The following is a 57,671-nucleotide window of genomic DNA, read 5'->3' on the forward strand; positions in this document are numbered from 1 at the left end:
ATGTCAAATTCCATTATAAGAAATGCTCTGACCGAGAAATTCGGCGCTACATTTGCAAAACCCGAATATTCCGCCGATAACGCAGCGGGTATTGCGTATTTGGCATATAAGAAATATACGGAAATCTAAGACGATTATAAGTGTAAAATATTAAAATACTTCATCAGCGGGAGGTAAAGAGATGTATTCACCGCAGATTCAAAAGCCGAGAGTGCTTTCTGTTTCACAAATAAATTTTTATATAAAGTCAATTATCGAGAATGACGGCAGTTTGCAGTTTGTGCTTGTAACGGGTGAAATCTCTAATCTTACCGTGCACCAACGCAGCGGTCACATTTACCTTTCGCTTAAAGACAGCAATTCAGTTATAAGTGCCGTTATGTTTGCAGGCAACGCAAGACGACTTAGGTTCCGCCTTGAAAACGGAATGAAAGTAATTTGTCGTGGCAGAATTTCTGTATATGAGCCGAGCGGCAGGTATCAGCTTTATATTGAAGATATGCAGCCAGACGGTGTGGGTGCGCTTACGCTTGCTTTTGAACAGCTTAAAAAGAGCCTTGCTCAAAAAGGACTGTTTGACAATGCGCATAAAAAGCCGCTGCCGAAATTTCCTAAAACAATCGGCGTCATAACTTCTCCCACGGGTGCGGCGGTTCAGGATATAACGAATATTATCAGACGAAGATTTCCGAGTGCGGATATAGTGCTCGCACCTGTGCTTGTTCAGGGAGAAAGTGCGCCCGAGCAGCTTGTGCGTGCCGTAAATAAATTCAGTGCAAGCAAGATTGCCGATGTGGTTATCATAGGCAGAGGCGGCGGTTCTGCCGAAGACTTATGGGCGTTTAATGACGAACAACTTGCGTATGCGGTCTATAATTGCGAAACTCCCATAATTTCTGGTGTGGGACACGAAACAGATTTTACTATCTGTGACTTTGTCGCCGATGTTCGTGCCTCTACTCCGTCTGCCGCGGCAGAACTTGCCGTACCCGACAGGCAGGAGCTTATGTCTTACTATTTTAAGCAAAAGCAATATATATCAGCTATGCTTGACAGAAAGATAAAAACGGCGCAGTTAAGACTTGAAAATCAGCAGAGGAGAATGTCTGCGTCATCGCCAAAGCTCAAAGCGGAACAGCTTGAAAAACAGCTTTCGGCAAAGAGCGAAAAGCTGACACGGTTTATGAATATTTATATTTCTGATAAAGAAAATAAGCTTATTGTCGCAAAGGGCAAACTTGACGGTTTGAATCCGCTTAATGTATTGAATCGTGGTTATGCAATCGCCGAAAAGGACGAAAAAATCATTACCTCATCAAAACAGCTTAAAGACGGCGACGATTTCACTGTTATTTTGAGTGACGGTAAAATAAACGCAAAGGTATGTGGTGAATAACTATGGCTTTTACACATCTTCATAATCATACCGAATACAGCTTGCTTGACGGAGCAAGCAGAATAAACAAACTTGTGGAATCGGCAAAGGAAAAGGGACAAACCGCTCTTGCCATTACCGACCACGGTGTAATGTACGGCGTCATTGACTTTTACCGTGCCTGTAAAAAGCAGGGGATAAAGCCTGTTATCGGCTGTGAAGTTTATGTTGCGCCGCACTCTCGTTTTGACAAAACTTCGGCGTATGAAAAGTATTATCATATGGTGCTGCTTTGCGAAAATAACGAGGGCTATCAAAATTTAATTAAACTTGTTTCAAAAGGTTTTACCGAGGGCTTTTATTCAAAGCCGAGAATTGACGATGAGCTTTTGAAAGAATATCACAAGGGTCTAATCTGCCTTTCTGCCTGTCTTGCCGGTGAAATTCCGCAGAATCTGCTTGACGGAAACTATGACGGAGCAAAGCAGAAGGCTCTTTTTTATCAATCGCTTTTCGGTAAGGATAACTTTTTTATAGAACTTCAGGACCACGGCATAGAGGAGCAAAAACGAATTAATCCGCAGCTTATTCGCATTGCCGAAGAAATCGGCGCCGAACTTGTGGTTACAAACGACAGCCATTATATAGATAAAAAGGACAGCTATACGCACAGTATTTTGCTTTGTATCCAGACCAATAAGACGGTAAATGATGTGGACAGAATGGAGTTTAAAACGAGCGAGTTTTACCTTAAAACAGAGGAAGAAATGCGCTCACTCTTTCCAAATCTGCCGCAGGCATATGATAATACACAGAAAATTGCCGACCGCTGTAATGTTGAGTTTGAGTTCGGCGTGCGTAAACTGCCACGATTTGATGTGCCGAATAACGAAGATCATTACGAGTATTTTCGCCGAAAATGCTATGAGGGTCTTTACAGACATTACGGAGAAAATCCCGATAAGTCTTTGATTGACCGACTTGAATACGAACTTGCAACTGTTTCAAAAATGGGTTTTGTCGATTATTACCTTATCGTAAATGATTTTGTACAGTATGCAAAGAGTGAAAAAATCCCCGTCGGACCTGGCAGAGGTTCGGGTGCAGGTTCGCTTTGCGCCTATTGCATAGGAATTACAGCGATTGATCCGATCAAGTATAATCTTCTTTTTGAAAGATTTTTAAACCCTGAGCGTGTAAGTATGCCCGACTTTGATGTCGATTTCTGTACCGAGCGCCGAGGAGAAGTAATTGACTATGTAGTGCGTAAATACGGCACGGACAGAGTTGCGCAGATTATATCATTCGGTACTATGGCGGCAAGAGGTGCTATAAGAGATGTCGGCAGAGTGCTTGCAATTCCGTATGCCACCGTTGACTCGGTTGCCAAACTTGTACCTATGGAATTAAAGGTTACTATAGATTCCGCACTCAAGGCAAGTCCCGAATTAAGACATCGCTATGAAGAGGACGAACAGACAAAGCAATTGCTTGACATTGCAAAGAGCATTGAGGGAATGCCAAGACACGCTACAATGCACGCCGCAGGTGTAGTAATTACCGACCGTCCCGTATCTGATTATGTTCCGCTTTCAAAAAATGATGACAATGTGGTAACACAGTTTACCATGACCACACTTGAGGAGCTCGGTTTGCTCAAAATGGATTTTCTCGGACTTCGCAATCTTACGGTAATTGACTATGCGGATAAACAGATACGAAAAAATCATCCCGAGTACAATCCCGATAATATAAACGATAAAGACGAAAAAGTTTTTGCTATGATTTCTCAAGGCAATACGGAGGGTGTGTTTCAGTTTGAAAGCCAGGGTATGAAAAATGTTCTTATGCGACTAAAGCCCGATTCGATCGAGGATTTAATCGCCGTGGTTTCGCTTTATCGACCCGGACCTATGGACAGTATTCCCCGTTACATCGACTGCCGCCACAATCCATCGCACATTACCTATAAGCACCCGTTATTAAAGCCTATACTTGAGGTTACCTACGGCTGTATTGTCTATCAGGAACAGGTAATGCAGATTTTAAGAGTGCTTGCAGGTTTCAGTCTTGGCAGAGCGGATATTGTTCGCCGTGCCATGAGTAAAAAGAAAGCCGCAGAAATGGCAAAGCAAAGAGAGATTTTTCTTCACGGCATTACAGATGAAAACGGCAAAGTAATTGTTGACGGTTGTATTCGCAGAGGTATTGACGAGAAAATCGCCAATTCAATTTATGACGAAATCGAAAGTTTTGCTTCTTACGCTTTCAATAAGTCACACGCAGCGGCATATTCTATGATTTCATACAAAACCGCATATTTAAAATGTCATTATCCGCAGGAGTATATGGCGGCATTGCTCACAAGTGTGCTTGATAACCAAAACAAACTTGCAGCATATATAGGCGAATGTCAGCGGCTCGGAATAAAAGTTTTGCCTCCGAGTGTAAACGAAAGCGATCTCGGCTTTACTGTCAGCGGTAACAATATACGCTACGGATTGCTTGCAATCAAAAATCTCGGCAGAGCTTTTATTGATCAGATAATTAAAGAGCGCAGATTAAAGCCTTATACAAGCCTTTATGATTTTTGTAAAAGACTTTGCGGCAAAAATATGAACAGCCGTGCTATAGAAAGTCTTATAAAGTGCGGTGCGCTTGACGGACTTGGCGCTAACCGCAGACAACTGCTTGCAATAAGCAAAACCGTGCTTGACGATGTTGAATATGAGGCTAAAAAGAATCAAGGCGGACAGCTTTCGTTTTTTGATATGGGTGACGACAGTACAAAGGCTACATCAGAACCCCAACTGCCTGATTTGAAAGAATTTTCGACTGATGAGCTTTTGAGAATGGAAAAGGAAATAGCAGGCATATACCTAAGCGGCCACCCTGCAGATAATTACAGCCTTTATTCCGAGAGAATGAAAGCCGACAGAATAGGCGAAATTATAAATGACGAAACAGGACGCTATCCCGACGGCAAGAAAGTGCTGATTGTAGGTATTATTTCCAAAGTGAAAACTCAACTTACCAAAAGCAACAAACTTATGGCTTTTATAAATATAGAAGATAAGTACGGCATAATGGAAGCGGTTGTTTTCCCGAATGTGTATGAAAAAAGCACTATTCTTTTAAATGAAAACATACCCGTTATTATAAAAGGCACATTGAATTTTAAAGAAAACGAAGAACCGAAAATAATTTGTGACAGCATTGCAAAAGCCTTTAATAATGAGGAATGTAAAAATATGTCTGCCGCAAATTACGAACAAAACAGGGCAGCGGCAGAACATAAAAGCGCATATCAAAAGCCTTATGTACCGCAGGCACTTTATTTGAGGATTGATGACCTTAATACGGATATGTACCGTCGAGCAAAGAGAGTTACGGATATTTTCGACGGCAGAACACCGATTATTTTTTATCTTACCGATTCAAAACGCAAGGTAAAAGCCCCTGCAAATATGTGGGTGAGCCTTAATGATGTTATGATAAAAGAGCTTAAACATCAGCTTGGTGATGAAAATGTAGCGGTAAAATAAACAAATTCTTTATAAAATCACTATCGAAAACATATAAATTTACCTTTTAGCTATTGCAAAATTCGTTTAATAGGTATATAATACTATATATGATATTCACTTTAACGCATAAAAACTTTAAAGCATATGTTTGTTTAAGTGCTAAAGTGAAAACGGGAGGACAAATTTTTATGAAAATGACAAAAAGAATTTTGGCAACCGCAACAGCAGCGCTTACAGTAACAGCTGCACTCGCAGGCTGTACAGGCGGTACTTCATCAACAACTTCAAAAGCTGCTCCTTCACAGGCAGACGCAAACAAAGTATATAATATCGGTATTTGTCAGCTTGTTCAGCATGAGGCTCTTGACGCCGCAACTAAGGGCTTTAAAGACACTCTTACTGAAAAACTCGGCGCAGACAAGGTTAAGTTTGACGAGCAGAACGCACAGGGCGATTCGGCTACTTGCGCTACAATCTGTAACCAGTTTGTTTCTTCAAATTATGACCTTATTCTCGGTAACGGTACTGCGGCTCTTCAGGCTGCATACACGGCAACACCGTCTATTCCTATTCTCGGTACTTCGATTACAGACTACGGCACAGCTCTTGATATGGCAGAGTGGACAGGCGTTTCGGGTATGAATGTATCCGGTACAACAGACCTTGCTCCGCTTGACAAGCAGGCTGATATGCTCAAGGAACTTTTCCCTGACGCTAAAACAATCGGTATTCTCTATTGCTCGGCAGAGGCTAACTCAAAATATCAGAGTGATACAATCACACCTTTCTTTGAGAGTGCGGGCTACACTGTAAAGACATATTCATTTGCAGATTCAAACGATGTTGCGGCTGTAGCAAAGACAGCTTGTGACGAAAGCGATGTTCTTTACATTCCTACAGATAACACAGCGGCTTCAAATACAGGTATTATCGACAATACTGCAACAGCTGCAAAAACTCCTATCATCGCAGGTGAAGAGGGTATTTGTAAGGGTTGCGGTGTTGCAACACTTTCTATCAGCTACTATGAACTTGGTCAGAAAACAGGCGATATGGCTTATGATATTCTTGTAAACGGTGCCGATATAACTTCTTTAAAAGTTGAGTCAGCTCCTAATGTTACCAAGAAATATGTAAAGAGCCGTTGCGATGCTTACGGAATTACAATTCCTGACGATTACGAGGCTATTGAGGAGTAATAATCCTTAATTTATAAATTAAAAAACGGTGGGGTGCCGTGAAAGCGACACCCCAATCTTTTATGTATTGGTGGTTTTTATGGAATTTTTAGCAGAATACTTCGGTTCTCTTAATCCTGCAAACTTTCTTGCGGCTTTGCCGGGTAATATTGCGCAGGGTATTATCTGGGGACTTATGGGTCTTGGTGTTTTTATTACCTACAAACTTTTGAATTTTGCCGACCTTAGCGTTGACGGTTCTTTTGCAACAGGCGGTGCGGTTACCGCTGTTATGCTTATTAACGGCTGTTCTGTATGGGTAGCGCTTATAGTTGCTATTCTTGCGGGCATTGCGGCAGGTCTTATAACGGGACTTTTACATACTTTGCTCGGTATTCCCGATATTCTTGCAGGTATTCTTACGCAGATTGCGCTTTATTCAATCAACTTGAACATTATGGGAAGGTCAAATCTTCCTATCAGCTACAGAAACTATGCGCTTGTAATTTCCGCAAGCGATATTAATTTATCAATTATCATCGCCCTCGGAATTGCGGCTATTGTTATTGCGGCTATGTATTGGTATTTCGGAACAGAACAGGGCTCTACAATCCGTTCAACAGGTTCAAACCCTGCTATGAGTAAGGCACAGGGCATTAATATCAATGTCGCAAAAGTAATTGCACTTGCGCTTTCAAACGGTCTTGTTGCTCTTGCAGGCTCACTTTTTGCACAGTACCAGGGTTTTGCCGACATCAATATGGGCAGAGGCGCTATCGTAATCGGTCTTGCCGCAGTTATTATCGGTGAAGTCCTCGGCGAGGCTATCTTCCGTAAGCGTATGAACTTTGTTGTAAAAATGCTCTTCGTTATTGTGGGCGGTATTCTTTATTATATTGCAATGGGTATTGTTCTTTGGCTCAAGATGCCGACAGACGATACAAAGCTCTTCACAGCAATTATAGTTGCAATCTTCCTTGCAGTACCTTATTTACAAAAGAAGAGTAAAACCTCCTTTAAAAAGGTAGCTAAAATGAATTTAAAGGCTAACAAGGCAAACGGAGGCAGTGACAATGCTTGATATTATTAATATTCACAAAACCTTTAACAAAGGCACAATAAATGAGAAGGTTGCACTTGACGGTGTAACACTTCACTTAAACGAAGGCGATTTCTGTACAATAATCGGCGGCAACGGTGCGGGTAAGTCAACTACACTTAATGCCGTTGCCGGTGTATGGCCTGTTGACAGCGGTCAGATTCTTATTGACGGCGTAGATGTAACGGGACTTCCCGAGCATAAAAGGGCAAAGTATCTCGGCAGAGTTTTCCAAGACCCTATGACAGGTACTGTTGCCGATATGGAAATTTTGGAAAACCTTGCTCTTGCGGCAAGAAGAGGCAAGAAAAGAGGTCTTAGCTGGGGCGTTAAGAAATCCGAAAAAGAAGAATACAGAACACTTTTAAAGCAGTTTGAACTCGGTCTTGAGGACAGAATGACATCAAAGGTAGGTCTTCTTTCGGGCGGACAGCGTCAGGCAATCACCCTTTTAATGGCTACAATCAATAAGCCTAAACTTTTGCTTCTTGACGAGCATACTGCGGCGCTTGACCCTAAGACTGCGGCAAAGGTGCTTGAACTGAGCGATAAGATTATTGCCGAAAATAACCTTACAGCCCTTATGGTTACACATAATATGCACGATGCGATTGTGCACGGTAACCGCCTTATTATGATGGGCAACGGAAAGGTTATACTTGATATTTCAGGTGAAGAAAAGAAAAAACTCACCGTTGACGACCTCTTGCAGAAGTTTGAAAAGGCGAGCGGTTCTAAACTTGAAAATGACAGAATGCTTTTGAGCAAAGGCGAAAAATAAGATTTTACTTTTGTCAAATTTGATTAAAATTTTATTTCACAGCAACGGGGCTGTTTCATCTTCACAAATGAAACAGCCTTTTTGTAAATACTTTATAATTTTCATCATTTTTTAATTTTTATGTAACTATTTTGCGATACAAGAATTGTAATTGTCGAAATCAATAAAAAAATATATTATAATTCCTTTATGTAAATTAGAATACTCCGAAATCTTGTAAAATATGATGTTGAAGATAAGTGACTGAGGTGATAAGGTTATGAAAAAAGCTTTAATTATTTCTCACTCTGTGCAAAGTGCCGAGGCTCTTTCACAGCTGCTTAAAATTGAGTATTTTACGCAGATTTCTATTGCTGAAAATTCTAAAACAGCAAAAAAACTTGTTGAGAACGATGAGTTTGACCTTATCTGTATTAATGCACCTCTTGCAGAGGAAAGCGGTATTGAGCTTTCCGTGCATTTTGCGAGAGTAACCCGTTCAAGCGTGGTTATTATTGTTCCTCAAAAAAACGCAGACGATGTAAACGATGCTTTGACCGAGCACGGTGTGCTTGTAATAGCCAAACCTATTAATAAGCATTTGTTTCATCACTATTTGCAGTTTACGGAATGTTTCAGAATGAGAATGTTGACCGTAAACGAGGAAAATGAAAAGCTCCGCCATATTGTGGAGGATATGAAGATAATAAACAGAGCCAAGCTTCTGCTTATTACCTGCCTTAATATGACAGAACAGGAAGCACATCGCTACCTTGAAAAACAGGCGATGGATATGAGAATGAGCAAAATGCAGATTGCAATGCAGGTTATTAAAACTTACGAAAACTAATTATGCAAAATTTCTGAAAGGAATGTGTATTTATGAGCCGTAAAGCATATTTGATACTTGAAAACGGAACTGTTTTCGAGGGCAAATCATTTGGTGCAGAAAAAGAAACTATGGGAGAATTGGTTTTTACTACAGCTATGACCGGTTATCTTGAAACACTCACCGACCCTTCTTATTTCGGTCAGGTGGTTATTCAGACTTTCCCTTTAATCGGTAACTATGGTGTAATTCCCTCTGATTTCGAGAGCAAAGTGCCCTCACTTAGAGGTTATATTGTAAGAGAATGGTGCCAAGCTCCCTCTAACTTCCGTTGCGAGGGCGATCTTGACACCTTTTTAAAAGAGTCCGATATTCCGGGCATCTACGGACTCGACACCAGAGCGCTTACAAGAATTGTTCGTGAGTATGGTGTGCTTAACTGCAAAATCGCTTATTCGGGCGAAGTTACCGAAGAAGAGCTTGCAGAGATTAAGGCTTATAAAATCGAACAGGCTGTAGAGAGCACAACAATCAGCGAAAAAGAAGAATTCAAAGCTGAAAACGGCGACCTCAATGTTGTTCTTATGGATTTCGGTGCAAAGCACAACATAGGCAGAGAGCTTGTTAAGCGTGGCTGCAATGTTACGGTAGTACCTGCTCATACAACAGCAGAGCAGATTAAAGCTATGAATCCTGACGGCATTATGCTTTCAAACGGTCCGGGAGATCCATCGGACAACACTGCAATTATTGCCGAGCTTAAAAAGCTTTGCGAATATAAAATTCCTACATTCGGTATCTGCTTAGGACATCAGCTTTTGGCACTTAGCCAGGGCGCTAAGACAGAAAAACTTAAATACGGCCACAGAGGAGCTAACCAACCTGCAAAAGAGGTTGAAACAGGCAGAGTTTACATTACTTCACAGAACCACGGCTATGCTGTTGTAAGCGACAGTATGCCTGAAAATGCTGTAGAGAGTTTTGTAAACGGCAATGATGATACTTGTGAGGGTGTTAAGTATACAAATATGCCTGCTTTCTCTGTTCAGTTCCACCCGGAGGCTTGCGGCGGTCCGCACGACACAGCGTTTTTGTTTGACCGTTTCATTGATTTGATGAAAAACAACAAATAAAACTATCCATAATTTATATACGAATTTGATTTTTAAATAAGGATAAGGAATGATTTTATGCCACTTAAAAGCAACATTAAAAGAGTTATGGTAATCGGTTCGGGTCCGATTGTAATCGGTCAGGCTGCTGAATTTGACTACGCAGGCACACAGGCTTGCCGTGCGCTTAAGGAAGAGGGACTTGAGGTTATTCTCGTAAACTCTAACCCTGCTACCATTATGACAGATAATGCAATGGCTGATAAAATTTATATCGAGCCGCTTACACTTGAAACAGTTAAAAGAATTATTAAAAAAGAGCGTCCCGACAGCCTTCTTTCCACACTCGGCGGTCAGACAGGTCTTACACTTTCTATGCAGCTTGCAAAGGAAGGTTTCCTCGATAAATACGGAGTTCAGCTCCTCGGCGCTAATCCCGAAACAATTGACAAGGCAGAGGACAGACAGATGTTCAAGGACACAATGCTTGAAATCGGACAGCCTGTTATTCCGTCACTCGTTGTAAACGATGTTGAGTCTGCGGTAAAATTTGCAGATGAAATCGGCTACCCTGTAATTATTCGTCCTGCATTTACACTCGGCGGTACAGGCGGCGGTATCGTAAATGATGAGGAAGAATTAAGAGAGATTACTTCAAACGGTCTTGAGCTTTCACCGATTACACAGGTTCTTGTAGAGAAATGTATTTCGGGTTGGAAAGAAATAGAGTTTGAGGTAATGCGTGACAGCGACGGCAATGTTATTACTGTCTGCTCAATGGAGAACTTTGACCCTGTCGGCGTACATACAGGCGACAGTATCGTTATTGCTCCTACCGTTACTCTTGCAGATAAAGAGTATCAGATGCTCAGAAGTGCGGCGCTCGATATTATCTCTGCCTTAAAGGTAGAGGGTGGCTGTAACTGCCAGTTCGCACTTAATCCGGAAACATTTGATTATGCCGTAATCGAGGTAAACCCAAGAGTTTCCCGTTCATCGGCTCTTGCTTCAAAGGCAACAGGTTATCCTATTGCAAAGGTAGCGGCTAAAATTGCTATCGGCTACACACTTAATGAAATCAAGAATGCCGTAACGGGTACAACATACGCTTGCTTTGAGCCTGCTCTCGACTATGTTGTAGTTAAATTCCCAAAATGGCCGTTCGATAAATTTGTATATGCAAACCGCACACTCGGTACTCAGATGAAAGCAACAGGCGAGGTTATGGCTATTGCTCCTACATTTGAGCAGGCTATTATGAAGGCTGTAAGAGGTGCAGAGATTTCTCACGATACACTCGATGATAAGGAATTTGCTCAACTTTCAAATGCGTCTGTTTACGACAGATTAAGCGTTTGCGATGATAAGAGAATTTTCTGCGTATATGAGGCACTCAAGAGAGGCATTACTGTAGAGCAGATTCACGAAGTTACACTTATTGACGAGTGGTTCTTGGAGAAACTCAAGAATATCATTGCTGTTGAGAATGAGCTTAAAAACAGCGAGCTTACAGATGACCTCTACTACAGAGCAAAGAAAATGGGATTCCTTAACAGAACTATTGAGGCTATTACAGGTAAGAAATGCGAAAAGAACCTTTTGCCTGTATATAAAATGGTTGATACCTGCGCCGCTGAATTTGAGGCACAGACACCTTACTTCTACTCAACCTTTGATAAGGAAAACGAGGCAGAAGAGTTTATTAAAAATAATAAATCAGATAAAAAGACAGTTATCGTATTCGGTTCAGGCCCTATCAGAATCGGTCAGGGTATCGAATTTGACTATGCGTCGGTTCACTGCGTATGGGCACTTAAAAAGGCAGGCTATGATGTTGTTATCGTAAACAACAACCCTGAAACCGTATCTACCGACTTCGACACTGCCGACAGACTTTACTTTGAGCCGCTTACAACAGAAGATGTTATGGGTATCATCAATACAGAAAAGCCATACGGTGTTGTAGTAGCATTCGGCGGTCAGACAGCTATCAAACTTACAAAGCATATGAGCGACTGCGGTGTTAATATTCTCGGTACTTCATATGATGCCATTGATATGGCAGAGGACAGAGAGCGTTTTGACGAACTCCTTGAGAAATACCACATTAAGCGTCCGAGAGGCGTAACGGTTATGACAACCGATGAGGCTCTTGAGGTTGCCGAAACAATCGGCTATCCTGTACTTCTCCGTCCGTCTTATGTACTTGGCGGTCAGAATATGATTATCGCATTTAACGAGGCTGATGTTAAGGAGTATATGGCTATTATTCTTGCACAGAATATAGAGAACCCAATCCTTATTGATAAATACTTACAGGGTACAGAGCTTGAAGTTGACGCTATATGTGACGGTGAGGATATTCTCATTCCGGGTATTATGGAGCATATTGAGAGAGCCGGTATCCATTCCGGTGACTCAATCGCTGTATATCCTGCTTGGAATATTTCTGACAAGATGACACAGACAATCATTGAAAGTTCTAAGAACCTTGCTATTGAGTTACAGACAAAGGGTCTTGTAAATATTCAGTACCTTATCTATAACGATGAGCTTTATGTAATTGAGGTAAATCCCCGTTCATCAAGAACAATTCCTTATATCAGTAAGGTTACAGGCGTACCTATGGTTGACCTCGCTACAAGAGCAATGCTCGGCGAAAAGCTCAAGGATATGGGTTACGGCACAGGTCTTTACAGAAAGAGCCCTTACATTGCAGTAAAAGTTCCGGTATTCAGCTTTGAAAAACTTATCAATGTTGATAACCACCTCGGACCTGAAATGAAGTCAACAGGTGAAGTTCTCGGTGTTGCAGGCACTCTTGAAGAGGCTCTTTATAAGGGACTTATCGGTGCAGGTTACAAGATGAAGAAAAACGGCGGTGTATTTATTACTGTTCGTAATTCCGATAAGGCAGAAATCGGCGAAATTGCCAAGAAGTATTATGACCTCGGCTTTAAGATTTATGCTACAGAGGGTACAGCAGCCGTACTTAAGAAATACGGTATTGACGCTGTTGCCGTAAAGAAGATTCACGAGTGCAAGACAGACAACACACTCACACTTATTGAGTCGGGTAAGATTCAGTATGTAATTTCAACTTCCGCAAAGGGCAGAATTCCGTCAAGAGATTCTGTTAAAATCCGCAGAAAGACAGTTGAGAGAAACATTCCTTGTCTTACAGCTCTTGATACCGCAAACGCACTTGCGGATTGCCTTAAGAGCCATTATTCACAGCACAGTACAGAGCTTATAGATATTAACCATATGAGGGATGAAAAAGAAATGCTTAAATTTACAAAGATGCAGGGCATCGGTAATGACTATATTTATTTCAGCACTTTTGATCAGGAAATCAACAATCCGGAGGCTCTCTCTGTAAGACTTTCAGACAGACACTTCGGTATCGGCGGCGATGGTATTATTCTTGTTTGCCCATCTAAGGTTGCTGACGCTAAGATGAAGATGTACAACCTTGACGGTTCAGAGGGCAAGATGTGCGGTAACGGTATCCGTTGCGTGGGTAAGTTCCTCTATGACCACGGTATGGTTGATTACAAGGAGAAAGACGAAATCACAATTGAAACCCTTTCAGGTATCAAGAGCCTTAAGGCTTACACAACCAACGGTGAGGTAACAAGCCTTAGAGTAGATATGGGCAAGGCAATTCTTGATCCAAAGGAAATCCCTGTTGCAATGAATAAGGACAAGATTGTAAACGAGCCTGTTACAATCGGCGACAAGGAATATAACATTACCTGCGTATCTATGGGTAATCCACACTGCGTTGTATTTATGGATGACATTGACAATCTTGACATTGAAAAGATTGGTCCTATGTTTGAAAACGATAAACTCTTCCCGGAGAGAGTTAATACAGAATTTGTTACAGTTCTTGACGACCATACAATCAAGATGAGAGTATGGGAGAGAGGTTCAGGCGAAACATGGGCTTGCGGTACAGGCGCTTGTGCGGTAGCTGTTGCGGCTTGTGAAAACGGCTTCTGCAAAAAGGGCGACGATATTAAAATCAAGCTCAAGGGCGGTGACCTTGTCATCAATTACACAGACGAAACCGTATATATGACAGGTAACGCCGAAAAAGTATTTGAAGGAGAGATTGAGGTATAATTTATGGCTAATCATACTGAAAAAAAAGCTAAAAAATATATATTTGTAACAGGCGGCGTAGTATCCGGTCTTGGTAAGGGTATTACAGCAGCTTCTCTCGGCAGACTCCTTAAGGCAAGAGGCCTTAAGGTAGTCGCTCAAAAACTTGATCCGTACATCAATGTTGACCCGGGTACAATGAGCCCGTATCAGCACGGCGAGGTTTATGTAACTGAGGACGGCGCAGAAACCGACCTCGACCTCGGTCACTATGAGCGTTTTATTGACGAAGACCTCAACAAGTATTCAAATCTTACAACAGGTAAGGTTTATTCAAATGTACTTGAAAAAGAGCGTCACGGCGATTACCTCGGCAAAACAGTACAGGTAATCCCACACATTACAAATGAAATTAAGTCTTTTATTTACAATGTAGGTGAAAAGACTGATGCCGATATTGTAATTACAGAAATCGGCGGTACAGTAGGCGACATTGAAAGCCAGCCTTTCCTTGAGTCAATCCGTCAGGTTTCGCTTGAAGTCGGCAGAGAAAACAGTATTTTCATTCATGTTACACTTGTTCCGTATATTAAGGGCAGTGAAGAGCATAAATCAAAGCCGACACAGCATTCGGTTAAGGAACTCCGTTCACTCGGTATCAACCCTGATATTATTGTTCTTCGTTGTGACGAACCGCTTGAAGAGAGTATCTTTAAGAAAATTGCCTTGTTCTGTAATGTAAAGCCTGACTGTGTAATTGAGAACATTACACTTCCGACTCTTTATCAGGCACCGCTTATGCTTGAAGAGAGCAACTTCTCAAATGTAGTTTGCCGTGAACTTAACATAGCTACAGACAAAACACCTGACCTTACAGAGTGGAAAGAAATGCTCGAAAGAATCAATAACCGTTCAAAGAAATGCAAAATTGCTCTTTGCGGTAAATATGTTGCTCTTCACGACGCATACCTTTCAGTAGCCGAGGCACTTCGTCACGCAGGTTACGAAAATTCCGCTGATGTTGAAATCAAGTGGGTTGACTGTGAGCTTATCACAAAGTATTCGGCAGATGACCTTTTAGGCGATGTTGACGGTATTCTTGTTCCGGGCGGCTTTGGCAACAGAGGTGTTGAAGGTAAGGTAATGGCTGCCAAATATGCTCGTGAGCACGATATTCCGTACCTCGGTATCTGCCTTGGTATGCAGACAGCAGTAATTGAATTTGCTAAGCATGTACTCGGATATGAGGATGCAAACAGCGGTGAGTTTGCTCCGGAGGGCAAGCACAATGTAATCGACCTTATGCCCGAACAGCTCGGTATTGAAGATATGGGCGGTACAATGCGCCTCGGTGCTTATCCTTGCGTTATCAAGAAAGGCTCAATTATGGAAAGAGCTTACGGTAAGCCTGAAGTACAGGAGCGCCACCGTCATCGTTATGAATTTAATAATGATTACAGAGAAGAAATTGAAAAGGCAGGTATGATTATTACAGGTACATCACCTAACGGTATGCTCGTTGAGGCAGTTGAAATTCCTGCCAATAAGTTCTACATCGGTGTTCAGTATCACCCTGAATTTAAGTCCCGTCCTAACAGAGCACATCCACTTTTCAGAGAGTTTATTAAGGCTTCGCTTGATAAGTGATTTTGGAATTTTCTTGGTTTTGGCAATTATTTGTCACTAACCTTTTGCCCATATATCAGAAAAGGATTGATAATAATGCAGATTAACAGAAATTTTGACAACCTCGTGCCAAACTATCTTTTTGCAGAGGTTGCATCAAGAACAAATAAGTATATGAAGGAACACCCTGACAAGAAGGTAATTAAGCTCGGTATCGGCGATGTAACACTTCCGCTTGCTCCTGTTGTAATTGAGGCTATGAAGAAAGGTGCAGAAGACCTTGCACATAAGGATACTTTTAAGGGCTATCCTGATTATGAGGGCTATGCATTCCTCAGAGAGGCTATTTCTAACTATTATGCAGGTTTTGGCGTAACAGTAGATGCAAACGAAATCTTTGTGTCCGATGGCGCAAAGTCAGACTGCGGCAATATCGGTGACATTTTCGGCAAGGATAATGTTGTTCTCGTTACCGACCCTGTTTACCCTGTATATGTTGACTCAAACATTATGGCAGGCAGAAAGATTGTTTATGCTAACTCAAACCGTGAGAATAACTTTGCGGCTCTCCCTGATGAGAATGTAAAGGCTGACATCATCTATCTCTGTTCACCTAATAACCCAACAGGTTCAGCCTATACAGCTGACGAGTTAAAGCAGTGGGTTGACTATGCAATCAAGAATGACGCTATCATTCTCTATGATGCAGCATATGAGGCATTTATTACAGAGGATCTCCCTCGTTCAATTTTCGCAATTGAGGGTGCACGAAAGTGCGCAATTGAGATGTGCTCACTTTCAAAGACAGCAGGCTTTACAGGTACAAGATGCGGCTACACAATCATTCCGAGAGAGCTTGAGCGTGACGGTCACAACATCTACAATACTTGGTATCGCCGTCAGGCAACTAAGTTTAACGGCGTTTCTTGGCCTGTACAGTGTGCAGCTGCCGCTGTATTCAGTGAAGAGGGTCAGAAGCAGATTAAGGAGAATATTTCTTACTACCAGGATAATGCAAAAATTATCTCATCAGCTATGGATGAACTAGGCATTTATTATACAGGCGGTAAGAACTCACCGTATATTTGGCTCAAGTGCCCTAATGATATGGGTAGCTGGGAATTCTTTGACCTCCTTCTTAACGAGGCTAATGTAGTAGGTACTCCGGGTGAGGGCTTTGGTAAGAACGGTGCAGGTTACTTCCGTCTTACTTCATTCGGTGACAGAGAAAACACAATCGAGGCAGTAGAGAGAATTAAGAAGTTACTTTCAAAGTAATTTTATTTCTGCCAAAGTATAGTGATTATTTGAATTTTAAAGGTGCTGTAAAAAAACAGCGCAAATAAAAACGACTGCATTCTAACCGAAAGGTAGGAATGCAGTCATTTTTCTGTAATGGAATATCTTTGAGTTTGACTTGTCCGTTTTCATAAATATATACACTGCCTCTGCAATAAGGGCATCGGATTGACTGCGTTGACCTTACGCTCTCCAAAAACAGTACGCTTTTATCTTTATTAGGGCTGATTCCTATATGTGTTCCTTGAAATCCTTTACTTTAAAATTCGACTTTGATGTCATCTAAAAAGAGCATAGGTTTCTCTCCTCCGTTGTTTGTATTGTCAACTACAATTCTGGAGCTTCCTATGCTCTTTTTCAATATTTACTTTTGATTATCCCACATTTTTCCGTGATGAGGGATAAAAAAAGAATCAAAATTTTGAAGTTTTGATTCCTTTTTTGCTATTTATTTGTTTTGATGTTTATTTTTATTTAATACTTTCCCTACCACCAAACTGCTCAAAAAAGCCGCAAGCAAAATCCATGGTAAAATTCTTGCGTCGAAGCATAGTAGGAGAAGTACGGTTACTGCAAGAGGTTTTCGCATTGTAACACCGAGAAGTGCTGCGGTAATTACTGCTGCGCAAAATGCGGTATCAAGCCCCATAAGTAGAGCTACACCAAAGCCGATACTCACTCCGCAGAAAATAACGGGGAAGAAATGACCGCCTTTCCACCCTGATTTAATGCAAACATTTGTTATTACAAGTTTTAATAATCCTGAAATTATCAGTATCCACGGCGCAAATTCTCCGATACCGTTATTTATCTCGTTAATGCTGTCTTCACCCGAAAACATTACAAGCGGAAGGTATGTACCGAAAATTCCAAGAATAATTCCGCCGAGTGTGGTGCTTATTATTATTCCTAAACTGCTCTGAATTTTTTCAAATAAAATTTTGAGCAGTTTTTCTGATATTATAAATAAAAGTCCAGCTAAAGTGCCGAGAAGTGCAAGAGGAATACCCCATAGTCTTTCAGTATTTGTAATGTTGTATTCGCCTATTCTCGGTAATCCCATACTGCCGCCGAAAGCTTGATTCAGTAAAAATATTGTTCCTGTTGCAAACAGCACAGCTACGATATTTGAAATTAATTTGCCTGTGCGTATATCGGTTGCTTTGTCTTGGGTATCTAATTGTTCTTCATTTGCTGCGGCAAGACCGAAAAGCGGTGCATAAAAAATAGCCGTTAATGTGGCGCTCACACCTGTTTGCATAAGTTCGGGTATCTTACTTTGTGCATTCTTCATATGATTGCCTGCCCAGTAACAAAGTCCGACAATAACTCCTGTAAGTCCTGCTTCCGGTCCGATACTGCCGCCGAAAAGCAGTGGAATAAGTGCGGAAATACAAAGCAACAGCACTTTATTGTACGGATAAAATTTATCTCGCTTAACTTTTTTCATTACTTCTTCAAGCTCGTCGGGGACTGCTTTTGAGATTTTTTGATATATTCCAAGAAGTATTCCGCCGATTGTACAAACTGCAAGAGGATAATATGTAAAATTGATATTTGACGGAACAGTTTCCCATATAAAGCTGATTCCAAGGCTCATTAATTTAAGAAATAGCCATACTATACAGGCTATTACCGCACCGCTGAACCCGCAAAAAAGATAATAGATGAAATTGTTGGCAAGTGTACTTTTTTTCATATGTTGCCCCCCGTATTAAAATTATATGATTTCTTTTGAGTGTTGTAATACGCAATTGTGTCTATATTGTCAAGTATAAATTGTTGGACATTGCTGTCATATAAAACGACTTTATATGAACCGTACATCCCCAAGCGTTCCTGTGTTGTGATGCCGAGTTGAATACCGTTTTCAGTTGGAATTTTATGATTTTTACCGTTTTCGTCGGCAAAATATTCAAGCATATTAATTTTTATAAGCCAATTAGTTATGCTTGTTGTTTTAATTCCTTTCATTTCCTCGGTATCAATCAAACTGTTAAGCTTTTTGGTAATTTCGGTAACTGTAATTGGGTTATCATCAAAAACATAATCTGCTAATTGCTGCGGTGTAACAGAAAAGGGAATTTTACTGTTTTTCTTTTTTGCAGATTGTTGTTATTTTCAATTAAATTTCTAAGTACATCGGAAACATAAAAAAGACATCTTGAAATATGTATATTATTTATAGTATCGTTTTCTGACGCCAATTCATTGGTTATTGGATTTATTCCGTTGGCGAGTTTGTCAAGATATGATTTTGCTTTTAAAAGTTTTTCATTTTCGTTCAAGTTAATCACCTGCTGGAGTTTTTATTAGGTAGTATGTATTTAAAATTATACCATATTGATATAGAATATTGCAATTAATTAGAGAAAGAATATCGAAAATTTAGCTAATATGTTATATTAAAGTGCTGAAAGAAACTTTGTTGTGAAACTATATAATAGCTATTATTGGTGATGAAAGTGCAATTCAGCCTAAGTGTTTTGTTTATTAGGTCGAGAGATGTATTGCAAATTGAGATAAGCAAATATTTAAACATAATTATATTTTATTAGATAACTATGATAAAACGGTTGCCGAGATCGGATAGTGGTATAGACTATGATTTATAGCATTTATATAAGATTTTTATATCGCAATAATTTAATATAATATAAAATAATATTGTAGATGATATGACCCCTAAAAATATTAAAATATTTTAAAAGCACTCTATGATTTGCAGAACTCCTGATTGGTTGCCATTTGTTTTCACTCTCTCAGGGGCAAGGATTGCTGCTGTTTTTGCAAATAAAGCTGAACCCAAAATTTTGTGTACTATAATCAAATTTAATTGTAGGTTTTCTTGCAAATTAACAATGATTTTGTAAAAAAATGCAAAATAGTCAAATTTGTATTGGTTAATATGCATATATTAAAGAAAAGTGCCAATTTATTAGTTATATTAATCTTAAATAAGCTTTTTTGTTGATATATTGAACTTTATGTGATATAATTATGAAAAAGTGTAGTGTGTAAATGTGTGTATACTTATATTATTGTGAGATGAGGTTGCTTTTTTGAATAACAAATTAATTGTATCTAACAATAATAATTTAAATAAAACCTTTTGCGGAATTGACTTATTTAAGTTAATTGCAGCTGTATTGGTAGTTTTTATCCATGCTGATGAGGCGAAAAACGAGATGATAACAAATGTTGTTACGAATTGCTTTTCAGGAATGGCAGTACCGTTTTTCTTTATAGTTTCAGGCTTTTTCTTTGAAAAAGGTTTGTCTAAATCTAAAAATAAAAAATCATTCTTGTTTAATTATGAAAAGAAATTACTTTTCTTATATCTTTTTTGGCAAATAGTTAATTTACCGAGTAACATTTTTATATATGTTAGTAAGTATCCGGATGCATCTGTGCTTAAATACATTTTGTTATTGTTTCGTTCTATATTTTTGTGTGGAAACGGTGTTGTATGGTATATACTTGCAATGTGTGAAGCTGCAGCGGTAATATATTTTTTACATAAAATTTCTGCACAAAAATGTTTGTGTGTTTTAATATTTGCTGGATTATTGCTTTTGTTAGGTTACGATGCTTTTTCAGAGATATTATCAGGAACTGCTTACTCATACATTAACAAAGGTTTTTATATTGTTTTTTCATGGAGTAATAATTTTATAATGAAAGCAGTTCCGTTTATGGGAATAGGATATTTAATTTCTGCTAAAGGACTAAAATCATCATTTAAGATTTCACTGTTGATTTTTGCGTTAATTTCTGTTTTTAGTGTATTAGTATACCTGTTTGATTTAAAATCAATTGTAAATTTTGATGTTAATATAATTTTAAATATACCTTTATCTATACTTTTCTTTTTAATGGCTGTGAGTATTAATTTTAACATAAGCGCTAAAAAATCTATTGCAATGAGGGAATTAAGTTCTTCAATATATTTTTTACACACATATTTTATTTACAATTTGATGGATCGATTTTTTGGAGTTGAGTTTAGTAGTATAATAAAAGTTTTGGTTGCGTTGGGTGGATCTATTATTGCATATATAATTGTTAAGAAAACAAATATAAGGCTTTTTAAATTTGCTTTAAATATTAGCAAATAAATTAATTATAAGTATTCAGCGGAGTTAATTGTTATGATGAACAGAGAAAAAACAATTTACAATAGAATAATTAAGAGAATTTTAGATGTTATATGCTCTTTTATGGCAATTGTATTTCTCTCAATAGTTTATTTACCGATTTGTGTAGTTATAAAATGTACAAGTAAAGGCCCGATTTTCTTTAAGCAAAAGAGAATCGGAAAAGATAAAAAATATTTTAATATACTTAAATTCAGAACAATGAGAATTGATACTCCGAAAGATTGTCCTACTCATTTGTTAAAAAATCCGGAACAATATATCACTAAAGTTGGCAAATTTCTGAGAAAAACAAGTTTAGATGAATTGCCGCAAATTTTCAATATATTTAAAGGTGATATGAGTGTTATAGGACCTAGACCTGCACTGTGGAATCAAGATGATTTAATAGCTGAAAGAGATGAATATAACATTAATAATTTAACTCCCGGGTTGACTGGTTGGGCTCAGATTAACGGAAGAGATGAACTTCCTATACCTGAAAAAGTACAGATGGACAAGGTTTATTATGATAATTTGGGCTTTGCGTTTGATGTTAAGTGTTTGTTTATGACAGTTGTCAGCGTATTTAAACACGAGGGAGTAGTAGAAGGCGGAACAGGAGCTATGAATGATGAGCAATAAGAAAAAGAAAATTTTGATTCTGACTAACCATTCTTATATGCTTTATCGTTTCAGGAAAGAGTTAATTGAAGAGTTGATGAAGAATAATGAGGTAATATTAAGTATGCCTTTTGTCGGTCATCATGAAGATTTTATGAATATGGGTTTGCACTGTATAGAAACAAAAATGGAGCGAAGAGGTATAAATCCTTTTACTGATCTTTCTTTAATGAATTTTTATAAGAAAATGCTAAAAGAAGAAAAACCCGATTTAGTTATAACATATTCAATTAAGCCTAATATTTATGGCGGACTAATGTGTTCTAAGCTGAAAATTCCTTTTTATGCTAATGTTCAGGGCTTAGGAACAGCTTTTCAAACAAAGGGTCTTGCACAATTCGTTACTTTATTGTATAAAACTGCTTTTAAAAAAGTACAAACAGTATTTTTTGAAAATCAGGTTAATGCTGATGAATTTACAAGCAGAAAAATCATACAACCTGAAAAAGAAACCGTATTAAACGGTGCAGGCATAAATTTGGAAATATATAATTACCAACCATATCCGCATAATAAACCGCCAAGATTTTTATATCTTGGCAGAATTATGAAAGAAAAGGGTATGGATGAACTTTTTGAGGCATCGGAGAAACTGCACAATGACGGCGAGAAATTTATTCTGGATTTAGTTGGCTTTTTTGAAGATGAGTATAAAGAAAAAGTTGACCGACTTGTTGAGAAAGGCATTGTTGCATTTCACGGCTTCCAGGAAGAACCTCGACCTTATTATGCAAAAGCAGACTGTGTAGTGATGCCCAGTTATCATGAGGGAATGAGTAATGTCAATCTTGAGGCTTCTGCTACCGGCAGACCGGTAATTACCACAAATATTCCCGGATGCAGAGAATCTGTAGAAGACGGAATTACAGGCTGGCTGTGTGAATCGAAAAATGCAGACAATCTTTACGAAAAGATGAAAATGTTTTTAAATACAAATATTACTACTCGTGAAGAAATGGGAAAGAAAGCTCGTAAAAAAATGGAAAAAGAGTTTGACAAAAATTCGATTGTGAAACAAACTATAGCCGCATTAGATTTAAATTAAATGTTTAATATAGATTGTTGGAAGGATTAGTATGATAAGAGTATTACAAATTGTAACATATATGGGCAGAGGCGGTCTTGAAACTATGATAATGAACTATTATAGAAATATTGATCGCAATAAAGTTCAGTTTGACTTTCTTGTTCATCGTCAGGAAGAAGCTGATTATGATAAAGAAATAGTTGCTTTGGGCGGTAAAATTTATCATATGCCAATGTTAAATCCTTTTTCAAAATCTTATTTTAATGCTTTGGATTCATTTTTTAAAGAACATAAATATGATATTGTACATTGTCATTTAGATTGTATGAGCGCATACCCTTTAAAAATAGCCCAAAAAAATGGTGTAAGAGTTAGGATTGCTCATTCACATTCAAAAAGTCAAGACAAAAATATTAAGTATCCTATTAAATTATATTCCAAAAGATTGATACCTCAATATGCTACTCATTTGTTTTCTTGCGGAAAGGAAGCGGGTGATTGGATGTTTTGCGGTCATGAATATACTATCATAAACAATGCAATTGATGCACAAAAATATCTTTTTAATAGAGATGTTGCTAAAAAAGTAAGAACTGAATTAAATATTAATGACGATGCTCTCGTAGTGGGTCATGTGGGGCGATTTAATCCGCCTAAGAATCATGATTTCATTATAGATGTCTTTAATAAGATTTATCAAAAAAATAATACAGCAAAATTGATTCTCGTTGGCGCGGGTAATGGTCAACAGAATATTATAGATAAGGTTAAAAATCTTGCATTATCTGATAGTGTTTTATTTTTAGGTAACCGAACCGATGTAAATAAAATTTTACAGGCTATGGATGTATTTCTTTTTCCGTCACTTTACGAGGGTTTGCCGCTTTCTATAATTGAAGCTCAAGCTGCCGGATTACCATGCGTTATATCCGATAATGTTCCACCGGAGTGTATAAAAACAGATAGAGTTTTTCATTATAGTTTAGAAAAACCTTTAGATTTTTGGGCGAATAAAATAATAGAGGCTGCAAAAATTGAGAAAAATGATACATATGATGAAATTGTAGCTTCCGGATTTGATATTAAAAATAATGCAAATAAACTGCAAAACTTTTACACTTCGTTTTGTTATGGAGAATGAAAATGGCAACTTTAACTGTATTTACACCATTATATAATAGAATAAATACTTTAAAAAGAACTTATGAAAGTTTAAAAAGACAAACATCCAAGGATTTTGTTTGGCTGATTATTGATGACGGTTCTACTGATAATCCATATGAGATTATAAAGGAATGGATTAAAATTAATAATGGCTTTGAAATAAGGTATGTTTACAAAGAAAATGGCGGAATGCATACAGCGCATAATACGGCTTACGAAAATATTGATACCGAACTTAATGTTTGTGTAGATTCGGATGATTATATGCCGGATAACGCGGTGCAATTGATTATTGATTGTTGGAATAAAAACAAAAATAAAGGTTATGCCGGTATAATTGCACTCGATTTTGCCGATTCAACAAAAAAAGTAATTGGCAAAGAATTGCCAACAGACAAAGAAAGCACAACCCTTATGGGGTATTATAATAATGGTGGCTTTGGTGATAAAAAACTAATTTACAGGACAGATATAATAAAACAAACGCCTCCGTATCCTGTGTTTAACAATGAGAAATATGTTGCACTTGCATATAAGTATCATCTGATTGATGAAAAATATGAATTAAAAATACTTAATGAATGTGTTTGTATTGTTGATTATCAAATGGACGGTTCGAGTACAAATATGTACAGACAATATGTAAGGAATCCAAAAGGATTTGCTTTTTGGAGAAAAGAAGAAATGAAACACAGTATAAATACCAAACAAAAGATAAAGGCTTGTATTCACTATGTTTCAAGTTCTTTAATAGCTAAAAATAAACACTTTATAAAAGAATCACCGGAAAAGTTTTTAACAGTATTAAGCATTCCGCTTGGATTTCTGTTAAAGATAATCGTTGTAAAAAAATCAAAATCTTCTTATATGAAGGTTGAAGGGATTTAGTTAATGAATGTATTTGTATATACAACAGTATTAGTATTAATATTGTTTTATATTGGCAGAAAACCGCTTGATAAAAATATTACAATTGAAACCGAAAAGACTAAGATAAGAGATACAAATACATTATTTTTTATTTTAGGAACATTGTTATTAGTGTATGTAACAGGGCAAAGATTTGATTTTGCCGATACTATAGCATATTGGGAAATTTTTACTAAAGCTATGCCAATTGATGAGTGCATATCTTCTTTTTCAATTGGAAACGAATGGTTGTTTCAGTTTTATATGTCGTTCATACATACTTATATATCTACTGACCCGAGAGTTTTTATTGAAATTACTTCATTAATCACTATTTTCCCTTTAATGTATTTTTTATATAATTATAGCGGTGATTTAAAATTTGCTTTTTATATTTTTATAATGTCCGGCTGTTGGGAACATTCAATGAATGGACTGAGACAGTATTTGGCTACTGCAATAATAGTTGCGGGATTTCAACTTTTAGCGAACAGAAAATGGTATTTGTTTTTACCGTTAGTATTTATTGTTGCTCAAATACATACATCGGCATATATTTTTTTGCTTTTGTATTTTATAACAAATACAGAAGCTTGCGGTAAAATGACAAAATTTATTTTAGCTATTTCAATATTAATTGTAATTACATCCCCATTGACAGGAGGATTTGTTGATAACCTGTTATCGGGATCGGATTATGGTGATAGATATTCCGGACAAGAATGGAATTACAGCATAAATATCTTCAGAGTATTGGTAAGTGTTGTGCCGATTGTTTTAGCTTTTTTCAATAAAGATCTAATGAAAAATAAATATAAATATTACAACACTGTATTTAATATGGCTCTGTTTTTCGCTGTATTTACAATGGCGGGAGTGTTTTCAGCTGTGTATGCCAGATATAATTTATATTTCGAAATATTTACTGTATTGCTATTGGTATGGAATGTTAACGAGATGGTAGTTAAATTAAAAATTCCGTGGATAAAAAATGCGGCATATATCTGCTATACATTATATTTTATATATCAAATTGTATTTACTTATGGTATGGGATGGCATACCGATTACCAATTTTTTACTAACAGCTTTGGACAAGTATCTTGGATATAAATTTTTAAAAGGAGCAGTTTATGAATGAGGTTTTTAAATATGATTATTATAGAATGACTGGTAATAGCTATTCGTTTTCTTTTAAAGCTAAATTTAGATTATTTTTATATCATCAACTTAAATTTATGTATTTATGGAGAAAATTAAAAGTAAAAAATAACTGTATTAACAGAGCAAGATTATATAGATTGACTAAAAAATATGGTTTAGAAATTTCACTGTCAGCCACAATTGGAAAAGGGTTATATTTAGGACATCCATACAATATTACTGTGGCATCAGATGTTGTAATCGGTGATAATGTTAATTTACATAAAGGATGTACTATAGGCAGAGAAAATAGAGGAGATAGAGCAGGTGTTCCTAAAATTGGTAATAATGTGTCGGTTGGTATAAATTCTACTATTGTCGGTAAAGTCAATATAGGAAATGATGTTATGATTGCACCAAACAGCTTTATTAATTTTGATGTACCTGATCATTCGGTGGTATTGGGAAATCCTGCAAAAATTCATTCAAAGGAATATGCTACAAAATGTTATGTGAACTTTTTAGTTTAGTGTTTTAATACAAATGGAGAGTAAAATGATACCAAAGAAAATACATTATTGTTGGTTTGGGCATGGAGAAAAATCAAAATTAGCAAAGAAATGTATTGCAAGTTGGAAAAAATATTGCCCAGATTATGAAATAATCGAATGGAACGAAGAAAATTTTAATGTAAATCAGAGTCCATATACTGAAATGTGTTACAAAGAGAAAAAATATGCGTTTTTAACAGATTATCTTCGACTAAAGATTATTCAGGAATATGGAGGAATATACTTTGATACAGATGTAGAGGTAATACGTTCTTTTGATGATCTTTTAGATGCTGGGGCATTTTTTGGTTTTGAAACACCAAAGTATGTTAATACAGGAGAAGGATTTGGTGCGGAAGCAAATCATCCGATAGTTGCTCAAATGTTGAAGGAATATGACGTGTTATTAGATGGGAGACATGGAATGAAAGGTTGCCCGATACTTAATACGGAAGCATTAAGGAAAGTGGGACTAGAGCAAAATGGAACTAAGCAACAGATTGGTTCAGCAGTGATTTATCCAATGGATTATTTTAATCCATATGATGATCCAGTAGGAATATTAACTGTGACAGAGAATACATATTCTATACATTGGTATGGAAAAAGTTGGTTGGATAAAAAAACAATAATTAGAAGTAAACTGATGAAGCCAATTCATCGTATTTTTGGGAAAGGTTTTTTTCATGGAAATGAGTAAAATTCGCATATTTATGGTTGGATTGAGTAATAACAAAGGTGGGGTTGAATCGTACATTATAAATCTGTGTGAACATTTACATTCAAAAGAGTTTGAAATTGTATATGATTGGCCAGAAATGTGTATAGAAGATAAAAAATGGATTAAGCCTAAGAATAGACATAATTACATAAAATACGTAGCTTTTTGGCATAGTTTTTTCAAAGAAAATAAATTTGATGTGATTTATTATAATACATGTGATATTGTAAGTGTGGATATGCTGAAATTTGCAAAAAAAGCAGGGGTACCGGTAAGAATTATACATTCGCATAGTACAGATACGCAATTTAAAAAGAGATGGTTTCATTATTTGACTGAAAAATATAATCGGAAAAATATTGAAAAGATTGCAACCGATTTATTGGCCTGCTCGGAAGAAGCAGGAAAATGGATGTTTGATAAAAGCAAATTTACTGTAATAAAAAATGGAATAAATTTGCGAACATATGAATTTAATGAACAGTTTAGAGAAGAATGTCGAAAAAGTATAGGGATAAAAGATGAATATTTAATAGGGTGTGTAGGTCGATTAGTCTTGCCAAAAAATCCAGAGATGTCAGTGGAAATTATGAAAGAAATATCTAAATTGAATGCAACTGCAAAATTTGTATTTGTAGGTGATGGAGAACTTAGACCGCAGGTAGAACAGAAAATTAAAGAATACAATCTTGAAGATAGAATCGTCCTATTAGGGCCTCGTGACGACGCAAATAAATGGTATTCGGCACTAGATTGTCTTGTCATGCCATCATTATTTGAAGGACTTCCATTTACTTTAGTAGAGGCACAAGCAGCAGGTTTGTCTTGTGTGGTATCAAACACCGTATCTAGTGATGCAAATATTACAGGATTAATTGAGTATGTCGATTTGAATCAAAGTACAAAAGTATGGGCAGAACATATATTAGAAACTTGTGAGAAAGAAAGATTAGATACAAAAGAACAATTAAAAAAAGCAGGGTATTCAATTCAAGATACAGCGGAGCAGGTTGATAAAATAATTCAAACATCATTAGAAAAGAGAGTACAATGTTGACGAGTAAAGTAAGAGAATCAAATTTAGAATATCTCAGAATTCTTAGTATGATTTTTATTGTTGCAGGACACTCAGTGTTGCATGGTGGGGTGGAGATGCCTCTAACAGTAAATGGGATTTTTGCTTTTGTAATGACACAGGGGTCAAGAATAGGTGTTAATATATTTGTTTTACTGTCAGGATATTTTTCTGCTACGAAGGTAATTTATATAGATAAAATAAAGAAAATTTATATTCAAGTATGGACTTATTCAATTATGATTGCAGTGGTATTGTTTGCTTTTGGAAAAATCAGTTTAAAATCTGTTATCATGTCGGCTTTGCCAATATCAACTTCTCAATATTGGTTTGCAACATGTTATGTGATTCTTTTATTGATTAGTCCGGCATTGCAAATTTTTATTCATAATGTAGATAGAAAAATATATAGAAGAATATTGATTGTATTGTTTGTGCTTTGGTCTGTTATTCCATCGTTTCACATTGGTCAACCGGGCTATTCCAATATGGGATGGTTTATATTTCTATATTTATTAGCTGGATACATAAGAATATATCCAACAAAGTATATTGATCGGATAAATGTGTTATATGGTATGGTAGCATATGGAATATTGGTTGTATTTGCAGTAATTACATATGTATATGGATATAATATTCCATTTTTCAGAGAAAATGCAAAATATTTATATGCAGAGATGAATACAGTTACTGCCATCACATGTTCTGTTTTATTGTTTTTAGGATTTCGAAATTTAAAGATAAGAAACAATCCTAAAATAAATAAAATAGCAGGTTGTACCTTTGGGGTATATCTTTTCCACGATCATCCTCTTATTAGAGATGTTATATGGGTTGATCTATTAGGAAATAGGGATCATATTGATGAATCATTATTTCCGTTAAGATTGATTTTGTCCATAATTGGAGTGTTTCTTATTGGTACTGTTTTGGAATATTGTAGACAAATAATTTTAGGGAGAATAAGTTGTAATGATAATAAAAAAAGTAATGGTCAGATTACGTAATACTGTCTGGAATTATAAGCATAAAAAAATAAGTCGGAAAAATCGTGAACGGCTGAATTGCGATGATGTTACTATTATTTCTACAAATTGTACTGGTGGTATTCTATATCATGATTTAGGTCTTGAATTTAAATCTCCAACAGTAAATCTGTTCTTTCGTGCACAGGATTTTATAAAACTGTGTGAAAACATAGAGTACTATATGAGCATTGACAAATTTGTTGAATGTACGGATAAGGAAATTATCGGAGATAGAGAATATCCGGTTGTATATTTAGGAGATTTACTGGTATTTTGTGTTCATTATGATACAGTAGAAGAGGCAGAAAGAAAGTGGAATTCTAGAAAGCAACGCATCAACTGGGAGCATATCGTGATTATAAATTGTGATAGAGAGGGTATGACAGAGGAAGTGAAAGATCGTTTTGAAGCACTTCCTTACCGTAAAGTGATGTTTGTACATAAGCCCGATAAAAGACATCCTAGTTGTTTTTATATTAAAGGATATGAAAATCAAGAATCGGTAGGAATTATTACGGATCATAATACATGGGATGGAAAAAGACCGGTCGATCAGTTTGATTGGGTGAAATTTATAAATGGAGATAGTTGATATGTTACAACAAGGGAGAGATAATTTTGAGAGCAGAGCAGAGCGCATTGAATGGATAGATTAAGCAAAAGGTATAGGCATTGTTTTAGTTATGTTGGGGCATTGCTGTTTACACCGGAATTTTTGCTTTTGGTTTTATGCATTTCACATGCCTTTATTTTTTATTTTGTCAGGATATACTTTTTCAGGTAAGGGAAAATTTGCGGATTATTTAAAGAAGAAAATAAGAACTCTTTTAGTACCATACATGTTTTTTGTAATTATTACAATGTGTTGTAACGGAGTTTTGGCAGTAATACACGGGAATGAATATCATGTATTTGAAATACTCAAGCTATATATTATCTAAAATAGATATACCTTACTATGGTTTATTACGTGTTTGTTTTTGGCAAATCTGTTGATGTATGTGTTGCAAAGTCTTCGGTCTAAAACAAAGACAAATCATTTTTGGCTAATTATTGGTTGTATAGGTGCTTTGGTATTTGGAATATATAGAGTTATTATAGGGAAAGATTTACCATGGAATGCGGATTTGTCAATTTTAGCAATGGCATTTATGAGTTTTGGAAAGTGGTGTAGAGAGCAAAAAATTATCGAGAAAGTAAAATTAATGAGATATAGTTTGGCTATTTGTATCCTAATAACATTTAGTGTTTCAGCAGTTAACTATATTTATTTTGAGAGAGTGGATTTATATAGCGATGCTTTTGGAAACCCAATTTTATTTATGACTGCTGCACTTACTGGAACATTTGCAGTTGTATTGATATCAATGACGACAAATAATCGAATATTAATAGAACTCGGAAAGAATTCGCTGATTTATTATGGGTTACATAGAATAATTATTGATTTGATGTTTGTTGTATATGAAAAAATGGGGATACAAATTGATAATGCAAGTTGGTCTGCTGTAAGATTTGCAATAATAAGTGTATGTGTTGCAATTGTGATATTGACGCCAGTTAAGTGTTTGGTTTTGAAATATATACCTTGGTGTTTAGGAAAGAAAAAAGAGTAGGGAAGATATGATTAGTGTAATTGTACCAGTGTATGGTGTAGAAAAATATTTGCCTAAATGTATAGAAAGTTTAGTGAAACAAACTTTTAAGGACATTGAAATAGTATTAATTGATGATGGATCTCCGGATTCTTGCGGAAAAATATGTGATGAGTATGCTGAAAATTATGAACAACTTGTTGTTATTCATCAAGTAAATCAAGGAGTTTCAGCGGCAAGAAATGCGGGATTAAAAATTGCTAAGGGCGAATATATTGGATTTGTTGATCCTGATGATTGGATAGCACCGGAGATGTATGAAAGTATGCACTCAGCCATGAAAGAAACGAATGCAGATTTATGTATATGTGGGTATGATTATTATGATGAACACGGAAAAGTAGATGAGAATAGACGTTATAATACAAAAGAAAATGAGACTATTACACAGAAGGATGTGATGTATAGATTTTTTGATATGCCACCAACTATTAGGCATGTAGTTGCAAATAAATTATTTAAAAAGGAATTATTACAAGATAATAAATTTAAAGAAGGTTTGCATTCTTCAGAAGATGTATTATTTTTAGATGAATATGTACTAAAAATAAAAAATGCAGTGGTTGTGCATCAGCCTTATTATAAAAGTCTTGTTCGTCAAGGAAGTGCAACGCATGGTGGGCTAAGTATAAATAGTTTGGCAGATTCATTTGAAGCTCATGAAAGAATGTATTTAGATTCTATAAGGCGGTATCCTGAGTTGAAAAATCATGCAGCAGCTTTTTTATTAGATGTGTGTACATTGAAATATAACGAAGCAAAAGAAAAATGGGTAAAAATGGAAGAAAATGAAAAGAAAAGTGCAAAAGAGAAGTTAAAAATCATGTTGAAATTTATTAAAAAATATGCACTATATTCAATTTTGGATAAGGAAATTTATTGGAAGACAAGAGTTGCGTATTTAATTATGAAATAATGGTGGAGAAAATGGAAAATTATAAGATTGATTTTGTTATACCATGGGTAAATGGTGGCGATTTAGAATGGCAAAAGGAAAAAGAAAAGTATTGGATAAAGGAGGGCAATACTCCGTTTTTGGATGGAAACCAAGCATCCCGTTTCCGTGATTGGGATAATTTACGTTATTGGTTTCGTGGTGTGGAAAAATTTACGCCATGGGTTAATAAGATATATTTTGTTACTTGTGGGCATATTCCGGAATGGTTGAATACGCATCATCCTAAATTGGAAGTTATTAATCATAAGGATTATATACCAAAAGAATACTTACCGGTTTTTCAAGCCAATCCAATTGAACTTAACTTTCATCGAATAACAAGTCTAGAAGAACATTTTGTATATTTTAATGATGATATGTTTGTGATAAGTCCAATGGAAAAAAAAGATTTTTTTGTAAACGGATTACCTAGAGAAATGGCAACAATGTATCTGTTAACAAATGATGGAAAAGAAGATACTTTTCAATATATGCTATTTCGTATGATGGGTGAAGTGAATCAACAATTTGATTTACATGATAGTATAAAAAAGAATCCATTCAAATGGTTTAATCCTATTTATAAAAAATATTTATTGAATAATTTTTTGCTTTACCGATTTCATAATGTTTCTGGCTTATATACACCTCATGTACCGAGTTCGTTGAGAAAATCTACAATGATGGAAGTATGGGAAAACATTTCGAATTCAATGGTAGAAACATGTAAACATCGTTTTAGAAATCCTAGAGATATTACACAATATATTTTTCGATATTGGGAGATTATGAAAGGCACATTTACGCCAACGAATATTATGGATTATAGTGAAGAATTTTTTTTAGATGAGTCTAATATAGATTATTTAGTAGAGTCCATAACAAAACAAAAATATAAAATGATTTGTATTAATGATAGTATTTCAATAAAGAATTTTGAACAATTAAAAAATCAAGTAATTGGTGCATTTGAGACAATACTAATGAGTAAATCAGAATATGAAAGATGAAGTTATTTAAGAGCATGTTACGTTTAGTATATGAGTAGCATGAATACATATGTGACAGACAATATGTGGGAGTAGAAAATGAGTAAAGGGGAAAAAATTCTAAAAATTTTTGGGTATGGAGTCATTTCCCAAGTTATTACACTATTGCTTGGAATTATTATTCCTAAATTGATGATTGTAAGTTATGGATCAGAAGTAAATGGGTTGCTGTCTTCTATCAGACAGGTTTTTGTTTATGTTGCACTTCTGGAGGCCGGGATAGGAACTGCATCATTACAGGCACTGTATGCGCCAATTGCTGCTAATGACAAAAAACGTACTTGTGAAATAATGTCTGCAACAAATCGATATTATAAACGAACAGGCATTTTGTATGGTATAGCAGTTATTGCTTTGGCAATAATATATCCTATAGTTGTAAAATCAGATATACCTGTGTTTGTAGTTGTGGCAGTTATATTTTTTCAGGGAGCATCAGGTGTTATTAACTATTTTTTTCAAGGTAAATTTACAATTTTATTGCGCGTAGATGGAAAAAGTTATATAACAACAAATGCAACAACCATAGTTTCTGTTGCTTCAAAACTTATTCAAATTGGTTTGATGTTAACTGGATTTGATGTAGTCATGGTTCAATTTTCATATTTCGTAGTGAACTTGTTACAAATGATTTATATATCGTTATATGTGAAGAAACATTATGCATGGCTTGATTTATCTGTTGAGCCGGATTATGCTTCGTTGAGTCAAAGTAAAAATGTAATTATACATCAAGTATCAGGACTTATTTTCAATAATACAGATATTATTGTCCTTACATTATTCTGTGACTTAAAAACAGTTAGTGTATATTCATTATATAGTTTGATTGTTAGTTGTGTGTCTAACATTATCGACATGTTATGCAGCAGTGTTGAATTTGTGCTTGGACAAGCATTTAATTCGAACAGAAATTATTTTTTAAAACTTCAGGAAGTATATGAAACTTACTATTTAGGCATTTCATTTTTCTTTTTTACCGTAACATTGATTATGCTTCCTTCGTTTATGAGGGTATATTCTCAGGGAATCACAGATGCCCAATATGTAGATAAATATTTACCGCTTCTATTTGTAACTTTGAATGTGTTGATGTATGCGAGAAGAACATCAAGTCAGATCATTAATTTTGCTGGGCATTTTAAACAGACACAGGTAAGGTCAATTATAGAGAGTGCTATTAATCTTACAGTATCATTAGTTTTGGTATTTAAAATAGGTGTGTATGGAGTTTTAATAGGAACCATTGTAGCACTATTTTATCGAACAAATGATGTTATTATTTATGCAAACTGGAATATATTAGGAAGAAAACCATGGAAGACATATAGAAGATGGATACAAAACTTATTTGTTATGATAAGTTCTGTATTTTTGATTAATAATATTTTACCGGATATTGAAAATTATTTTTCATGGATTGTAAATGCAGCGTGGGTGTCAATAGTATGCGGAGCGGTATACTTTGGCATAGATTCTATCTGCGATATAGAGAGTTTTAGATTTGTAAAAGAAATGTGTCATGAATTTGTAAAAAAAAGAGAAGTTCGGTAAAAGATTATATAAATTAAACGGTGTTTAAGCTCCGGTAATAATTTATGTAGATAGGATTATAAATAATTGTAATAGGAGAAATATTTGGATATTTATCAGATTATCATAACGTATAATAAAGCTTGGACAAAAGAAGAAACTGTATGCTTTGGTATTATATTAATATTTCTATCAGGAATACTTGCAATAAGTGTGTATAAACACAAAATACTTAAACAACAGGCAGTAGCTATATTATTACTTGCAATATATCTTGGGATTGTGTTGGGCTCGACGGTATTCACAAGGGAATCATCAATACGTAGCTATAAGCTCATGCCTTTGTGGTCATGGAAAGAAATTCTATTTGGAAATGATGCGAGAGAATTGTTGATAGAAAATTTATTAAATGTTATCTTGCTATTACCAATGGGCGCATTATTACCTTTTGTTTTTGGAAAAAATTGAAGATTAAAAAGCTTTTTTATATGGATTTTTTGTATCGGTAGTAATTGAATGTTGCCAATTAGTATTAAAATGCGGACTATTTGAATGGGATGATATGATTCATAATGGAATTGGCTGTATGTTAGGTGATATGATAGGAAATACAATATTGAATGAATGGCGGAGATTAAAAGGGAACAGGAATATATAGTATAGACTATAGAATAGGAATATGGAGGGGAAAATCAAGTTAGTAACAACAAGGATAGTGTTAGCATCTAAATTGGTTTTGGCAGGAGTACGGCACAAAAGGCGGTTAGTTCTGCAAATAAACATTATCTTGATTGGAGTAAAGAGCATAACATAAATAGCATTAAAACTCTAGCAGATTATTATAATGTGAAGTATAATGATAGTAAGTGGTATGCACTTCTTCAGGGATATGTTAAAGTTGTTAATAAAGGTGATATTTCTCCTTTGATAGGTTTTGATTTATATGAAATTAAAGCCAAAGAAATTAAAGATGAGCTTGTTGGTCTGAAAATTAGTAATGACATAAATTATGAAATAACAGACTTCTCTACGCATTTTATTGACAGAGTGTTAGGTCAAACCTCAACAAGTCACGAAGGAATGCGATTAGGTACAACCATAGAGCAACTTAAAGATAGTATTGCCAATCCCCGAAAAATTTCAGAACCGTTTTTTAAAAATATGAAAAAGAATGGTGAGGAATATTTGGATGAACGCATAAATATTACTGGTAAAAGTTGTTCTTTCGTATATAGCGTAAAAGACAAATTGCTTGTTCAAGCTACATCATTCGGAGAGGATATTATATTATGATTATAATAAATGATAAAAATAAAAAATTTGTTAAAAATCACATTCCAAAAGCAGATGAAATATTAAACTCAGCTTCAGTAAGAGATGCCCTTGTAGCTTTTTCGGATTGGCTTGCTATGAATCCTGATTGTTGGGATGAAAATGGTTATGACTATAGTGACTTGGGAAGACAAGCTCAAAAAGTATATGATGATATATTGTACGATAATGTTTATGCTAATAAATCAAATGCATAAAATTGTCTTATATCGCATTTTAATTAAAAATGTAAAGTTACACCACTAATCAATTAAAACGCAAATTAAACGATTTTAAACGGCATTTAAAGGAGCTGTAAAAAAACAGCCAAAATAAAAAACGACTGCATTCTAACCGAAAGGTAGGAATGCAGTCATTTTTGTGATATAATTTACTATCAACGAAAAACCATATCAACAAGGTACATAAAACTAAAAAGTTTTCTACATTAAAGGTGCTTGGCTTTGCACCTTTTCGAGTTATGCCCAAATTTTAAACATTTTTAACATTCTTCATATTTTCATATCATATTTTTATACAATTTCAAGAATGCAAGCAAAAAATCACCGAGGCTCACTTTTTCGTGAATCTCGGCTTTTTGATATGCTGTTTTTTACAGCACCTATCGTCAGATTGCATAAACGGAAAGTATTTGTGGGCTTTGCCCACAACCACAACCTTTGAAAAGGTCGACCAAACTTTTACAATTACTTGATAAAACAGTTTTCTAAACCATAATTTACCAAAACTTGTGATAAAGAACCGTTTTAACGAAAATTGTTATGGGTATGTGTTACTACACCTTAAATTTACGGCATAATTTAGTATTCTTAGATGTAAACGGTTATTTTGCATTTGATTTAAAATCAGCCTTGTATTAAAAACATAAAGAATATAAGCATATAAAATCAGTGACTTGCTTAGTTAATAGAAGTAGGTGAGGGTTTTTTACTGTATTTGCATATTATAATACAGTTAAAAGCAATGTTTTACGGGAAACAGGCAAAAAGAAAAACCGCACACAAGCCTTAAAAACGGCTTGGTAATGCGGTTTATTTGTGGAGCTGGTGAACGGACTTGAACCGTCGACCTACTGATTACGAATCAGTTGCGCTACCAACTGCGCCACACCAGCAAATCGTGACTAACAACAATTATTATACAACGAATATTTGAAAATTTCAAGACTTATTTTGGGAACAATATGGTAATAATTTACAGTGATTTATATTCACTTTTGTGGAATTATTATAAACTTTGTATTATAATTGTTGTAATAGTTAAAATATATATCAAGCATTTATATACAAAGGGTGTGTAGAATTGGCTAAATACGAAGGAAAAAACAGTTCTTTTGCATTAAGACTAAAACAACATCGTGAACTTTGCAGACTTACACAGCAGCAGGTTGCCGATATTTTGAATATTAACAGAACAACCTATACAAAGTATGAAACAGGTGTGTCCGAGCCGAGCCATGAAGTTTTAAGAAAAATTGTTTCTATTTTCGGCACGGATTATAACACTTTGCTTGGTAACGGAAGTTCTTTCTTACCGATAGTTCAGGATCCTGACGATACTTTGAAACTGTATAATCTTTCAAATGACGAAAAAAAGCTTTTGATTGCTTACAGAGCAATGTCCGACGAAAATAAAGCGGATACACTTAATAAGATGAAAGAAAAATTGGGAATTGTTAATAAGTGATTTCGGATAGCATGGGGTTAATTTTGGATTAATAAATGTAATAAAATCACGCATAAAATGAACATAAAAATTTGTAAAAATCCTTTACATTTATTATCCTTTGTGTTATAATCAACTTGTTGACCGCTGCCTCGGAACAAGGGTTAAGCCGATAATTCGGATTTTCACAGCCTTACTCTGGGACGGTTGGCTAAAATTTTTACAAAGGTGGAAACGCAAATGTTAAAAGAAGAAAAGCAGGCTATCATGGCCGAGTACGCTACTCACGAAGGCGACACAGGTTCTCCTGAGGTACAGATTGCTCTCCTTACAAAGAGAATTAATGACCTTACAGAGCACCTCAAGGTTCATAAGAAAGACCATCACAGCAGAAGAGGTCTTCTTAAGATGGTTGGTCAGAGAAGAAGCCTTCTCAACTACCTCATTAAGGTAGACATTGAGAGATACCGTTCTATCATTGCAAGACTTGGTATCCGTAAGTAATTTTGCAATATCAGGGCAAGCGCAAGCTTGCCCTAAATTCCGTTTTTGCGTAAATTTTCTCAGCTGTATTTTAGCGGTAAAACGGGTAAAAAATCTGTAAAATTTTATTGTTTTTATCGGTTTTATTGCTAAAACAGCGTGAAAATCCGCAAGATGTTTATTACAGAAATCGTATGATTTCAGAAAGGATTTTTACAATGAACAGATTAATGACATTCGACAAATACAGAGTGTTTGAAACAGAATTTGCCGGCAGACCTTTAAAGGTTGAAACAGGTAAAATGACACAGCTTGCCAACGGTGCTTGTCTTGTACATTACGGTGATACAACAGTTCATGTTGCTGTTACCGCATCGCCAAAGCCGAGAGAGGGCGTTGACTTTTTCCCGCTTTCAGTTGACTATGAAGAGAAGATGTATGCCGTAGGTAAGATTCCGGGTGCCTATCTCAAGAGGGAGGGCAGACCGTCTGAAAAGGCTATCCTTACAAGCCGTGTAATTGACCGTCCGATCCGTCCGCTTTTTGACAAGAGCATGAGAAACGACGTTTCTATCGTTTGTACCGTAATGAGCGTTGACTTGGACTGCTCACCTGAAATTACAGCTATGATAGGTGCGTCAATCGCTATTTCAATTTCTGATGTTCCGTGGAATGGTCCTATTTCAGGCTGTTCTGTAGGTATGATTGACGGCGAGTACATCATCAACCCGACAGAGGCACAGAGAGCTGTTTCTAAGATGGCTACTACCGTTGCGTCAACAAGCACAAGAATTGCTATGATTGAGGCAGGTGCAGACTGCGTTACAGATGATGAGATGTACAATGCCATTATGGCAGGTCACGAGGCTAACCAGAAGATTATTAAGTTTATTGAGGGCATCAAGGCCGAAATCGGCAAGCCTAAGTTTGAGTTTGCAAGTCTTGAGCCTGACCACGATATGTTTGAGGCTATCAAGGCATTTGCAGAGGAAGATGTAAAGGTTGCTCTTGACACCGATGACAAGACAGTTCGTGACGAGAGATTAAAGCCTATTTACGAGGCTGTTCACGCAAAATTTGATGAGATTTATCCTGACAGTGAAGCGCTTATTGACGAGTGCCTTTACAAGACACAGAAGTTCATCGTTCGTCGTTGGCTGCTTGACGAGCAGAAGCGTGTTGACGGCAGAGGTATGGATGATATTCGTCCGCTCGCAGCAGAAGTTTCTGTACTTCCGAGAGTTCACGGTTCGGGTTTGTTTACAAGAGGACAGACACAGGTTCTTACAATCGCTACTCTCGGCCCTGTATCTGACAAGCAGTTGCTTGACGGTATTGACGGCGAAACAGAGAAGCGTTACATTCACCACTATAACTTCCCGAGCTATTCAGTAGGCGAAACAAAGCCAAGCAGAGGTCCGGGCAGAAGAGAAATCGGTCACGGCGCACTTGCAGAGCGTGCTCTCGTTCCTGTAATTCCGCCTGTTGAGGAGTTCCCATATGCATTAAGACTTGTATCAGAGGTTCTTTCTTCAAACGGCTCAACCTCACAGGGTTCAATCTGCGGTTCTACACTTGCACTTATGGATGCCGGTGTTCCGATTAAAGCCCCTGTTGCAGGTATTTCTTGCGGTCTTATTACAGAGGGCGAGCGTTGGATGACAATGGTTGACATTCAGGGTCTTGAGGACTTCTTTGGCGATATGGACTTTAAGGTAGCAGGTACAAAAGACGGTATTACAGCTATTCAGATGGACCTTAAAATCAGCGGTCTTACACCTGAAATGATTAAAGAGGCTCTTGCAAAGACACATAAGGCTCGTAACTATATTCTCGATGAGGTTATGCTCAAGGCTATTGCAGAGCCGAGAAAAGAACTTTCTCCGTATGCTCCTAAGATGTACACAACTACAATTCCTGCCGAGAAAATCAGCGAGGTTATCGGTAAGAGCGGTAAGGTTATCAAGGAAATTCAGGCTGAATGTGAAGTTAAAGTTGACATTGAAGAAGACGGCGATTACGGTAAGGTATTCGTATCGGGTATTGATGCTGACAAATGCAACAGAGCTATTGAGATTATCAAGACTATCGCTATTGATCCGGAGCCGGGCGCAATGTACCTCGGTAAGGTAACAAGACTTATGGATTTCGGTGCATTTGTAGAGATTGCACCTGGCAAAGAGGGTCTTGTTCACATTTCACAGCTTGATGTAAAGCGTGTTGACAAGGTAACTGATGTTGTCAATGTTGGCGATGTGATTCGTGTAAAAGTAATGGAAATTGACGAAAAGGGCAGACTTAACCTTTCTCGCCGTCAGGTTCTCATAGATGTTGACGGTCTTACTCCTGAAAACGATGTAGATACAGAGAGAAAGCCACGCCCACGCAGACCTTTTAATGAGAGAAGAAACAACAGAAGATAAATTCTGCTGAAAAGCAGTGAAACACTCCGCTTTGGATTGCCAAGGCGGAGTGTTTGTTTTAATTATTTAGCTTCAAATACGCTAAACCATAAATTATTAATATTTTTTTATTAAAAAAATAAAACGAAAAGCTCATTGGTTTTGCAAATAATCTAAAACCGATGAGCTTTAAATTTATCCCTGCGGAATGAATCCCGAAATAAATACAATCAATACAAGAACAGGTAATACATATTTTATATACGGTTTAAAAAATCTTGGAAATTTGATACCCTCGCCCTGATTACACTCATTCAAATAGCCGTCAAATCCCCAACCGAATTTTGTTGAACAGAAGAGCGAATACAAGAATGCGCCTACAGGAAGAAGAATATTGCTTACCGCAAAGTCCTCAATATCAAGTACGCCTTTGCCTAAAATATTGAATCCGCTTAAAAGATTAAATCCGAAAATGCAAGGCAGACAGCCTATAAGCATAATTATCGCATTTATAATTACTGATTTTGTGCGGCTCATATTGAACATATCAATACAGAACGAAATCAGATTTTCAAACACCGCAATTACGGTTGAGAAACACGCAAAGGTCATAAACATAAAGAACAGCGTGCCCCAAATTCTGCCGCCTGCCATATTTACAAATACATTCGGCAGTGTAACAAATATAAGAGCAGGACCTTGATTCGGCTCAACTCCGTATGAAAAACAGGCAGGGAAGATGATAAGTCCTGCGGTAATAGCGACAAAAGTATCAAGTATGCAAATTTTAATTGATTCGCTCGGCAAAGTTTTTTCTCTTGTCATATAACTGCCTAAAATTTCCATAGAAGCAATGCCGAGGCTTAGTGTAAAGAATGCCTGACTCATTGCTGATGTAATTATATGTCCGATTCCGATTGACTGCACTTTTTCTAAATCAGGCACAAGGTAAAACTTTATGCCCTCGGCAGCACCCGATAAAGTAAGACTGTTTATCGCAAGAATAATAATCAGCGCAAGCAATAAAATCATCATAATCTTGCTGACTTTTTCAATTCCGTTTTGTATGCCTTTGCTGCACACAAAAAATCCTGCAATAGCCATAACAGCCATCCATATTATCATCTCAACAGGATTAGACATCAGATTTGAAAATACATTGCCGACCTGTTCCGCCGTCATTCCGCTTTCAAATGTACCCGTTGCAAATTTGAAAAAGTAGCTTAGCATCCAACCCGATACAGGTGTGTAGTACATCATAAGCAGATAGCAGCCGAGTATGCAGAAACAACCGTGAATGTGCCACTTGCTTTTTGGTTTTTCAAGTTTTTTGTATGCGAGTACGGCACTTTTTTTACTTGCTCTGCCAATTGCAAGTTCCATAGTCAGCACGGGTATGCCCATAATTACGAGGAACAGCAGGTAAAGGAGTACAAATATTCCGCCGCCGTTCTGACCTGTAACATAAGGAAATCGCCATACATTGCCGATACCGATTGCACAGCCTGCACTGACAAGTATAAATCCGAGTTTGGATTTAAAATTTTCTCTTTCCATAAATAATCTCCTAAAAGGCAAAATACATTATAATTATATAAAATATTAATATACATTGTCAAGCAATTTAAAAATAAAGTATATAAAATAAGAATTATTATTATTTTACTTGATTTTTCCAAAATATGTGATATAATAAAGTAAAATAAGTAGTGATTACTAAGTTATCTGATTTAGCGTAATAGAAACTTTATTTTAGGGGGTTAAGTAATGGATAAAGTTAATTTAAGAAAAATCGCAATAATAGGTTGCGGATTTGTAGGTTCGGCATCGGCTTTTGCGTTAATGCAGAGCAAAATGTTTTCGGAAATCGTGTTGATTGACGCAGACAAAGATAAGGCAGAGGGCGAGGCTATGGATATAAGCCACGGTATTCCTTTTGTCGGAAATATGAAAATCTATGCAGGTAGCTATGACGATATAGTTGACGCTTCAATTATTGTAATTACTGCCGGTGCGGGACAAAAGCCGGGTGAAACAAGACTTGACCTTGTACATAAGAATGTCGGAATTTTTAAGAGTATTATTCCTGAAATTGCAAAAAGAAAATGCCGCGGCATATTGCTTGTGGTTGCAAACCCTGTTGATATTCTTACATATACGGCTCTTAAACTTTCGGGTTTTGAGGAGAACAGGGTTATCGGTTCGGGTACAGTGCTTGATACCGCAAGACTTAAATGTCAGCTCGGTGAGCATTTGTCGGTTGACAGTCAGAGTGTGCACGCATATATTATAGGTGAGCACGGTGACAGCGAAATTGCCGTATGGAGCAGTGCGAATGTTTCGGGTATTCCGCTTGATGATTTCTGTGAGATGAGAGGTCACTATAATCACGATAAATCGCAGGAAAATATCGCAGAAAAGGTTAAAAACAGTGCCTATGAAATAATTGCGAAAAAGCGTGCTACATATTACGGTGTTGCTATGGCGGTAAAGAGAATTTGCGAGGCAATTATCCGTGACGAAAAATCCATACTTCCTATTTCTTCACTGATGCACGGCGAGTTTGGTATTGACGATGTAGTGCTTAGTATGCCGTCGATTGTGGGTGCAAACGGTATTGAAACTAAAGTTCCGATTTCTCTTAGCGAGGACGAAGAAATCAATCTTAAGAAATCTGCCGATACTTTGCGCAGTATTCTTGATGATTGCGAAATTTAAAAGAAGAGTAAAAGGTGGCTGAAAATTCAGTCACCTTTTTGCTTTTATATTTAATTGTGCGATAAGTTGTAATGAATTTTTATGATAGTATGATAATTAAGGGATAGCGTAGTGTTTCGTTATGCAATTAAAAAATTTTCCAATACTATAAATTCCAAATAACCTCTTACAAATCAGTTTCTGTATCAAGCAAAACAAAATGATTTTTTCTGTAGTCTAAAATACCGTCTGATTTCATTTTGCTAAGTTCTTTAGAAAGAGCACTGCGGTCGAGATTTAAGTAATCTGCCATCTGCTGACGGTCAAACGGTATTTCAAAGTCTGTAGAATCGGCTTTTACCGATTCTTCCGACAGATAGGCAAGAACTCTTGTACGCACTGCTTTTGATGAAGTGCAAAAAATTCTTCGTGAAAGAGCAAGATTTTTTTGAGCCGAAAGCATAAGCAGACTGTTCATAAATTTCGGGTACCACGGCTGATTACTGTTTTCCGGTTTAAGAGCGTTTTTTAAATTTATAAATAAAATTTCGCAACATTCGGCGCATACAACATTGACCATCATCGGAGTTTGCGAAAGGGCATAGGTTTCCGCAAAAATTTCTCCTTCGTTTGCATAACTGATTATACTTTTATTGCCCCATATATCAATGTTCTCTATAATGACATTTCCCGAGAGCACAATTCCTACGCTGTCTATAACATCTCCCATATGATAAATATGTGTGTTTTTTGCATAAATGCGTTTTTTCATAAATTTACTCTTGTTCATTTGAGTAATTTCCTGTTCAGACATATTTTTAAATAAAAGTATATCACAAAATTTCATAAAAGCCTCATTTCGTTGCTATAACAACATAATTTCATTTCTGATTATATTATAATTTATTTGCAAAATCAATACGGAGGTATTTAAGATGATAAGAAGAATTATAAATATAGATGAAGAAAAGTGTAACGGTTGCGGTGCTTGTGCAAATGCCTGTCACGAGGGTGCGATTACAATGGTAAACGGTAAGGCTAAACTTTTGCGTGATGATTATTGCGACGGACTCGGTGACTGTCTGCCAACCTGCCCTACGGGTGCGATTTCTTTTGTTGAGCGCGAGGCTCTCGCATATGATGAAGAGGCGGTAAAAGCCAATATGAAGAAAAAGTCAGAAACATTCGGCGGCTGTCCCGGACACAGACTGCAGACATTTAACAGAGAAAGCTCTAAAAATACTGCTTTTGCTCAAGATGTAAAAATGCCGTCACAGCTTGGTCAGTGGCCGTGTCAGATAAAACTTGTGCCTGTAAACGCTCCGTACTTTGACGGCGCAAAGCTGCTTATTGCCGCCGACTGCACAGCATATGCTTATGCGCAGATGCACAATGATTTTATGCGTGGGAAAATTACACTCATAGGCTGCCCTAAACTTGACGATATTGATTACAGCGAAAAACTTGAAAGTATAATTGCAAATAACAATATTTGGAGCGTGTCCGTAGTTCGTATGGAAGTACCGTGCTGCGGAGGTCTTGAGTACGCCGTAAAAAGAGCGTTACAAAACAGCGGAAAGTTTATACCGTGGCAGGTTGTTACAATTTCCACTGACGGTAAAATTTTAGATTAAATAATAAATTTCAACTAAAGCCTTTACATTTGTAGAGGCTTTTTTATGTAGGCGGGGGAGTGCGGATTTCGATTAAATTTAAAAACGAATATTCACGGAATAAAACGGTATAATATTTTCAAGGACTGCCCATTCGGACAGCCCTTGAGTAAAATTTATCAGCTTGCGTTTTTAATCTGTAATCTTAACTTATCAGAAATCATAGCAATAAATTCGCTGTTGGTTGGCTTGCCTCTGTCGTTGTGGATAGTGTAGCCAAAGTAGGAATTAAGCACATCAACATCTCCTCTGTCCCAAGCAACTTCAATTGCATGGCGAATTGCTCTTTCAACTCTGGATGATGTGGTTTCGTATTTCTTTGCTACAGACGGATATAATTGTTTTGTAACCGCATTGATTATTTCGGGATGTTCAACCGACATAATAATTGAATCCCTTAAATAGTGATAGCCTTTGATATGAGCGGGAACGCCGATTTCGTGCAAAATTTCAGTTACTTTAAGCTCAATGCCGAATGCGTCAAAAGTTACGGGATTTCCGATGAAACTTTCTTTACTGCGCTTTGTCATATTTACAATATTCTGACAAAGTTCTGAAATGTCATACGGCTTGAGTACAAAATAAGACGCTCCCGAATTCATAACCTGCTGTTCGAGAATTGCGTTGTGGAATGATGAGAATACTATGAAAAGCGGAGCTTTAAGTTTATCTCGTCTTACACTGCGCATTACGCCTATTGCGTCGAGTCTGGTCATAAATGAATCCATAAGGACTACATCCGGCTGTTCTGCCTTAATTCGGTTCAACAGTTCTTCTCCGTCTTTTGAGCAGAAAGCAGGCGTAATGTTGTAATTTTCCATTGTTGCATTGCTTTCCTGCGAAAATTCGGTTGCTTCTTCTGTGATGATGAGTTTGATTGCTTTTTCCATTGATTATTTCCCCCAGTAATTTTTCTATGAGATTATATTACCATAAATTGGTAATTTTGGCAATACTTTCCAAGCAAAAAAATTCAATAAATAATAAAATTTTTTTGGTTAAAATAATTAACTGCCAAAAATCAACGGATTTAGCTAAATTATTTGTAATTTTGCATCATATTACCAACATATATTCCGTAACCCTCGTTAGTGGAGTTTACAAAAACATGGGTAACAGCGCCTACAAGTTTACCGTCCATAACAATAGGACTGCCGCTCATACCCTGAACAATACCGCCCGCTTTATCAAGTAATTCTTCATCGGTTACTTTAAGCGTAAAACTTTCGGCAGAGTTTGTGTTTCTGCTTATGCTTGTAATTTCAATGCTGTATGCTTTCGGCGTATTGCCCTCAAGAGTGGTATAAACAGTCGCTTTACCCGTTTTCAGTTCGGATTCTTTTGCAACTTCAAGTTTTTCTTTATTTTCTGTAAGCGAAGTATCAAATGTGCCGTATATTCCGATGTCGCAGTTATCGGTAATTTTTCCTATAACTTTGTCGGAGAAATATCCGTTAAGACTGCCGGGGGAGCCGTTTGTGCTTTTTGTCACACTGCTTATTTCCGCTATAACCGCTTCACCCGAGGCAAGCGGCATAAGCGTGTAAGTGTCGCAGTCGCAAATGCCGTGACCAAGACCCGCAAAGTAATTTTCGTTAGTGTCATAATAGGTTACAGTGCCTATGCCTGCACTGCTGTCACGCACCCAAGCGCCTATGAGATAATTGCCGGCCGTGTTTTTTATAGGAACTATCTCTTTTGTAAGCGTTTTGTTGTCACGCTCAAAGGTTACTTCAAGGGTATTTCCGTCTGAATTAAGCGCAGCTTCCCGCAGTGTTTCATTGCTTGTAATTTTAGTACCGTTAATTTCCTTTATAATATCGCTTTCTTTAAGTCCGCCTTTTTTTGCGGGACAAACATATTTACTGCCGTCAAAATAACTTTCGAGTTCAACTATCATAACACCGTCCGAATACATTTTAAGTCCGAACGGTTCACCGCCGAGATAGACATATTCCGGCAGTTCTCCGCTGTTGCAGGGAATAGCAGTGGCAGAAAGTGAAATAATAGCTGTAAGGGCAACTGATAAAAATTTATTAAAAAATTTAAAAAAAATCAAAAAAATCACCTACTTTCCGTTGCCATTCTTAGTTTTTGCATTTATAATATAAGAAAACAGGATTTTTTATTATTAAAAATTTTTTTGGAAGATAAAAAGTAATTAAAGCAGTTTATAACTCAAAAATGTTATTATTTTTATAAATTAAAAAATTTTACATTGAAAGGAATTAGAATGGATACTAATTTAAAAGGACTTACTTCGCAAGAGGTAAGTCGCAGGGTAGCGGAAGGTAAGATAAATATTACCTCAAATTTAAAAACAAAATCAATCGGCAGAATATTCAGAGATAACATTTGTACTTTGTTTAACGCAATCAATGTTGTGTTGCTTGCGGCGCTTGCGTTTGTCGGCTCTTACAAGAATATGCTTTTTATCGGCATTATGATTGCCAACACAACAATCGGTATAGTGCAGGAAATTCGTTCAAAGAAAAGTGTAGATAAACTGACTATCCTTTCCGAAAAGAAAGTTACTGTAGTGCGTGACGGCAGAGAGTGCGAAATAAGCAGAGATGAAATTGTACAGGACGATGTGGTTGTTCTTTCCAGAGGCTCGCAGATTCCCGCCGACTGTATTGTGTGTGAGGGCGAATGCAAGGTAAATGAAAGCCTGCTTACAGGCGAATCGGATCTTATAGAAAAAAAAGTCGGTGACGAACTGCTTTCGGGCAGTTTTATCAGTCTTGGCAAATGTTACGCAAAGGCAAACAAAGTCGGCGCAGAAAGCTATGCGGCAAAAATTAACGATGAGGCAAAGTACATAAAGAAAGTTAATTCGGAAATTTTGCGTTCCTTTAATTTTATTATAAAAATATGTACTTTTATTCTTTTTCCCGTAGGCATCGCTTTCTTTATAAGACAGTTTGGTATCAATGACGGCGATTTGCAGGCTACTGTTGTAAGTACGGTTGCGGCTTTGCTCGGTATGATTCCTAAGGGTATGATTTTGCTTACAAGTTCCGTGCTCGCTGTTTCTATTATACGATTGACACGGAAAAAGGTGCTTGTGCAGGAGATGTATTGCATAGAAACTCTCGCAAGGGTTGATGTACTCTGCCTTGACAAAACGGGCACTCTCACTACCGATGAGATGAATGTTACTGATGTTATCACTATGTGTAATAAGGAAGAAATCGGCACGGCGCTTGCCTCAATCGCAAAATATTCCGACGACAAAAACGCAACTTTGCTTGCAATTGAAAAGTACGCAAAAGGACAAAAGCATATCGGCTGTAAAAAATTCTATCCGTTCTCGTCCGAAACCAAGTGGTCGGGCGGCGATTTTGATAACGGTAAATCCTATGTAATGGGTGCTGCTGAATTTATATTTAAGGATAAGAATAAGTATAAAGAGGTATTTGATACCATTGAAAGCATTAACGATACGGTAAGAATTATTGTTCTTGCCTCTTCCGAAAAGTCGCTCGGTAACGGTTTGCCCGACGATATTACTCCGCTTGCCGTTGTTCTTATTAAAGATAAACTCCGTGAAAATGTAAACAATACCATAAATTATTTTAAAGAACAGGGAGTGGCACTTAAGGTTATTTCGGGCGACAGTGTAAAAACCGTTCAGAATATCGCAAAAGATACGGGCATAACAGGTGCGGAAAACGCAATTGATATGACTACTGTAAAAACACAGGAAGAACTTGAAAAAGCGGCGGAAAATTGCAGTGTGTTCGGCAGAGTTACTCCTCAACAGAAAAAACAGCTTGTAATTGCGCTTAAGAAAAAAGGTCATTCTGTTGCTATGACGGGCGACGGTGTAAACGATGTGCTTGCATTAAAAGAGGCAGATTGTTCAATCGCAATGGCGGCAGGAAGCGACGCCGCAAGAAATGTGTCACAGCTTGTGCTCGTTAATAATGATTTTGCATCAATGCCGGGTGTTGTGGCAGAGGGCAGACGAACAATCAATAACCTTGAACGCAGTTCGGCTTTGTATATTGTAAAAACAATTTATACAATCATACTTTCGGTATTCTTCATATTCTTTCATATGCCGTATCCGTTTGAGCCTATTCATTTTTCACTTGTCGGTGCTCTTACGGTAGGTTTGCCGTCCTTTGTGCTTGCTTTGCAGCCTAATAAAAACCGAATTAAAGGTAATTTTACCTACAATATAATTGCAAGAGCGGTGCCTGCCGCATTCTGTACCGTTCTCAATATCATAGGTATGGCTGTTATTACGAAGTTTACAACGCTTGCACCTGACGAGTATTCTACAATATGTGTATATATGACGGCATTGTGTGCTTATATGCTCATCTTAAGACTTTCATATCCGTTTAATGCATTGAGAATTGCTATGCTTACTGTGTCGGCGGTCGGCATTGTGCTCGGTTGTGTATTCTTTGCCGGATTCTTCTCGCTTGTATGGCTTTCGGTTGACGGACTTATTTTGTTCGGTTTGCTGTCGGCATTTACAATTGTATCATTCAATCTTCTTTATAATTATGCCGAAAAGCTGATTGAGAAAAATAAAAACAAATATAAATAAGAAAGGGGTTGAAAGTGTGAAAATTAAATTACCGACCGATGTCAGAATGATAATTGACAGATTTGAAAAAAACGGTTTTTCCGCATATGCGGTGGGCGGCTGTGTGCGTGATTCTTTACTGCAAAAAGAGCCAAATGATTGGGATATTTGTACCGATGCTTTGCCGCAGGATATTCTTCACCTTTTTTCTGATTTTCATACTTTCGACACCGGAATAAAGCACGGTACTGTGTCTGTAGTGATAAATTCTTTCGTGTATGAAATTACAACTTTTCGCATTGACGGAGAGTATTTCGATAATCGTCACCCCGAAAAGGTAGAATTTACTGATGATTTGGTTACGGATTTGTCACGCAGAGATTTTACCGTAAACGCTATGGCTTACAGTGACCGTACAGGTCTTGTAGATCCGTTTGATGGTGCATACGACCTTGAGCTTATGGCGGTGCGCTGTGTAGGTAATCCCGTTGAGCGCTTTACCGAGGACGCATTGCGTATTATGCGTGCTCTGCGCTTTGCCTCGTGCTATAATATGGCGATAGAAAAGCATACCGCCAATGCAATTTTTGAATGTAAAAAACTTTTGAATAATATTGCCGCCGAACGCATAACCGTCGAGTTCAACAAACTTGTATGCGGAGAAAACTGTGAGTACATAATGCGCAGGTTTAAAGATGTGTTTGCGGTATTTTTGCCCGAAATATCAATTATGTTTGGGTACGACCAACATACCAAACATCATAACAAAACGCTTTGGAGGCACACCACCTGTGCAATGACAAATATCGACCCGACTCCGCTTTTGCGAATTACCATGCTTTTTCATGATTTGGGCAAACCTATGGCTTGCAAGCGTGACCCTGACGGTACGGCTCATTTTAAGGGCCATCCAAAATTCAGCGCAGTAATGGCAGAGCAAATACTTGAGCGCCTTAAGTATCCACGAGATTTTATAGACGATTGCGTAACGCTGATTGCGTTTCATGATGTAAGGTTTACAGGCAGTAAACCGCAGATAAAACGAGTGATGAACAAAATCGGTGAAACTGATATGCGCAGGCTTTTAAAGGTGCAGTATGCCGATTTAACGGCACAGTCTATGTACCTTAGAGATGAAAAAATGAGCAAGTATAATCTTGCCTGTGCCGCATTTGAAGAAGTTATAAAGGAAAAGGATTGTTTTACGCTGAAACAGCTTGATATTAACGGTCACGATTTGATAAAAACAGGAATTACCGACGGCAAACAAATCGGAAATATTCTTGATAAATTGCTCGGTATGGTGATTGACGAAAAAATCGAAAATAAAAACTCAATCCTTATGCAGAAAGCAAAAGAATTGAGCGGAATAGATTAATTATATCGCAAACAAAAACCGCAGATAAGTGTCGGCTTATCTGCGGTTAAATTGTTTTTAATCATCATCATACTCGTTATCGGGAGTAATGTTTATCATTTGAGATTCGTTTGAAATTTTCTTTGCATAGTGCCCAATTGTAGCGATAAGTGTAAGTCCTGAAATGCCCTCATATACAAGAGCGATGCCTAAAATAATCATAATTATATCCGCAAAGAAACCGGGGAAGATAATTGTTGTAATCGCAAAAATTATAATAAGTGCGGAAACCACAAAACTTATCCACCAATATTTTACGCCGAACGACTTTAACTGAAACGACCTTTTAATATCAATGGTACTGTCAACGATAATCAAAATACCGATTATTGCGAATATCATTCCTAAAATCGACTGCGGAGAAATCAAGAAGAAAACTCCGAATGCGGTAGCCGCAATGCCTACAATCATTTCAAAGCCGAAAGACGCTTGTTTTGAAGTGAAATATGTTATGAGATTAAACAGTCCGTAAACCGTTAGCGCACCGCCGAGCGTATAGCAAAGCGCAATGCTTACCTTGTCGGGATAAAAAATCATAACAAAGCCGAGTACGATATAGGCAAGAGCCGAGATAATGGCGGTAGAAATTGCCTTGCCGTGTTTTTTATTTTTGCTTTTGCTCATTAATCAATCACCTCATCAGTCAATGCGCTTGTCGCAGTAGTCGCACATCTGCATACCGAGTTTTAAGTATGAACGATTCGGCAGGTATTCTTCCCTTGCGGTAATGCATCTCGGATTTGTACAGCGTTTGTCTATAACGGAGATTTCTCTGTCCTTAAGCATAAAGTCGTCATCCTGTAAAAGCAGGAGAATAAGTGCCATTCTGCCATACATACCGTAGAGTGCCTGCTTAAAGTACAGGGCACGGGGGTCGTCGTCTATGTCAACAGTAATTTCGTTTACTCTTGGCAGCGGATGAAGAATGATCATATCCTCCTTGGCTTTTGCAAGTTTCTCTTTGTCGAGAACAAATACATACTTCTGCTTTTCGTATTCCTCTTTGCTTGCAAAGCGTTCCTGCTGTATTCTTGTCATATAAAGTACATCAAGGTCGGAAATAGAACTTGCAAGGTCATTTGAAAATTCATATTTACAGTTGTTCTTTTCAAGAATATCAATAATGTAAAGCGGTACTTGTAATTCTTTTGTGGAAATAAGCACAAATGAATTGTTATCGTACTGCGAAAGTGCCTTTATGAGTGAATGTACGGTTCTGCCGTTTAATAGGTCGCCGCAGATACCGATTTTTAGGTTATCAAGTCTGCCTTTTTCGCAACTTAAAGTAACTATATCGGCAAGAGTTTGTGTAGGGTGAAGATGTCCGCCGTCGCCGCAGTTGATAAACGGAACGCCTGCATACATAGACGCAGCCATTGCAGAACCCTCTACAGGGTGGCGCATTGCGATAATGTCGGCATAGCCACCTACAATTGTCATGGTATCTTTAAGACTTTCACCTTTGGCAACAGAAGAATTGAGCGGATTGTCAAAACCGATTGTTCTGCCGCCGAGTTTGAGCATTGCAGTCTGAAAAGACATTTGAGTTCTTGTGCTCGGCTCATAGAAAAGCGTAGCAAGAATTTTGCCGTCGCAGGCGTGTCTGTAATCAGCAGGATTTTCCATAATTTTTTTAGCTTTTTTAATCAGCATATCAAGCTGTTTTTTCGACATTGCGTCAAGGTCAATAAGATTTTTATTAGCCATTAAAAACACTACCTTTATAATTTTTTTCTATTTTATCAAAAATATACAAGGTTTTAATATCAATAAAGAAAAATAACATTTAAATTTACATTTACCGACAACCGTATATTACATATTTTGTTAAGATTACATTACATTTGCCGAATAAACTTATTTTTTATACTTTTTATTCAAAAATATTCTTTTGACTTTTGCAAAATTATGTATTATAATAAGATGAAATATACAACAAATAGACAAAATTTTACTGTTACACAGAGGGTATTGATTTTGAATTACGATTATACTTTGACCGATACTTTAAAAATGGCAGTCGGCAGTCAGACAGTTTTGCGAAAAGGAAAACCAGAGAGAAAATGTGCGGTATTGCAAAGATTTTTTAATCCTATGCTGATTTTTTCTTTGCTGATTTCGGTTTATGTTTTGATTGCGTATATAAACGGCGATGCACCTCTTACGCCTAAAGCACCGATGTTTCTCGGAGAACCTGCCGATGAATTTAAATACGCATTCAGATTTTACCTGTTTATCTTTTTGAATATACTGCCGACAATTTTGTATGTAATCGGTTTTGCCTTTTCCGTGAGGCAGTATAAAAATGCCGAGTATGCAATAACCGACTGCGGAGTGTTTCTTACAAAAGGCTTGTTTTCAAAAAAGCTGTATTATAAGCCGTACAGAGAGATTTACGATATTCAGATTAGGAAAGAAATTTCTGACATCTTGTGTAAGACGGGTACCGTGACTTTAAGTTTTGAGTTTCCCGAACAGAAAATAGGAAGTCTGACGCCCGTAAATATGGCTCCGCTTAAAATAAAAAATATTTCAGATTATATGGAAGTCTATAAATTGTTACAGGAAAATGTGAGGAGAACAAATTATGTATGATGATTACAAGGTAAGCGATGACTTAAAAAATATGATGAATAACGAACGAATTGTGTGGTCGGGCAGACCTAAGAAGTCGTGCTTTGTGCTTGAGTGTATTTTTAACCCAATGCTTATTTTTGCTTTCATTTGGTTTATGTTTGACTTTATGTTTATAAGTCAAATTTTCTCAAGCGACCTTTCTGAGTTAGACTCAAGCGTATGGATGTTTGTCGGCTTTTTCGCTCTTCATTTAATGCCTGTATGGATTTATCTCGGCGGCGTTATATTTTCTTTCAGAAAGCTGAAAAATACGGAATATGCCATTACCGATAAAGGAATTTACAGTACAAACGGCTGTTTTTCCAAACAGTATAATTTTAAGCCTTTTACAGACCTTTCGCATGTGTATATTCACAGAGGTATTTTTGACCAGTGGCTTGGAGTAGGCGATGTTATTTCCGAATGTCATCATTACGCCGCTGTTCGTTCGAATAGCAGACATTCTGATAACTTTACTATTTCCGATATTCCCGATTATGTTGAAGTTTGCAATATTATAAAAAAGTATCAGACAGATATTTATGCCGATACACAATTCCCGAACGATTACAGACCGCAGTCTAACCACGGTTACAACACAAAGTATTATCCGAACGGCGGAGTAAATCCAAATAATTTTTACGGACAGAACAGCAATCCGAACGCTTACTACAATAACCAGCGCAACGCATATTATAATCAAAACAATGCGCAAAATTACAACAGAAATTATAATGCAAATCCGCAGAATATCAATCCCGATTACAGCAGTAATCCCGGCTTTACAGGTGAAAACTGCGATACACACGACGGTTATGAAGTGAATGCAGGCAGTAATAATTACGACAGTTGGGATAATCCCAAGGCTAAAAAAGAGAAAGACAGTTGGGATAAGCAGTAATAATTTGTCGGATTTTTTATAAATTTGTTTTGACATTTCATTAATTTGGTACTATAATAAAGAAAACAATACAAAACGGGAGCCGAGCGGCTGAGAGGAAATGAATTGACATTTCGACCGTAAACCTGATTTGGATAATGCCAACGGAGGGACTTTGCAGCGTAAGTTTGTTATAGGCTTACGGTAAATATTTTACATACAAAGTGCGTCGGTTCGGCGCACTTTATTTTTTGCTTTTCGGAGGTGAAGTTATGATAAGAATAAACGGAGTTGATATTGATAAAATTGAAATTTCACTTATGCAGTACCTTGAAGAAAATTCAATTTCACCGCAGAGAATTGCGGTTGAGCTTAACGAGGAAATTCTGCCGAAGGCAAATTACGCCGCTACTGTTCTCAAAGACGGAGATGTAGTAGAAATCGTAAATTTTGTCGGCGGCGGTTGTTGAGTTTTTCCGCATTAAATTATAAAGGAGATAATAATAATGGAAAATGATAAGCTGATTTTAGGCGGACACGAATTTAATTCCCGATTTATTCTCGGTTCGGGTAAGTATTCGCTTGACCTTATAAAAGCGGCAGTTGAAAATGCAGGCGCAGAGATTATTACTCTTGCACTAAGACGAGCTGTAACAGGCAAGGTTGCAAATATTCTTGACTATATTCCTAAGAATGTTACTCTTTTGCCCAATACCTCGGGTGCAAGAAATGCCGACGAGGCTGTAAGAATTGCAAGACTTGCAAGAGAGGCAGGCTGCGGCGACTTTATTAAAATTGAGGTAATCAGAGATTCGAAGTACCTTTTGCCCGACAATTACGAAACAATAAAGGCAACCGAGGCACTTGCCAAAGAGGGCTTTATCGTACTTCCGTATATGTATCCGGACCTTAATGTGGCAAGAAGTTTAAGAGATGCGGGTGCTGCCGCAATTATGCCGCTCGGCTCTCCGATAGGTTCAAACAAGGGAATAGCAACAAAGGAATTTATTAAAATCATCATCAACGAAATAGACTTGCCTGTTATTGTTGACGCAGGTATCGGCAGACCGTCGCAGGCTTGCGAGGCTATGGAAATGGGTGCGGCGGCTGTAATGAGCAATACCGCCATTGCAACTGCGGGTGATATTCCTATGATGGCAAACGCATTTAAAAAGGCGATTGAGGCAGGCAGACAGGCTTATCTTTCAGGTCTTGGCAGGGTAATTGAGAACGGTGCGTCTGCATCATCACCTCTTACGGGATTTCTTGAAAGTTGAGGCGTGAACAATGGAAGAAAGAATTGACCATATGAAATATCTGCCCGATATGGAGCAGATTGATTCTGATATACCCGACAGAGTAATTGCAGAAATGAACGGATATGACCCGTCGATTTATACCGAAAACGATGTAAGACAGGCACTTGAGCACGATGAAAAAACTGTTGACGATTTTAAGGCTTTGCTTTCGCCTGCGGCATTACCTTTGCTTGAAGAAATCGCAGAGGCTGCGAGATTGGAAACCAAAAAGCATTTCGGCAACTCGGTAAATATGTTTACACCGCTTTACATTTCAAATTATTGTGAGAATTACTGTATTTACTGCGGTTTTAACTGTCACAATAAAATTCACCGTGCAAAGCTGAACGCAGAGGAAATCGAGCACGAAATGCAGGCAATTGCAAAGACAGGCTTGCAGGAAATACTTATTCTGACAGGCGAAAGCAAAAAAATGTCGGATGTTAAGTATATCGGCGAGGCTTGCAAAATTGCGCGAAAGTACTTTAAAGTCGTAGGACTTGAAGTATATCCGATGAACAGCGACGAGTATCGTTATGTGCACGAATGCGGTGCCGACTATGTAACCGTTTTTCAGGAAACATATAATTCCGATAAATACGAAACGCTCCACCTTGCGGGTCATAAGAGAATTTTCCCGTACAGAGTAAATACTCAAGAAAGAGCTTTGATGGGCGGTATGCGTGGCGTAGGTTTTGCGGCACTTTTAGGACTTAGCGACTTCCGTAAAGACGCATTTGCCACAGGTATGCACGCTTATCTTATTCAAAGAAAGTATCCGCACGCAGAAATTGCTTTTTCCTGCCCAAGATTAAGACCGATTATCAATAACGATAAAATCAATCCGAAAGATGTACACGAACCGCAGCTTTTGCAGGTTATTTGTGCGTACAGATTGTTTATGCCGTTTGCAAGCATTACTATTTCAACGAGGGAGTGTCAGCGCTTCCGTGACAATGTGGTTGACATTGCGGCAACTAAGATTTCCGCAGGCGTAGATGTGGGAATAGGCGGTCACGACGGTGAAAGAGAGAAAAAGGGCGACGAGCAGTTTGAAATTTCAGACAGCAGAAATGTTGACGAGGTTTACAAGGCTCTTACCGATAAGGGCTTACAGCCCGTTATGAGTGATTACATCTATGTGTAATGTAGTAAGCGTGACGGCAAAGCCGCTTTGCAAAGATGATTTTTTACAGAAAATACAAAAAATATCCGATTCCGATACACAATATATAATTCTTAGGGAGAAATATCTTTCTGAACAGGAATACTTCAATCTTGCAAAAAATGTGCTTTCGGTTTGTGACAAAGACAAATTGGTTATACATAATTTTCCCGAAACCGCTGTAAAACTCGGTGTTAAAAAAATTCATCTGCCTTTCGGTGCGTTTAAAGATTTAAAGGGCAGAGAGGATTTTGATTTGCTCGGAACTTCCGTACATAGTACGGAGGACGCAATATTTGCCGAAGAAAACGGAGCGGATTACATTACGGCGGGTAATATTTTTGAAACCGACTGCAAAAAAGGATTAAAGGGTAAAGGGGTGAATTTTTTGCGGAATGTGTGTGACAGTGTAAATATTCCCGTCTACGCAATAGGCGGCATAAATGCCGATACCGCAAAAGAATTAAAATTCCTAAACAGAAAGAATTTTGCCGGTGTATGCGTTATGTCACTTTTTATGCAGAGTGAAAATATAAATGACGAAGTTATGAAAATTAAGCGTGAATTGGGGTGATACAGCGTGAAATTTGACAAAAATATGCTTGCGTTATATGCGATTACAGACAGAAAATGCATAGGCGACCGTGGACTTGAGTACAGCGTTGAGCAGGCTTTATCGGGCGGCGCAACAATGATTCAGTTAAGAGATAAGGAAGTCGATTTTGATACGCTCTGTAAAGAGGCAGACAGTCTGCTTAAAATTTGCCAAAAGTATAGCGCACCGTTGATCATTAACGATAACGCAGATGTTGTAATAAAGACAGGTGCTGACGGTGTGCACCTCGGTCAGAACGATATGGAGCTTGCCAAGGCGAGAGAAATCCTCGGTAAAGATAAAATAATCGGCGGCTCGGCACGCACAATTGAACTTGCAAAAAAAGCAGAGCAGAGCGGAGCGGATTACATAGGC

At 37.2% G+C, this 57,671-nt stretch carries 52 protein-coding genes, 1 tRNA gene, 1 pseudogene and 1 riboswitch (2 of these 55 cut by a window edge); of the genes and pseudogenes, 44 read left to right on the forward strand and 10 right to left on the reverse strand.

The window, feature by feature from the left end; all coding sequences use genetic code 11:
* From H8R91_RS02000 to H8R91_RS02050, 11 genes are all read left to right on the forward strand, one after another.
* Positions 1 to 129, forward strand: the final stretch of a protein-coding gene (locus tag H8R91_RS02000) for a Kae1-like domain-containing protein (protein WP_186934657.1). It extends 810 nt beyond the left edge of the window; the window shows 129 of its 939 coding nt (coding positions 811-939); the start codon falls outside the window, past its left edge; the stop codon is at positions 127 to 129.
* Positions 130 to 181: 52 nt separating this feature from the next.
* Positions 182 to 1,396: an exodeoxyribonuclease VII large subunit gene (xseA, locus tag H8R91_RS02005; protein WP_186934658.1), complete on the forward strand. Its 1,215-nt coding sequence runs from the start codon at positions 182 to 184 to the stop codon at positions 1,394 to 1,396.
* 2 nt (positions 1,397 to 1,398) lie between these two features.
* Positions 1,399 to 4,920: a DNA polymerase III subunit alpha gene (locus H8R91_RS02010; protein WP_186934659.1), complete on the forward strand. Its 3,522-nt coding sequence runs from the start codon at positions 1,399 to 1,401 to the stop codon at positions 4,918 to 4,920.
* Positions 4,921 to 5,090: 170 nt separating this feature from the next.
* Positions 5,091 to 6,101 carry an ABC transporter substrate-binding protein gene (locus tag H8R91_RS02015; RefSeq protein WP_186934660.1) on the forward strand — a complete coding sequence of 337 codons (1,011 nt, stop codon included), beginning with the start codon at positions 5,091 to 5,093 and terminating at the stop codon, positions 6,099 to 6,101.
* Between the two features lie 79 nt (positions 6,102 to 6,180).
* Positions 6,181 to 7,161 carry an ABC transporter permease gene (locus H8R91_RS02020; RefSeq protein WP_022235514.1) on the forward strand — a complete coding sequence of 327 codons (981 nt, stop codon included), beginning with the start codon at positions 6,181 to 6,183 and terminating at the stop codon, positions 7,159 to 7,161.
* Positions 7,154 to 7,960: an ABC transporter ATP-binding protein gene (locus H8R91_RS02025; RefSeq protein WP_186934661.1), complete on the forward strand. Its 807-nt coding sequence runs from the start codon at positions 7,154 to 7,156 to the stop codon at positions 7,958 to 7,960. The genes H8R91_RS02020 and H8R91_RS02025 overlap by 8 nt, the downstream gene beginning before the upstream one ends.
* Positions 7,961 to 8,219: 259 nt before the next feature.
* A complete protein-coding gene (locus tag H8R91_RS02030) occupies positions 8,220 to 8,789 on the forward strand; it encodes an ANTAR domain-containing response regulator (protein WP_186934662.1) in 570 nt (189 codons plus the stop codon).
* A 32-nt stretch (positions 8,790 to 8,821) separates the two neighbouring features.
* A complete protein-coding gene (locus tag H8R91_RS02035) occupies positions 8,822 to 9,901 on the forward strand; it encodes a carbamoyl phosphate synthase small subunit (protein ID WP_186934663.1) in 1,080 nt (359 codons plus the stop codon).
* A 57-nt stretch (positions 9,902 to 9,958) separates the two neighbouring features.
* A complete protein-coding gene (gene carB, locus H8R91_RS02040; RefSeq protein ID WP_186934664.1) occupies positions 9,959 to 14,011 on the forward strand; it encodes a carbamoyl-phosphate synthase large subunit in 4,053 nt (1,350 codons plus the stop codon).
* Between the two features lie 3 nt (positions 14,012 to 14,014).
* Entirely contained in the window at positions 14,015 to 15,637 is a 1,623-nt protein-coding gene (pyrG, locus tag H8R91_RS02045; RefSeq protein WP_022235519.1) for a CTP synthase, read from the forward strand.
* A 75-nt stretch (positions 15,638 to 15,712) separates the two neighbouring features.
* Positions 15,713 to 16,894, forward strand: a complete 1,182-nt coding sequence (locus H8R91_RS02050; protein WP_186934665.1) for an LL-diaminopimelate aminotransferase — start codon at positions 15,713 to 15,715, stop codon at positions 16,892 to 16,894.
* A gap of 469 nt (positions 16,895 to 17,363) precedes the next feature.
* Here the strand turns inward: H8R91_RS02050 and H8R91_RS02055 are convergent, their stop codons facing one another.
* From H8R91_RS02055 to H8R91_RS02065, 3 genes are all read right to left on the reverse strand, one after another.
* On the reverse strand, positions 17,364 to 18,614 hold the full coding sequence (locus tag H8R91_RS02055; RefSeq protein ID WP_186934666.1) for a chloride channel protein: 1,251 nt from the start codon (positions 18,612 to 18,614) through the stop codon (positions 17,364 to 17,366).
* The gene (locus tag H8R91_RS02060; RefSeq protein ID WP_186934667.1) at positions 18,611 to 18,889 is read right to left on the reverse strand and encodes a hypothetical protein; all 279 of its coding nucleotides are present in this window, start codon (positions 18,887 to 18,889) and stop codon (positions 18,611 to 18,613) included. Before H8R91_RS02060 ends, H8R91_RS02055 begins: the two co-directional genes overlap by 4 nt.
* Positions 18,890 to 18,969: 80 nt before the next feature.
* On the reverse strand, positions 18,970 to 19,203 hold the full coding sequence (locus H8R91_RS02065) for a hypothetical protein (protein WP_186934668.1): 234 nt from the start codon (positions 19,201 to 19,203) through the stop codon (positions 18,970 to 18,972).
* 774 nt (positions 19,204 to 19,977) lie between these two features.
* Here H8R91_RS02065 and H8R91_RS02070 point away from each other — a divergent pair.
* The 19 genes and pseudogenes from H8R91_RS02070 (at position 19,978) to H8R91_RS02160 (ending at position 36,059) form a co-directional block, all read left to right on the forward strand.
* Positions 19,978 to 21,033 (forward strand): acyltransferase family protein, encoded by a 1,056-nt coding sequence (locus H8R91_RS02070; RefSeq protein WP_186934669.1) that lies wholly within the window; start codon positions 19,978 to 19,980, stop codon positions 21,031 to 21,033.
* 33 nt (positions 21,034 to 21,066) lie between these two features.
* Positions 21,067 to 21,696: a sugar transferase gene (locus H8R91_RS02075; protein WP_186934670.1), complete on the forward strand. Its 630-nt coding sequence runs from the start codon at positions 21,067 to 21,069 to the stop codon at positions 21,694 to 21,696.
* The gene (locus H8R91_RS02080) at positions 21,683 to 22,780 is read left to right on the forward strand and encodes a glycosyltransferase family 4 protein (protein ID WP_243237671.1); all 1,098 of its coding nucleotides are present in this window, start codon (positions 21,683 to 21,685) and stop codon (positions 22,778 to 22,780) included. The genes H8R91_RS02075 and H8R91_RS02080 overlap by 14 nt, the downstream gene beginning before the upstream one ends.
* A 31-nt stretch (positions 22,781 to 22,811) precedes the next feature.
* Positions 22,812 to 23,903 (forward strand): glycosyltransferase family 1 protein, encoded by a 1,092-nt coding sequence (locus H8R91_RS02085; RefSeq protein ID WP_186934671.1) that lies wholly within the window; start codon positions 22,812 to 22,814, stop codon positions 23,901 to 23,903.
* A gap of 2 nt (positions 23,904 to 23,905) precedes the next feature.
* Complete coding sequence (locus H8R91_RS02090; protein WP_186934672.1) at positions 23,906 to 24,814, forward strand: glycosyltransferase family 2 protein; 909 nt, start codon at positions 23,906 to 23,908, stop codon at positions 24,812 to 24,814.
* Between the two features lie 3 nt (positions 24,815 to 24,817).
* The gene (locus tag H8R91_RS02095; protein WP_186934673.1) at positions 24,818 to 25,948 is read left to right on the forward strand and encodes an EpsG family protein; all 1,131 of its coding nucleotides are present in this window, start codon (positions 24,818 to 24,820) and stop codon (positions 25,946 to 25,948) included.
* Between the two features lie 20 nt (positions 25,949 to 25,968).
* A complete protein-coding gene (locus tag H8R91_RS02100; RefSeq protein ID WP_243237673.1) occupies positions 25,969 to 26,508 on the forward strand; it encodes a serine acetyltransferase in 540 nt (179 codons plus the stop codon).
* Positions 26,509 to 26,533: 25 nt separating this feature from the next.
* Complete coding sequence (locus tag H8R91_RS02105) at positions 26,534 to 27,229, forward strand: glycosyltransferase family 32 protein (protein WP_186934674.1); 696 nt, start codon at positions 26,534 to 26,536, stop codon at positions 27,227 to 27,229.
* Positions 27,216 to 28,307, forward strand: a complete 1,092-nt coding sequence (locus H8R91_RS02110; RefSeq protein WP_186934675.1) for a glycosyltransferase — start codon at positions 27,216 to 27,218, stop codon at positions 28,305 to 28,307. The genes H8R91_RS02105 and H8R91_RS02110 overlap by 14 nt, the downstream gene beginning before the upstream one ends.
* The gene (locus tag H8R91_RS02115; RefSeq protein ID WP_279287544.1) at positions 28,301 to 29,335 is read left to right on the forward strand and encodes an acyltransferase; all 1,035 of its coding nucleotides are present in this window, start codon (positions 28,301 to 28,303) and stop codon (positions 29,333 to 29,335) included. The genes H8R91_RS02110 and H8R91_RS02115 overlap by 7 nt, the downstream gene beginning before the upstream one ends.
* The gene (locus H8R91_RS02120; protein ID WP_186934677.1) at positions 29,301 to 29,948 is read left to right on the forward strand and encodes a DUF1919 domain-containing protein; all 648 of its coding nucleotides are present in this window, start codon (positions 29,301 to 29,303) and stop codon (positions 29,946 to 29,948) included. The genes H8R91_RS02115 and H8R91_RS02120 overlap by 35 nt, the downstream gene beginning before the upstream one ends.
* A gap of 73 nt (positions 29,949 to 30,021) precedes the next feature.
* Positions 30,022 to 30,972: pseudogene (locus H8R91_RS02130) on the forward strand (acyltransferase family protein).
* 7 nt (positions 30,973 to 30,979) lie between these two features.
* The gene (locus H8R91_RS02135; protein WP_186934680.1) at positions 30,980 to 31,927 is read left to right on the forward strand and encodes a glycosyltransferase family 2 protein; all 948 of its coding nucleotides are present in this window, start codon (positions 30,980 to 30,982) and stop codon (positions 31,925 to 31,927) included.
* Between the two features lie 11 nt (positions 31,928 to 31,938).
* Positions 31,939 to 32,958, forward strand: coding sequence for a Stealth CR1 domain-containing protein (locus H8R91_RS02140; RefSeq protein WP_186934681.1), 1,020 nt, complete (start codon positions 31,939 to 31,941; stop codon positions 32,956 to 32,958).
* 78 nt (positions 32,959 to 33,036) lie between these two features.
* Positions 33,037 to 34,551 carry a lipopolysaccharide biosynthesis protein gene (locus H8R91_RS02145; RefSeq protein ID WP_186934682.1) on the forward strand — a complete coding sequence of 505 codons (1,515 nt, stop codon included), beginning with the start codon at positions 33,037 to 33,039 and terminating at the stop codon, positions 34,549 to 34,551.
* A gap of 84 nt (positions 34,552 to 34,635) precedes the next feature.
* Positions 34,636 to 34,998 carry a hypothetical protein gene (locus H8R91_RS02150; RefSeq protein ID WP_243237675.1) on the forward strand — a complete coding sequence of 121 codons (363 nt, stop codon included), beginning with the start codon at positions 34,636 to 34,638 and terminating at the stop codon, positions 34,996 to 34,998.
* A 43-nt stretch (positions 34,999 to 35,041) separates the two neighbouring features.
* Entirely contained in the window at positions 35,042 to 35,188 is a 147-nt protein-coding gene (locus H8R91_RS12010) for a VanZ family protein (protein ID WP_366477120.1), read from the forward strand.
* Positions 35,189 to 35,376: 188 nt separating this feature from the next.
* Positions 35,377 to 35,823, forward strand: coding sequence for a hypothetical protein (locus H8R91_RS02155; RefSeq protein ID WP_186934683.1), 447 nt, complete (start codon positions 35,377 to 35,379; stop codon positions 35,821 to 35,823).
* Positions 35,820 to 36,059, forward strand: a complete 240-nt coding sequence (locus H8R91_RS02160; protein ID WP_186934684.1) for a hypothetical protein — start codon at positions 35,820 to 35,822, stop codon at positions 36,057 to 36,059. Before H8R91_RS02155 ends, H8R91_RS02160 begins: the two co-directional genes overlap by 4 nt.
* Before the next feature lie 841 nt (positions 36,060 to 36,900).
* On the opposite strand, the gene H8R91_RS02165 is transcribed toward H8R91_RS02160, so the two are convergent.
* Positions 36,901 to 36,976, reverse strand: a tRNA-Thr gene (locus H8R91_RS02165).
* A gap of 188 nt (positions 36,977 to 37,164) precedes the next feature.
* On the opposite strand from H8R91_RS02165, the gene H8R91_RS02170 reads away from it, so the two are divergent.
* The 3 genes from H8R91_RS02170 (at position 37,165) to H8R91_RS02180 (ending at position 40,433) form a co-directional block, all read left to right on the forward strand.
* Positions 37,165 to 37,548 (forward strand): helix-turn-helix domain-containing protein, encoded by a 384-nt coding sequence (locus H8R91_RS02170; protein WP_022233877.1) that lies wholly within the window; start codon positions 37,165 to 37,167, stop codon positions 37,546 to 37,548.
* 219 nt (positions 37,549 to 37,767) lie between these two features.
* The gene (gene rpsO / locus H8R91_RS02175; protein WP_022233876.1) at positions 37,768 to 38,031 is read left to right on the forward strand and encodes a 30S ribosomal protein S15; all 264 of its coding nucleotides are present in this window, start codon (positions 37,768 to 37,770) and stop codon (positions 38,029 to 38,031) included.
* 197 nt (positions 38,032 to 38,228) lie between these two features.
* Entirely contained in the window at positions 38,229 to 40,433 is a 2,205-nt protein-coding gene (locus tag H8R91_RS02180) for a polyribonucleotide nucleotidyltransferase (protein ID WP_186934685.1), read from the forward strand.
* 174 nt (positions 40,434 to 40,607) lie between these two features.
* On the opposite strand, the gene H8R91_RS02185 is transcribed toward H8R91_RS02180, so the two are convergent.
* The gene (locus H8R91_RS02185; protein ID WP_186934686.1) at positions 40,608 to 41,969 is read right to left on the reverse strand and encodes a sodium-dependent transporter; all 1,362 of its coding nucleotides are present in this window, start codon (positions 41,967 to 41,969) and stop codon (positions 40,608 to 40,610) included.
* 210 nt (positions 41,970 to 42,179) lie between these two features.
* Here H8R91_RS02185 and H8R91_RS02190 point away from each other — a divergent pair, with 210 nt between their 5' ends.
* Positions 42,180 to 43,130 carry an L-lactate dehydrogenase gene (locus tag H8R91_RS02190; RefSeq protein WP_186934687.1) on the forward strand — a complete coding sequence of 317 codons (951 nt, stop codon included), beginning with the start codon at positions 42,180 to 42,182 and terminating at the stop codon, positions 43,128 to 43,130.
* Positions 43,131 to 43,296: 166 nt separating this feature from the next.
* Here the strand turns inward: H8R91_RS02190 and H8R91_RS02195 are convergent, their stop codons facing one another.
* Positions 43,297 to 43,956: a Crp/Fnr family transcriptional regulator gene (locus H8R91_RS02195; RefSeq protein WP_186934688.1), complete on the reverse strand. Its 660-nt coding sequence runs from the start codon at positions 43,954 to 43,956 to the stop codon at positions 43,297 to 43,299.
* Between the two features lie 88 nt (positions 43,957 to 44,044).
* Here H8R91_RS02195 and H8R91_RS02200 point away from each other — a divergent pair, with 88 nt between their 5' ends.
* Positions 44,045 to 44,743 (forward strand): ATP-binding protein, encoded by a 699-nt coding sequence (locus H8R91_RS02200; protein ID WP_186934689.1) that lies wholly within the window; start codon positions 44,045 to 44,047, stop codon positions 44,741 to 44,743.
* 158 nt (positions 44,744 to 44,901) lie between these two features.
* Here H8R91_RS02200 and spo0A read toward each other — a convergent pair whose 3' ends face one another.
* Both spo0A and spoIVB read right to left on the reverse strand, forming a co-directional pair.
* A complete protein-coding gene (gene spo0A / locus H8R91_RS02205) occupies positions 44,902 to 45,672 on the reverse strand; it encodes a sporulation transcription factor Spo0A (protein WP_186934690.1) in 771 nt (256 codons plus the stop codon).
* Positions 45,673 to 45,821: 149 nt separating this feature from the next.
* Positions 45,822 to 46,841: a SpoIVB peptidase gene (gene spoIVB / locus H8R91_RS02210; protein ID WP_186934691.1), complete on the reverse strand. Its 1,020-nt coding sequence runs from the start codon at positions 46,839 to 46,841 to the stop codon at positions 45,822 to 45,824.
* A gap of 174 nt (positions 46,842 to 47,015) precedes the next feature.
* Between spoIVB and H8R91_RS02215 the strand changes: the two genes are divergently transcribed.
* Both H8R91_RS02215 and H8R91_RS02220 read left to right on the forward strand, forming a co-directional pair.
* A complete protein-coding gene (locus H8R91_RS02215; protein WP_186934692.1) occupies positions 47,016 to 49,346 on the forward strand; it encodes an HAD-IC family P-type ATPase in 2,331 nt (776 codons plus the stop codon).
* Positions 49,347 to 49,362: 16 nt separating this feature from the next.
* Entirely contained in the window at positions 49,363 to 50,703 is a 1,341-nt protein-coding gene (locus H8R91_RS02220; protein WP_186934693.1) for a CCA tRNA nucleotidyltransferase, read from the forward strand.
* A 57-nt stretch (positions 50,704 to 50,760) separates the two neighbouring features.
* On the opposite strand, the gene H8R91_RS02225 is transcribed toward H8R91_RS02220, so the two are convergent.
* The gene (locus H8R91_RS02225) at positions 50,761 to 51,366 is read right to left on the reverse strand and encodes an HdeD family acid-resistance protein (protein WP_186934694.1); all 606 of its coding nucleotides are present in this window, start codon (positions 51,364 to 51,366) and stop codon (positions 50,761 to 50,763) included.
* 15 nt (positions 51,367 to 51,381) lie between these two features.
* Complete coding sequence (pyrB, locus tag H8R91_RS02230; RefSeq protein ID WP_022234149.1) at positions 51,382 to 52,449, reverse strand: aspartate carbamoyltransferase; 1,068 nt, start codon at positions 52,447 to 52,449, stop codon at positions 51,382 to 51,384.
* A 270-nt stretch (positions 52,450 to 52,719) separates the two neighbouring features.
* Here pyrB and H8R91_RS02235 point away from each other — a divergent pair, with 270 nt between their 5' ends.
* The 7 genes from H8R91_RS02235 to thiE form a co-directional block, all read left to right on the forward strand.
* Positions 52,720 to 53,337, forward strand: a complete 618-nt coding sequence (locus H8R91_RS02235) for a PH domain-containing protein (RefSeq protein WP_186934695.1) — start codon at positions 52,720 to 52,722, stop codon at positions 53,335 to 53,337.
* Positions 53,330 to 54,259 carry a PH domain-containing protein gene (locus H8R91_RS02240; protein WP_186934696.1) on the forward strand — a complete coding sequence of 310 codons (930 nt, stop codon included), beginning with the start codon at positions 53,330 to 53,332 and terminating at the stop codon, positions 54,257 to 54,259. The genes H8R91_RS02235 and H8R91_RS02240 overlap by 8 nt, the downstream gene beginning before the upstream one ends.
* Before the next feature lie 65 nt (positions 54,260 to 54,324).
* Positions 54,325 to 54,429: riboswitch (TPP riboswitch) on the forward strand.
* Positions 54,430 to 54,510: 81 nt separating this feature from the next.
* Positions 54,511 to 54,708, forward strand: a complete 198-nt coding sequence (thiS, locus tag H8R91_RS02245) for a sulfur carrier protein ThiS (RefSeq protein ID WP_022234152.1) — start codon at positions 54,511 to 54,513, stop codon at positions 54,706 to 54,708.
* Between the two features lie 36 nt (positions 54,709 to 54,744).
* Positions 54,745 to 55,515, forward strand: coding sequence for a thiazole synthase (locus H8R91_RS02250; protein WP_022234153.1), 771 nt, complete (start codon positions 54,745 to 54,747; stop codon positions 55,513 to 55,515).
* A 10-nt stretch (positions 55,516 to 55,525) separates the two neighbouring features.
* The gene (thiH, locus tag H8R91_RS02255) at positions 55,526 to 56,683 is read left to right on the forward strand and encodes a 2-iminoacetate synthase ThiH (RefSeq protein WP_186934697.1); all 1,158 of its coding nucleotides are present in this window, start codon (positions 55,526 to 55,528) and stop codon (positions 56,681 to 56,683) included.
* Positions 56,676 to 57,275, forward strand: a complete 600-nt coding sequence (locus tag H8R91_RS02260; RefSeq protein ID WP_186934698.1) for a thiamine phosphate synthase — start codon at positions 56,676 to 56,678, stop codon at positions 57,273 to 57,275. Before thiH ends, H8R91_RS02260 begins: the two co-directional genes overlap by 8 nt.
* A 6-nt stretch (positions 57,276 to 57,281) precedes the next feature.
* Positions 57,282 to 57,671 carry the 5' portion of a thiamine phosphate synthase gene (thiE, locus tag H8R91_RS02265; RefSeq protein ID WP_186934699.1) on the forward strand. 255 nt of this gene lie beyond the right edge of the window, so only the first 390 of its 645 coding nucleotides appear in the window; it begins with the start codon at positions 57,282 to 57,284; its stop codon lies beyond the right edge, outside the window.

It is taken from the genome of Ruminococcus intestinalis (assembly GCF_014288065.1).
GTDB classification, from domain to species: domain Bacteria; phylum Bacillota; class Clostridia; order Oscillospirales; family Acutalibacteraceae; genus Ruminococcoides; species Ruminococcoides intestinale_A.

Excerpts from the sequence above, each read along its gene's own strand:
- xseA (WP_186934658.1), top strand. The coding sequence starts at position 182 with ATGTATTCACCGCAGATTCAAAAGCCGAGAGTGCTTTCTGTTTCACAA.
- H8R91_RS02010 (WP_186934659.1), top strand. The coding sequence starts at position 1,399 with ATGGCTTTTACACATCTTCATAATCATACCGAATACAGCTTGCTTGAC.
- H8R91_RS02015 (WP_186934660.1), top strand. The coding sequence starts at position 5,091 with ATGAAAATGACAAAAAGAATTTTGGCAACCGCAACAGCAGCGCTTACA.
- H8R91_RS02020 (WP_022235514.1), top strand. The coding sequence starts at position 6,181 with ATGGAATTTTTAGCAGAATACTTCGGTTCTCTTAATCCTGCAAACTTT.
- H8R91_RS02025 (WP_186934661.1), top strand. The coding sequence starts at position 7,154 with ATGCTTGATATTATTAATATTCACAAAACCTTTAACAAAGGCACAATA.
- H8R91_RS02030 (WP_186934662.1), top strand. The coding sequence starts at position 8,220 with ATGAAAAAAGCTTTAATTATTTCTCACTCTGTGCAAAGTGCCGAGGCT.
- H8R91_RS02035 (WP_186934663.1), top strand. The coding sequence starts at position 8,822 with ATGAGCCGTAAAGCATATTTGATACTTGAAAACGGAACTGTTTTCGAG.
- carB (WP_186934664.1), top strand. The coding sequence starts at position 9,959 with ATGCCACTTAAAAGCAACATTAAAAGAGTTATGGTAATCGGTTCGGGT.
- pyrG (WP_022235519.1), top strand. The coding sequence starts at position 14,015 with ATGGCTAATCATACTGAAAAAAAAGCTAAAAAATATATATTTGTAACA.
- H8R91_RS02050 (WP_186934665.1), top strand. The coding sequence starts at position 15,713 with ATGCAGATTAACAGAAATTTTGACAACCTCGTGCCAAACTATCTTTTT.
- H8R91_RS02055 (WP_186934666.1), bottom strand. The coding sequence starts at position 18,614 with ATGAAAAAAAGTACACTTGCCAACAATTTCATCTATTATCTTTTTTGC.
- H8R91_RS02060 (WP_186934667.1), bottom strand. The coding sequence starts at position 18,889 with ATGAAAGGAATTAAAACAACAAGCATAACTAATTGGCTTATAAAAATT.
- H8R91_RS02075 (WP_186934670.1), top strand. The coding sequence starts at position 21,067 with ATGATGAACAGAGAAAAAACAATTTACAATAGAATAATTAAGAGAATT.
- H8R91_RS02080 (WP_243237671.1), top strand. The coding sequence starts at position 21,683 with ATGATGAGCAATAAGAAAAAGAAAATTTTGATTCTGACTAACCATTCT.
- H8R91_RS02085 (WP_186934671.1), top strand. The coding sequence starts at position 22,812 with ATGATAAGAGTATTACAAATTGTAACATATATGGGCAGAGGCGGTCTT.
- H8R91_RS02090 (WP_186934672.1), top strand. The coding sequence starts at position 23,906 with ATGGCAACTTTAACTGTATTTACACCATTATATAATAGAATAAATACT.
- H8R91_RS02095 (WP_186934673.1), top strand. The coding sequence starts at position 24,818 with ATGAATGTATTTGTATATACAACAGTATTAGTATTAATATTGTTTTAT.
- H8R91_RS02100 (WP_243237673.1), top strand. The coding sequence starts at position 25,969 with ATGAATGAGGTTTTTAAATATGATTATTATAGAATGACTGGTAATAGC.
- H8R91_RS02105 (WP_186934674.1), top strand. The coding sequence starts at position 26,534 with ATGATACCAAAGAAAATACATTATTGTTGGTTTGGGCATGGAGAAAAA.
- H8R91_RS02110 (WP_186934675.1), top strand. The coding sequence starts at position 27,216 with ATGGAAATGAGTAAAATTCGCATATTTATGGTTGGATTGAGTAATAAC.
- H8R91_RS02115 (WP_279287544.1), top strand. The coding sequence starts at position 28,301 with ATGTTGACGAGTAAAGTAAGAGAATCAAATTTAGAATATCTCAGAATT.
- H8R91_RS02120 (WP_186934677.1), top strand. The coding sequence starts at position 29,301 with ATGATAATAAAAAAAGTAATGGTCAGATTACGTAATACTGTCTGGAAT.
- H8R91_RS02135 (WP_186934680.1), top strand. The coding sequence starts at position 30,980 with ATGATTAGTGTAATTGTACCAGTGTATGGTGTAGAAAAATATTTGCCT.
- H8R91_RS02140 (WP_186934681.1), top strand. The coding sequence starts at position 31,939 with ATGGAAAATTATAAGATTGATTTTGTTATACCATGGGTAAATGGTGGC.
- H8R91_RS02145 (WP_186934682.1), top strand. The coding sequence starts at position 33,037 with ATGAGTAAAGGGGAAAAAATTCTAAAAATTTTTGGGTATGGAGTCATT.
- H8R91_RS02160 (WP_186934684.1), top strand. The coding sequence starts at position 35,820 with ATGATTATAATAAATGATAAAAATAAAAAATTTGTTAAAAATCACATT.
- rpsO (WP_022233876.1), top strand. The coding sequence starts at position 37,768 with ATGTTAAAAGAAGAAAAGCAGGCTATCATGGCCGAGTACGCTACTCAC.
- H8R91_RS02180 (WP_186934685.1), top strand. The coding sequence starts at position 38,229 with ATGAACAGATTAATGACATTCGACAAATACAGAGTGTTTGAAACAGAA.
- H8R91_RS02185 (WP_186934686.1), bottom strand. The coding sequence starts at position 41,969 with ATGGAAAGAGAAAATTTTAAATCCAAACTCGGATTTATACTTGTCAGT.
- H8R91_RS02190 (WP_186934687.1), top strand. The coding sequence starts at position 42,180 with ATGGATAAAGTTAATTTAAGAAAAATCGCAATAATAGGTTGCGGATTT.
- H8R91_RS02195 (WP_186934688.1), bottom strand. The coding sequence starts at position 43,956 with ATGAAATTTTGTGATATACTTTTATTTAAAAATATGTCTGAACAGGAA.
- H8R91_RS02200 (WP_186934689.1), top strand. The coding sequence starts at position 44,045 with ATGATAAGAAGAATTATAAATATAGATGAAGAAAAGTGTAACGGTTGC.
- spo0A (WP_186934690.1), bottom strand. The coding sequence starts at position 45,672 with ATGGAAAAAGCAATCAAACTCATCATCACAGAAGAAGCAACCGAATTT.
- H8R91_RS02215 (WP_186934692.1), top strand. The coding sequence starts at position 47,016 with ATGGATACTAATTTAAAAGGACTTACTTCGCAAGAGGTAAGTCGCAGG.
- H8R91_RS02225 (WP_186934694.1), bottom strand. The coding sequence starts at position 51,366 with ATGAGCAAAAGCAAAAATAAAAAACACGGCAAGGCAATTTCTACCGCC.
- pyrB (WP_022234149.1), bottom strand. The coding sequence starts at position 52,449 with ATGGCTAATAAAAATCTTATTGACCTTGACGCAATGTCGAAAAAACAG.
- H8R91_RS02240 (WP_186934696.1), top strand. The coding sequence starts at position 53,330 with ATGTATGATGATTACAAGGTAAGCGATGACTTAAAAAATATGATGAAT.
- thiS (WP_022234152.1), top strand. The coding sequence starts at position 54,511 with ATGATAAGAATAAACGGAGTTGATATTGATAAAATTGAAATTTCACTT.
- H8R91_RS02250 (WP_022234153.1), top strand. The coding sequence starts at position 54,745 with ATGGAAAATGATAAGCTGATTTTAGGCGGACACGAATTTAATTCCCGA.
- thiH (WP_186934697.1), top strand. The coding sequence starts at position 55,526 with ATGGAAGAAAGAATTGACCATATGAAATATCTGCCCGATATGGAGCAG.
- H8R91_RS02260 (WP_186934698.1), top strand. The coding sequence starts at position 56,676 with ATGTGTAATGTAGTAAGCGTGACGGCAAAGCCGCTTTGCAAAGATGAT.